Annotated in this window: 37 protein-coding genes; 23 read left to right on the forward strand and 14 right to left on the reverse strand. The window is 50.7% G+C overall.

Going from position 1 to position 48,288, the window contains the following annotated elements:
* Window positions 1–300: 300 nt before the first annotated feature.
* Window positions 301–1,491 carry a RepB family plasmid replication initiator protein gene (locus BXP70_RS25530; RefSeq protein ID WP_086596963.1) on the reverse strand — a complete coding sequence of 397 codons (1,191 nt, stop codon included), beginning with the start codon at window positions 1,489–1,491 and terminating at the stop codon, window positions 301–303.
* Between the two features lie 652 nt (window positions 1,492–2,143).
* Here BXP70_RS25530 and BXP70_RS25535 point away from each other — a divergent pair.
* Entirely contained in the window at window positions 2,144–2,806 is a 663-nt protein-coding gene (locus BXP70_RS25535; protein ID WP_086596964.1) for an AAA family ATPase, read from the forward strand.
* A complete protein-coding gene (locus tag BXP70_RS25540; protein WP_143436681.1) occupies window positions 2,793–3,110 on the forward strand; it encodes a hypothetical protein in 318 nt (105 codons plus the stop codon). The genes BXP70_RS25535 and BXP70_RS25540 overlap by 14 nt, the downstream gene beginning before the upstream one ends.
* A 1,129-nt stretch (window positions 3,111–4,239) precedes the next feature.
* Here the strand turns inward: BXP70_RS25540 and BXP70_RS25550 are convergent.
* The 4 genes from BXP70_RS25550 to BXP70_RS25555 form a co-directional block, all read right to left on the reverse strand.
* Window positions 4,240–4,899, reverse strand: coding sequence for a recombinase family protein (locus tag BXP70_RS25550; protein ID WP_086596967.1), 660 nt, complete (start codon window positions 4,897–4,899; stop codon window positions 4,240–4,242).
* A 186-nt stretch (window positions 4,900–5,085) separates the two neighbouring features.
* A complete protein-coding gene (locus BXP70_RS30065) occupies window positions 5,086–5,229 on the reverse strand; it encodes a hypothetical protein (RefSeq protein ID WP_179197840.1) in 144 nt (47 codons plus the stop codon).
* Between the two features lie 134 nt (window positions 5,230–5,363).
* On the reverse strand, window positions 5,364–6,158 hold the full coding sequence (locus tag BXP70_RS29680) for a hypothetical protein (RefSeq protein ID WP_143436682.1): 795 nt from the start codon (window positions 6,156–6,158) through the stop codon (window positions 5,364–5,366).
* The gene (locus BXP70_RS25555) at window positions 6,116–7,633 is read right to left on the reverse strand and encodes a hypothetical protein (RefSeq protein ID WP_086596968.1); all 1,518 of its coding nucleotides are present in this window, start codon (window positions 7,631–7,633) and stop codon (window positions 6,116–6,118) included. The genes BXP70_RS29680 and BXP70_RS25555 overlap by 43 nt, the downstream gene beginning before the upstream one ends.
* 963 nt (window positions 7,634–8,596) lie before the next feature.
* Between BXP70_RS25555 and BXP70_RS25560 the strand changes: the two genes are divergently transcribed.
* From BXP70_RS25560 to BXP70_RS25575, 4 genes are all read left to right on the forward strand, one after another.
* Window positions 8,597–9,016, forward strand: coding sequence for a DUF4158 domain-containing protein (locus tag BXP70_RS25560; protein ID WP_086596969.1), 420 nt, complete (start codon window positions 8,597–8,599; stop codon window positions 9,014–9,016).
* A 492-nt stretch (window positions 9,017–9,508) separates the two neighbouring features.
* Entirely contained in the window at window positions 9,509–10,138 is a 630-nt protein-coding gene (locus BXP70_RS25565; protein ID WP_086596970.1) for a hypothetical protein, read from the forward strand.
* Between the two features lie 264 nt (window positions 10,139–10,402).
* Window positions 10,403–10,663, forward strand: coding sequence for a transposase (locus BXP70_RS25570; RefSeq protein WP_086596971.1), 261 nt, complete (start codon window positions 10,403–10,405; stop codon window positions 10,661–10,663).
* Between the two features lie 36 nt (window positions 10,664–10,699).
* Window positions 10,700–11,569: an IS3 family transposase gene (locus BXP70_RS25575; RefSeq protein WP_086596972.1), complete on the forward strand. Its 870-nt coding sequence runs from the start codon at window positions 10,700–10,702 to the stop codon at window positions 11,567–11,569.
* Window positions 11,570–11,583: 14 nt separating this feature from the next.
* On the opposite strand, the gene dnaB is transcribed toward BXP70_RS25575, so the two are convergent.
* Window positions 11,584–12,954 (reverse strand): replicative DNA helicase, encoded by a 1,371-nt coding sequence (gene dnaB / locus BXP70_RS25580; protein ID WP_086596973.1) that lies wholly within the window; start codon window positions 12,952–12,954, stop codon window positions 11,584–11,586.
* Window positions 12,954–14,087, reverse strand: a complete 1,134-nt coding sequence (locus BXP70_RS25585) for a hypothetical protein (RefSeq protein WP_143436683.1) — start codon at window positions 14,085–14,087, stop codon at window positions 12,954–12,956. The genes dnaB and BXP70_RS25585 overlap by 1 nt, the downstream gene beginning before the upstream one ends.
* 191 nt (window positions 14,088–14,278) lie before the next feature.
* Between BXP70_RS25585 and BXP70_RS25590 the strand changes: the two genes are divergently transcribed.
* From BXP70_RS25590 to BXP70_RS25655, 14 genes are all read left to right on the forward strand, one after another.
* Window positions 14,279–14,854, forward strand: coding sequence for a helix-turn-helix domain-containing protein (locus BXP70_RS25590; RefSeq protein ID WP_086596975.1), 576 nt, complete (start codon window positions 14,279–14,281; stop codon window positions 14,852–14,854).
* 185 nt (window positions 14,855–15,039) lie between these two features.
* A complete protein-coding gene (locus BXP70_RS25595; protein WP_143436684.1) occupies window positions 15,040–15,636 on the forward strand; it encodes a hypothetical protein in 597 nt (198 codons plus the stop codon).
* Window positions 15,637–15,692: 56 nt separating this feature from the next.
* Complete coding sequence (locus tag BXP70_RS25600) at window positions 15,693–16,028, forward strand: hypothetical protein (RefSeq protein ID WP_086596977.1); 336 nt, start codon at window positions 15,693–15,695, stop codon at window positions 16,026–16,028.
* Window positions 16,029–16,954: 926 nt separating this feature from the next.
* A complete protein-coding gene (locus tag BXP70_RS25605; protein WP_086596978.1) occupies window positions 16,955–17,401 on the forward strand; it encodes a hypothetical protein in 447 nt (148 codons plus the stop codon).
* Window positions 17,402–17,637: 236 nt separating this feature from the next.
* Entirely contained in the window at window positions 17,638–18,837 is a 1,200-nt protein-coding gene (locus BXP70_RS25610; RefSeq protein ID WP_143436685.1) for a hypothetical protein, read from the forward strand.
* Window positions 18,838–18,841: 4 nt separating this feature from the next.
* Window positions 18,842–19,822, forward strand: coding sequence for a protein NO VEIN domain-containing protein (locus BXP70_RS25615; protein ID WP_086596980.1), 981 nt, complete (start codon window positions 18,842–18,844; stop codon window positions 19,820–19,822).
* A 111-nt stretch (window positions 19,823–19,933) separates the two neighbouring features.
* Window positions 19,934–21,412, forward strand: a complete 1,479-nt coding sequence (locus BXP70_RS25620; RefSeq protein ID WP_086596981.1) for a type I restriction-modification system subunit M — start codon at window positions 19,934–19,936, stop codon at window positions 21,410–21,412.
* Window positions 21,409–22,662, forward strand: coding sequence for a restriction endonuclease subunit S (locus BXP70_RS25625; protein WP_086596982.1), 1,254 nt, complete (start codon window positions 21,409–21,411; stop codon window positions 22,660–22,662). The genes BXP70_RS25620 and BXP70_RS25625 overlap by 4 nt, the downstream gene beginning before the upstream one ends.
* Before the next feature lie 26 nt (window positions 22,663–22,688).
* On the forward strand, window positions 22,689–24,026 hold the full coding sequence (locus BXP70_RS25630) for a hypothetical protein (RefSeq protein ID WP_086596983.1): 1,338 nt from the start codon (window positions 22,689–22,691) through the stop codon (window positions 24,024–24,026).
* A 110-nt stretch (window positions 24,027–24,136) separates the two neighbouring features.
* Window positions 24,137–24,457 carry a hypothetical protein gene (locus BXP70_RS25635; protein WP_086596984.1) on the forward strand — a complete coding sequence of 107 codons (321 nt, stop codon included), beginning with the start codon at window positions 24,137–24,139 and terminating at the stop codon, window positions 24,455–24,457.
* The gene (locus BXP70_RS25640) at window positions 24,424–27,861 is read left to right on the forward strand and encodes a DEAD/DEAH box helicase family protein (protein ID WP_086596985.1); all 3,438 of its coding nucleotides are present in this window, start codon (window positions 24,424–24,426) and stop codon (window positions 27,859–27,861) included. The genes BXP70_RS25635 and BXP70_RS25640 overlap by 34 nt, the downstream gene beginning before the upstream one ends.
* A gap of 89 nt (window positions 27,862–27,950) precedes the next feature.
* Entirely contained in the window at window positions 27,951–28,478 is a 528-nt protein-coding gene (locus tag BXP70_RS25645; RefSeq protein WP_086596986.1) for a hypothetical protein, read from the forward strand.
* A 32-nt stretch (window positions 28,479–28,510) separates the two neighbouring features.
* Window positions 28,511–28,951, forward strand: a complete 441-nt coding sequence (locus BXP70_RS25650; RefSeq protein WP_086596987.1) for a helix-turn-helix domain-containing protein — start codon at window positions 28,511–28,513, stop codon at window positions 28,949–28,951.
* A gap of 3 nt (window positions 28,952–28,954) precedes the next feature.
* Window positions 28,955–29,458, forward strand: coding sequence for a hypothetical protein (locus tag BXP70_RS25655; protein WP_086596988.1), 504 nt, complete (start codon window positions 28,955–28,957; stop codon window positions 29,456–29,458).
* Window positions 29,459–29,923: 465 nt separating this feature from the next.
* Here BXP70_RS25655 and BXP70_RS25665 read toward each other — a convergent pair whose 3' ends face one another.
* Window positions 29,924–30,958: a DUF4365 domain-containing protein gene (locus tag BXP70_RS25665; protein WP_086596998.1), complete on the reverse strand. Its 1,035-nt coding sequence runs from the start codon at window positions 30,956–30,958 to the stop codon at window positions 29,924–29,926.
* Window positions 30,959–31,366: 408 nt separating this feature from the next.
* Between BXP70_RS25665 and BXP70_RS31135 the strand changes: the two genes are divergently transcribed.
* Window positions 31,367–31,603 carry an integrase core domain-containing protein gene (locus BXP70_RS31135; RefSeq protein WP_086596990.1) on the forward strand — a complete coding sequence of 79 codons (237 nt, stop codon included), beginning with the start codon at window positions 31,367–31,369 and terminating at the stop codon, window positions 31,601–31,603.
* Between the two features lie 6 nt (window positions 31,604–31,609).
* On the opposite strand, the gene BXP70_RS25675 is transcribed toward BXP70_RS31135, so the two are convergent.
* The 5 genes from BXP70_RS25675 to BXP70_RS30980 all read right to left on the reverse strand — a co-directional run bounded on the left by BXP70_RS25675 (window position 31,610) and on the right by BXP70_RS30980 (window position 44,661).
* Window positions 31,610–32,275 (reverse strand): hypothetical protein, encoded by a 666-nt coding sequence (locus BXP70_RS25675; RefSeq protein ID WP_086596991.1) that lies wholly within the window; start codon window positions 32,273–32,275, stop codon window positions 31,610–31,612.
* Between the two features lie 12 nt (window positions 32,276–32,287).
* Window positions 32,288–32,779 (reverse strand): hypothetical protein, encoded by a 492-nt coding sequence (locus tag BXP70_RS25680; protein WP_143436686.1) that lies wholly within the window; start codon window positions 32,777–32,779, stop codon window positions 32,288–32,290.
* 229 nt (window positions 32,780–33,008) lie between these two features.
* Entirely contained in the window at window positions 33,009–38,846 is a 5,838-nt protein-coding gene (locus BXP70_RS25685; protein WP_086596993.1) for a DUF3320 domain-containing protein, read from the reverse strand.
* A 277-nt stretch (window positions 38,847–39,123) separates the two neighbouring features.
* A complete protein-coding gene (locus tag BXP70_RS25690) occupies window positions 39,124–40,116 on the reverse strand; it encodes an SPOR domain-containing protein (protein WP_086596994.1) in 993 nt (330 codons plus the stop codon).
* A gap of 12 nt (window positions 40,117–40,128) precedes the next feature.
* Window positions 40,129–44,661 carry a DEAD/DEAH box helicase gene (locus tag BXP70_RS30980; RefSeq protein ID WP_143436688.1) on the reverse strand — a complete coding sequence of 1,511 codons (4,533 nt, stop codon included), beginning with the start codon at window positions 44,659–44,661 and terminating at the stop codon, window positions 40,129–40,131.
* Between the two features lie 1,065 nt (window positions 44,662–45,726).
* Between BXP70_RS30980 and BXP70_RS25700 the strand changes: the two genes are divergently transcribed.
* Complete coding sequence (locus tag BXP70_RS25700) at window positions 45,727–46,209, forward strand: hypothetical protein (protein ID WP_143436689.1); 483 nt, start codon at window positions 45,727–45,729, stop codon at window positions 46,207–46,209.
* Between the two features lie 148 nt (window positions 46,210–46,357).
* Window positions 46,358–46,957 carry a hypothetical protein gene (locus tag BXP70_RS25705; protein ID WP_086596997.1) on the forward strand — a complete coding sequence of 200 codons (600 nt, stop codon included), beginning with the start codon at window positions 46,358–46,360 and terminating at the stop codon, window positions 46,955–46,957.
* Between the two features lie 648 nt (window positions 46,958–47,605).
* On the opposite strand, the gene BXP70_RS29685 is transcribed toward BXP70_RS25705, so the two are convergent.
* Window positions 47,606–47,902: a hypothetical protein gene (locus BXP70_RS29685; protein WP_143436690.1), complete on the reverse strand. Its 297-nt coding sequence runs from the start codon at window positions 47,900–47,902 to the stop codon at window positions 47,606–47,608.
* Window positions 47,903–48,288: the final 386 nt, after the last annotated feature.

Consider the following 48,288-nt stretch of genomic DNA (forward strand, 5'->3'; position numbering starts at 1 on the left):
TGCTATATTTTCCGTTTTCTGAGAGGGCCCCAAGGATAGCTTCTCCAGAATGCAAATAGAGTTCTGCAACAGCCACGCTCCTTTGCAGAACGTTATCAATCATTCTGTTGCCCTCGATCACGTGCCCTTGTCACAATTAAGTGGCGTTACGATGAACTTACAGCAAGCTCAATTAAGAATAGGCTGTTCAACGATGGATGAGCGTAATAAAGATAGAAAGTACCCTATGCCCTACCTAGTCTATAATAGCACAAAGCTATGTAACTAGCTAAATGCTATTTTATACCTTCTAGTATTCAGCTAGTTAGCGGCCCAAATAGTGGGGAATGTACTCTTCAACAAGGCCATCGTGGCGGCCGCTACATTCTCGGCCGGCTTGGCCTTGGTTTCGAAGTCTCGTAAGATCGGGTAGGTTTCTTTTAGCAACGTAGTTAATTGCGCCTCATCACCAGCAAGCACATGCTGAACCTTGCGAATCTGCGCCTCCGTGAGTTTAAGCTTGTGCAGCCGCTTCTGCACCTTTTGTTGCAATGGTGTAAGTAAGTTCGTCGACACAAGTTCAACTGAAGGAGCAGACTCTAGTGACAATTCTAATTGCTTAGTCGGCTGAGGCTTCTTTCCTATGTTGAATGTGATATAGGTAACAGCTTTCCCTCGTTGACGACGTTCCGTATAAGTAATATCGAAACTCAGCTCATTAAGCTCTGCTACTGAAGGCTGCAGTACTTTATTACGGAAGTCGGAGTAGCGCTCATACTGCGTCTTCTTAGGCATAGTCAACTCCCTCAACTCATCTACACTTACAGTATGTGGGCTTTTGAATTGCCAAGAGCGCATTAGCCAATAAAGCTTATGCGTATTATTACTCTTGATGGCTAGTAGTTCGTCTACGTCAGCCGTCGTGAAGTTTCCTACTAGGTTTATCAAATAAGGAACCACTGCCTTACCGAAAGTGGCTACCAGCAACTTCGTTTCTGGGTCATAGCGCATTGAATCGCATAGTGAAACTAGATGTACAGCTTCATCATTAAGCTCAGGTACACGAATGGTAGCACTCATCATCCGTAACATGGCTGCTTCTAACAGTTCATGTTGGTGCCCGCCATAACTAGGAAACAACTCATTTAATGGAATTACAGCTGTAGGTACTTCTAAATCTCCTTTACGAATACAGCGCAGCATAAGCGCGAATATTTTAGCTTCTAGCAACGTAGTCGTGGTAGGAGTCTCTACTAGCGTATTATGCTGCGCTACGAGTTTGGTACGTTGAGCTCGAGCTACAATAGCCTCATGGTCGGCCGGTAGTTTAGGATGCAGACTAGTTGTTTCAACATCGCGGGCTAAGTAAGTAGCCTTTTCCACCGCTTTTGCAGCCTCCAACTGCGTAGCAAAGTGTCCAATGTGCACAGTTTTCCCATCTCGCTGAGCACGAGCTTTCCACTTGCCTTTGGACTTATCGAAACTAACTCCTTTAATAGAGGCAGACTGCATGTAATTAGAGTATAGTAGTACAGTGAAGCTAGTTAAGAAGCGTGACTTTGTTTATCAAAACTTGTCCCCGATGTACTTCTTTCGCAGTTAGGGACAGTCCCTTGTACATCCTTCGTGTCCCCGATGTACATTATTCGTATTTGTCATTGTCCCTATTGTACATTCTTCGTGTCCCCAGTGTACATCTCTCGCAGAAGAGCTCGATAAATAGCTATAAATCATTCACTTACGCAGTCTTTAATATTTAAATAATACTTCTTTAAAAGGAAGGAATAGATCTCCTTCTTTTTGAGTTTGATTTGGATCTCTAATGATAGTGATGCAGTTGCCTTATAACGTAAGGCTGCGCACACCAGGGTGCGAACATATGTACATACATTGTTTGGCTTTACTGCTTTTCCTAGCTTCTACCAACTTACATAATGGTCTCATTCCAGCAATCCGCGAACAGGTGGATTAACTCAGCCAGGATACATCAAGCATACTCATCTTGATTAGGGTTAAAGATAGCTAATAGGAAATCAAAAAAGAATGCAAGTGTGACATCTTTGTTAATGTCAAATATGATAATATATTTGACCCCTAGTAAGATATCATATAATACTTCAAGTATAAGGTCATTTATGATATCATTCATATTACATAAATAGCTATGATTTACGTAGTTGGAGGGTATAAAGGTGGTAGCGGAAAAACTACCACAGCAACTAATCTAGCAGTATTTTTGCTTCATCAAAAGCGGCGTATACTATACTGTGATGGTGATGTACAAGGAACAGCTAGTTTATTCAATGAAGTACGCCGTGATTTTAGCGGACAGCCTCCATTAGAGCTTGTAGCGCTCTCAGGCGCTAAACTTCACCAGCAACTTTTGCCTATATCCCGCGATTATGATGATGTAGTGGTAGACGTAGGCGGCACCGACTCTACTAGCCAACGCGCAGCGCTGACCATTGCTGACACCTACCTAACACCGTTCCCGCCTCGTGCTGCTGACCTTTGGACTAGCCAAAAGGTAGACGAGTTGATTGGCCAAGCACAAGAGGTTAATCCTAAGTTACGAGCATTCTCATTCATCTCTCGTAGCGATACATACGGTTTGAGCGGAGCAGCTGGACAGAATGCTGCTGCTTATCTAAGCAACCTAGTGCACATTACATTCTTACCCTTAGTTATTGGTAATCGAATTGTTTTTGACCGTGCACTGGCACTTGGGCTTTCAGTATTAGAACTAACGCCACCAGATACTAAAGCCACTTTTGAAGTCAATTCTTTATTCAATCACTTACAACTGCTTACTCGTGAAAAAACCTAATCCACCTATGCCCACATCTATGCGCAAGGCTGAGTCGTTCATTGAGGCTGGTGGTAGCACGCCTACCGAAAAAGCTCAACCCAAAGTTGAAAATGGTATGACTGCTTTTACGCTAAGACTCTATCAATCAAAACTAGATAAACTAGCAGCACTTAAAGATGCACGTAAGCAGGCGCGCTTAGTTCAAGAAAATCCTAGTCGCGAAACTATTTCTGTTAATTCTTTAATACTGGAAGCCATTGACTTACTATTAAAACAAGAAGCCAAACGTGCTGCCAAAATTAATGTCAAACGTGATAGCTAATTTGATATCACACATGGCTACTATTATGCAACTAAATTAGATGTTAAAATAAAGTATGTGCTCCGGCTTAAAACAGTAGTAAGTTTGCGCCTAGAAGAGCCACATATGGAGTCTAATCCTCAATTTGGTGGGTTGGATATTAACACTGTGTACTATCACCTGAAAAGGAGTGTAGCATGCACCTTTGACTCTATTACCTTGACGTTTCTGTGACTAAGGCTGAGGGCTGTTGCATGAGGTGCGTAAATAAGATTGATCTGTTTCCAATAGGCTTTGTCTGCCGCAATCGTCATGTACCAAATCTTAATGTTGCATCGAAATTCGGGTTGAATCATTTCGGCTTGCATCAGTAGCCTGCCTGGATACTTCGATTCCAGCCACACCTTGGCTTAGCCGCTTAATCTAGCTTGCTATCAGCAGCGTATAACGGTGCTGGCGGGACTTCTAAAAACGCTGCATGAACGCGTTTTTTAGCCTAATTAACCCAATTGCACCCTAAAATGGGGCAAAAAGGGGATGAATTTCTCTTAAAAGGTCACTTTTGACAAGGCTAATCTCACAAATTTTGAATTAAGCTATTCTCTGTCAAGATTTTAACTAATTTTCATAGGGTTTTTGCCCCTTTGGTGGGCGTTAGCCCCACGACCCGCGCAGTCAGTCGCCTGCAATTGCACCCGAAAAAGGCCGATATCTGCTAGCACTATGGGCGACCAACCGCGCGTTTTAGGGACCAGGGCGGAGTAAGACGGGCACCAAGTGATGGCCTCGCCGTCCGGCTCGCGGGCTCGCCAGAATTGCCGTCCCGAACCGATCGCCAGCACAGGACGAGGAACAGGGCAGGAGAACGTTCCACCACCCGTCGCCGCCATACGTGTGCACCCCTGACACTGGAATAACCGCCTGAGGAGCACGCAAGAAGGTAGTGAAAACGCGACAAAAGCGTCGTTTTTGCCCCTTTTGAACCGCCCATTCTCACGTTCGTGGAGATAACTATTTATCAATTAGCATGTTAACTTACTTTCGGGTGTTTTCACCCCTTTACTGGGCGTCAGCCCCACGACTCACGCAGCGCGTCGCTTGCAATTGCACCCGTCACCACCCGATATCTGCACGAGGTATTTAAGGTGGACTAACCTTCTTGCGCCCGCTGGGCCAGCCGTTGCACTTGCTTGTGGGTGAAGGCACACCCCCGCCGTGTGCGAAACCCTAAGTGCGCCAACTCCGCGGCAATCTGGTTGTAACTATGTCCCTGCGCCAGCCGAGCCAGGATCAGGGCCGTGGCCTGCCGGTTACCCTCGTGCTGACGGGCATTGCGCTGCCGCGTAACCAGCCCCTCCGCTTGTGCTTCCACGGTCAGGTTCTGCGGCGAGCCGAGCTGCTTGCCTTGCTTCTTCAACACCTGCAGCGCGCGGCGGGTGCGCTCGCTGATCATATCGCGCTCCTGCTCGGCCAAGGCGGCAAAGATGTGCACGGTAAACTTATTGGCTTGGGGTTGATCACAGGCCACAAACTCCACCCCCGACTCCATCAGCGAGGCAATGAAGGCCACGTTGCGCGAGAGCCGGTCCAGCTTAGCAATGACCAGCACCGCCCCGCGCGCCTTGGCCAGCTGCAAGGCCTGGCGCAGCTGCGGCCGCTCCGCGGTCTTGCCACTCTCTACTTCCACGTACTCCCCCAGCACGGCTTCTTCCTTCACGAAGCTGCGCACCATTTGCTGCTGGGCCGCCAACCCTAACCCACTCCGCCCTTGCTGGAGCGTGGAGACACGGTAGTAGGCAACATAGGGCATCGCAGTGGGAGAGGTAACAGGAGTGGTCCTCGAGCAAAAGTAGTGGTCTTGGACATTTTACAAACGCTCCTTTATAAAATGTCCAAGAGACCAAAATCCGTAAAAAGAAGAAGCCCACCGCTAAGGACAGCGGTGGGCTTCGGAGTAGGAGCGCGCATCAGGTAGAACGCGCGTGAAAGGAGAAGGCTAGAGAACCGGGTTGGCCACGAGGTCCTCGGCCGTGATGCGGTAGACCACTTCGTCGTCTGTGGTACTGATCGCCTTAAAGCCGGCTTGCAAGGCGACCTTCTGACTGGCCTGGTAGTACTCACCGGCGACCCCGTAACTCACCGTCACTTGCTGCTAGGGTCGACTTCGGAGCAGGTAGGGAAGGAGCTCGTCTCGGAGAGCGGTGGTGAGCAGGCTCAAATATACTAATAGCTTATCCCAAGCGCCAAACATTCATTAGTTATGAGGGTCATATCTTATTGATTAATGCTAGAAGATGATTGTGGAGAGGTGAGATTACTTAATAAATCTGCTTCAATAGCTGTGAAGCCGCCAATTGCAATATGTCCTAGTCTTCTTCTTTCTTCATCAAGTTTGTCTCTTACTTTTCTTTTGATAGTCCTCTCGGGTAAATCGTTGTATTCGTTCCTTACTTTCTCTGCTACTAATACAAGATCTTTAGTAAGTACGTCAGTGATTCTTAATTCCAGTAATATGGGTAATATACTTTCCTGTTCCTTTGAAATATGTCTTCTGTTTGGACCAATCGCTAGATAATTAATCAAAAAGTCAGGGCTCATAACAGGTGAAGAAATTATAAAGTGAGATGATAATTTAGTGCCTTTCACTTTATTGTACATACTGAATGCAGCTTTGTCAAGCGTAAGCCACCAAGAGGTATACCCCATTGGGTTCTCTCTTTCTTTAGAATCATTATGTTTTTTCATTATACCTAAGTAATTTTCTGAATCATGTTCTGCTAATTTTATAATAGACAAATTATCAGCAAATTGTTTTGTTCTTTGTCTTCTAGTTTCATGTAGCTCAGTCCATGCTTCTTTGACTGCATGTCTTAATTCTGTAGGAACTGATTCGTATTCTTGTTGCAAGTCAACTATTCTTATTTCATGAATATCTTTCAAATAATCAGATAAATCATCTAAAGGCCTGTGTTGTCCCTTAAAATTATCTACCCATTTGATAAATTTGCTTGGGTCATTTCCATTTTTTATATATATATAGAATATAGAAATGGTATATTGCCCTCCCATTGGCTATTTGGCATATTTATATATGTTATACACCTATTTAGGTGTCTTTCCACTTCTTCTAATACTCCTTGCGTTACAAAAAATCTAATACCTGTTTTTGTTGCGGCCTTAACTAGAAGCGTAAATTGTAATTCTTCTTCCGATAGAGATTCAGCAAGTAGAAATAAAATTATGCCAGTATCAAGCCATATACTACCATGTGAAAACATTTTATTAACTGCACTTTGCACATCTGGTGTTTCTCTTAGAAAAGCCATCATTGTATAAGTGTCTGCCATTCTACGCAAGTGTGTTCTTAGCTCTTCTCCAGAATCTCTTAGTATAGATACAATAGAAATTGATAAAAAATTTGTATAAGAACTATTTAATACTTTGCTTGAAATTAATGATTCCTCATTCTTGGTTAATTTATTTTTATTAATATCATTAATAATATATTTGTCAAGGTCTTCTTCTCTATTAATTTGATACTGTGTTTTATTTTCGACTGTAGAAGCAAATACTTCTCCTCTTGCCAAAAGGAACGTTTCTATTAATCTTTTTAATCTCTTTGATATTATTTTAAATGTTTCGTCATCAGTTAAGATAATTTTTGATATTATTGATTTTATTTCTTCATATAATTTTTCTTCTGATAAGCTTATACTCAATAGTTGATCATTTATTCTAATATTTTCTTCATGTGATAAACAAAAGTTATCTTCTTGTTTCCAATGCTTTATAACTTTTTTAGATAATCTATTAACAGCAGTATCTACATTTTTTTGTATTTCGCTCATTTCGTGGGCTGGTAACATAAGATGTACTCTTTCATGTAGAGATAATCTGCTCAGCCTATTCTTCGAATCAGTGCCCCTTAAAGCTGCTCTAACAAGAGCTTCAAATGAAAGTTTCGTGAGTCCTTTATCACGCGTATCATCTTGAAGCTGAAGTTCTAAAAATACTAATGCAGCTCTACTTTCTATATTATCAAAAACTTCAGAATTATTAGAAATTATATTTTCATTTAGTGTAATAGGATCTATTATTTTATCATACAGATTTTCTGAAGATTCTTGTTTGGATTTGCTGGACGTGCATCTTTCAATAAACCAATTTCTGTCTCTTATATCTACTATAACATTGTGATCAGTAAGCATCAGGGTTTTGATTTTATCACCTCCTGCTCCGATTTCTTGGTTCGTTGCATATATTAACATTAATATATTTGGAAAATTCTCTTTTATACGCTTAATAGTTTGCTTAATTTTAAAATTCCAATCAGGTGTCACAGAATATTGGAACATAATATTGGGTTTTCCATCGTAAGAGAATAATTCCGCATCTCTACCTAAGTCACCTGCCCCAGACGCAGTGGTTCTCAGATCCGGATAGTCGTCAGATAAGAAACCTGATGCAAACCTTTCAAAATGATTCCACTCAGTGCTCTTTATATCTATTAAGGCTCTCTCAAGACGTTGCTGTAACTTTCTCATTTTGGCTTTTCTAATTTTATAACATGTCTGTCTGTGCAATGTAATTATTGTGATATTTTTTCACGTTATAGTCATTCTAGTCAATAACTTTTGAAATTATTCATCCCTTTACCGTCTCCTGAACCCCGCTGAAATTGGCAGCGACCTCTTATAGCTTGCTGAGCACATACAAGCTTTGGACGGTGCTGACTTTGTGGAAGTTATCGTAGGTATATTTGCTTGATTTGTCGCCAGCAGGCGGTTTGTCTGACGGTGAGCCAAGGGAGCAGTTTGCGCAATTTGAGCAGGTTAGCTTCAGTAACGCTGGTTAGGCTTGAGCTTCGCTTTTGTAGTGGGCGACCAAGAGCTTCTCAATTTCCTGATCGCTCATAATGGTTTACACCTTCTCGGTCTGCTTATTCACATGGTGCGGCAGGGACCCTTTAGTTTAAAAAAGCTCTGTACAAAAGACATCCGCCTCTGTATAGCTGACAATGCATGTCGCATTTAGGCCTTCTTATAGCAGCGGGGGGATAAAATTACTGTAAGGCCTTTAGCGGCCGAAAGCAGGAATAATCTGGTTCACAAATAGGACGTATCCTGAAAAAGTATTCGGTTTGGCTCAAAAAGTTAGGTTCAATAACCTGAAAGCCGTTTTGTTTTTGGACTGTCTTTCTGAGTCTTGTTTTAAGTCCCCCTATGTTATGAAAGTTGCACTTTGCAGCAGGTCAATAAGTTACGGCTTTCTAGGCCTCCCCTGGAGTAGCTTACAGTAACTTTATCCCCTCGCTGCTATAAGAAGGCCGTGACCGGCGCCAGCACTTCCACCTCAGCGAAGCGGACCTAGTCAACTCGTAGTCCCTTCCGTGGGACCACGAGTTGACTAGGTGTGGCCCTATACCTGGGGCTTGGTACCTAAGCTAACTACCTGATGTCTAGTCGGGGAACGTACCCACCCAACGGCGGGCCTTTGTGGCCGGGTAACTGTCCGTTGGCGCGTTAGCAAACCTAGCTAGGTACGGCAGTCACGAGGCTACGAGCACGGCCCATCTACAAGCCGCCTTCAAACACCTGGGTTGGAGCAAGTGGACCCCACTGGAACAAGGCTGGCTAGAACCCTGGCTGCTGGAGCACGACAACGAGCGGCTCTTATTGAACCTGGCGTGCCAGAAGCTGCACCAGCACCGGTTGCTGCGCCTGGCCATGGGCACCCTGGAGCGGCTGGCGGGCAGCTCGGCCAAGCAGGCGCACCGCAAATCGCTTCGTCACCTGCAGCCGCTGCTCGATCAACCCGGTCTGCGGGCCACGCTCAACGCGCTGCTAGTGTCCGACGACACCCTAGTTGCCCTTACCAAGCTCGGCTGTGACAATATCACCTTCCGGGCCGTTAAACGGTTTTGTTAGCCACTCTTAGTGAGATCATTGTCTGTCCTCGCTTTAATGATCTGCCGGTTAGTGGTACTACGGCTAAAAGCAGAATGAAGCCAGAGATACCGTAACTACCCTTTTTTTTGAGTCCTGTACGCACCGCGTCAGCAGGTGGTGCTGATTTTTATTGAACCGATTAGCCCAGACCTATGCGCGTCTGAATCCGGCGAGCATAGGTTAAAACCGTGATACTACTTAGCAATAAGAACCGCACCGTCGAGCTGGGTCAAAGCTGAGCTATACAAAATGTAAACTCATATTGAATATACTACAAACAGCTTGTAGCTCTTCTGAGTGGTTGCCTCATAATTTGATAAACACTCCACCAACTAATTTGCTGCTTGTTACTTAGGTGCTGCCTATCTGAATATACTTTCAGATTTAGGTATCTGCAAATTAGTACAACTTTTAAGTGTCAGGAGAAAATCTTACTATTGAATAAATAGGTAAAAAATAATTTTCTTAATCGTGGCAGAGGGAATAGAAGGCTTATTGTTCGGTGCTTTAGGGGCACTAGGGGGAGCTGGCATTCAATACTACTTTCAGCGCCGAACTGCTAGTAGGCAAGAAAGGAAGGAAATTATTGAAACTCACCTTCTGCAGCTGCAAAATAGCGTAGAATCTTTATACTATAGGTTGAATAACCTGCGATTTTGGTCTGGTAAAGAGATGATGTCAGATGATTATTATACACATACTTGGCTTTATATTGTCGGACGGGTACTAGCCTATGAACATCAACTTGTTATAAAAGGAATATATGCAAAACTTGATTATAATGATTCTTTAAAAAGAGAATTAAAGTTAAGAATGCACAACATTAATTGGAATTTAGATGACGGAGAATTTTTGCATTATCACAGGGTGCAACTTGCGGAAATGACAATGGATAAAGACAGAATAATTACTTACACTGAATTTTCGGATAGAGTTTCATCACCGGCGTACTCTAGTGCAGTTGCACCCGCGCTCAAATATCTTCAGCATGCCCCAAAATCTGCCTTCGAAAAGATTAGGACAGAGTCAGAAGCACTTGTTAATGCTCTGCAAAAGTGCACAAAAGTGCCTAGCGCGCTTTCCTTGACGGAAAAATCATGATCTCTGCCGTGCTTATTTTAGACAACTAATAATGCAACTGTTGAAAAAATAGGTTGAAGAGTTCTTTTACGCAGTGAGAGTGTGGCAAAGGTAAACTTATACTAGGGAGCCCGTTATGCTGACAGGTTTAGGCAAGAGAAGAGTATTTCATCCACTTGGTGGAGTATCCTATTCCTGAAAAAAGTAGGACACTTATTCACTTCAATAGAACACTGAGGTGGTCGAGTAAAAACAGACGGTGCGAAGTCTTATCTTCCACTGCCCATGCCCGATAAAACACATTCGAGCGGTTCGCCGCTAACTCGCAAAAAATACACGCCGGCCTTTAAAGCGGAATGCGTGCGCCAAGTGGCGGCCGGAGCCCGGCAAACGGACGTGGCCCGTGCCCAGGGCCTGTCGCCCGCCCTACTAGGCCGCTGGCAGCGTCAGGCGTTGGCCGAGGCCGTGCGAGTAGCGCTGAGCGCGAGGAGATTAAGCGCTTGCGGGCCGAGCTACAGCGTGCGGAGCAGGAGCGCGATATTTTAAAAAAGTCGTGACTATCTTCTCCCAACCGCCTCAATCATGAGCCGTTACCAGTTCATTGAGCACGTCGCTACCACCGAGCCGGTGCAGGTGCTCTGCCGCGTGCTACACGTCAGTCCAGCTGGCTATTATCAATGGCTAGGCCGGGCAGACCGACCGGCACCTGGCTGGGAGTCCGCCGCCAAAGCGGCCTTCTCGCGCCACGCGCAGCGCTATGGCACCCGGCGCTTACGGGCGGAATTGCGCGCCGAAGGCCACGCTGTGGGCCGCTGTGCGCTGCGCACCTGGTTACGTAGCCACGGCTTACGCGCGCTGAGCACCCGTCCGCAACGCCCGCGCACTACCATGGCTGACCCAACGGCTGTCATGGCCGAAAACCTGTTGCTCGGCCAGCCCGCGTCCACTGCCCCTAATCAAGTGTGGGTCGGCGACATTACCTACCTGCCCCTGGTCGGCGGGCGCTGGTGCTACCTGGCCACCTGGCGGGATACCTGCTCACGGCGCGTAGTCGGCTGGCAACTTGACAAGCAGATGCCTACGGAACTGGTACTCACCGCGCTCGAACAGGCCCTGACGCTCCGCCAGCCGGCTCCTGGCCTGATTATCCATGCCGACCGCGGCAGTCAGTATACCAGTGCATCTTGCCGTGCGCGCATCGCCCAAGCGCAGGCGCTGGCCAGCTTTAGCCGGCCAGGCAACCCCTATGATAATGCCCAGGCCGAAGCGGGCTGGAGCACGCTCAAAGCGGAATTGCTGCCCCATGGCGGCGCGTTTGCCACCCTCGAAGAAGCCCGATTGGAGGTAGCCCACTACCTCGATACCTACTTCAACCTCGACCGTCGGCACTCCGCCCTGGGCTATCGCTCACCACACCAATTCGAACAGGACTTCGAAACCAACTTATCTTAGCGCACTGTCCGTTTTTACTGGACCACCCCAAGATCCAAGTCGCCATACTGCCCTTGACTCATGACTGACTTGACCACGGGACTGTCAAGTCCTCCATTGCGGTGCTTGGCAATAATAAGCTCGGTAGTATCCCTAGTGGAGACGCCTAGGGCATCCTCTAAAATGCCGTAGTATTCCGGACGGTAGGGAAAGATAATGACGTCGGCATCCTGCTCAATGGCTCCTGATTCGCGCAAGTCACTGAGTTGAGGCCGCTTGTCGCCCCCACGCTTTTCTACGTCCCGACTAAGCTGCGAGAGAGCAATGATGGGGATGTTCAGCTCCTTGGCCAGCATTTTCAGCCCCCGCGAAATAGCGCTGATCTCCTGCTCGCGGCTCCGTTGGTTTTTGCTTTCGTCCTGCATGAGCTGCAAGTAGTCGGTGATGATAAAACCAATCTGATGGTCTGCCTTCATTCGGGAGGCTTTCGCGCGGGCTTCGCTGATGCTCAAAGAGGGAGTATCATCCAGATACAGAGGCAAGGAAGTCAGCACCGTTGTTTTCCGCTGAATCGATTCTACTTCCGCTAGCCCATGCTCCAGCAGGCCACGTTGGAGCTGGCTGGTGGTATAGCCCGCTTCGGTGGCAATAAGCTTACGCATGAGTTGAGCATTGTCCATCTCTAGGGTCAGAAACAAACCCGGAATACCCTGGCCAGCCGCGTGACGCGCAATGCTGAGCGCTAAGCTGGTCTTCCCCATCCCGGGCCGGGCCGCGATAATAATCAGATCAGATGGTTGGAAGCCGCCAGTAACTTTATCGAGGGACGTGAGACCGGATGGGACCCCAGTCAAACCGCCCCGCTGCTGGGTGGCATTAGCAATTGCCGTGATGCTTTCCAGATACAACTCCCCTACGGTCTGAGGACGTCTAATTTGCAACACATCATGCACGCAGTTAAGCTTCTGCTGCGCCTGCCCTAGGAGCGCTAATGAATCTTGTGTCAGATCGTAGGCCCGATCTACTAGCTGACGACCTATTTCAGCTACCTTACGCTTAGTGTAAAGTTCCAGCAGTTGCAGGCAATGCGTGGGCAAGTGGGCCGCGGAGTGGACGCGCACCGAAAGTTCAGCTACTTCCGCAGACCCACCGGCTCTGGTTAACGTTCCATCATGGTCGAGCTGCCGGTTGATACTGATCAAGTCTACCGCTTGGCCAGCATTGAACAGGCGCTCAATGGCGCGGAACACCAGGCGATGCGCCGGCTGGTAGAATACCTCTTCGTTGCTTCGCAACAGCGTTAAACCTGTGCGCAGACCCGCTACCTCAAGAAGCATTGCGCCGAGGACGGCCTTCTCTAAATTATCGTCATGGGGGGCGACGTGAGTATACGGCTGGGGATTCATCAGAGTACAACTTTAGGATTTACTTTCTCCGCCAGTGAGAAACTGGTGCGCGCTGGGGTAGGGAGTCCTGATGTATTTGGGGGAGGCGACGGGAGTGATTCATCGGTCCAGCAACGACCTTGCAAATAGTTTTTCGGGTCTTTGCGGTACTGCACAGTCGGCCTGGCCTGCACATACTTTGGCAAGTGTGCCATGATTGCAGCTCGCTCGGTGGCACTGAGTCGCGCCCACTCCTGCAGACAGAGAAGTCGGTCGCTCTTTTTACCGTAGGCATTCCAGAATTCCTCAAAGCCCGGCGTTTCTTCCGGTTGATCTTCCGGGCTGGGCAACTGAGTAATCAAACCTTGGGAACTCAAAGCATCAAAGTTCAAGTAGTGTTGTACGTAGTTGCGCCAGCCGAACAAATCCCGCGCTGGTATGCCTTCCGTCTTGGCGGTAATCTGCTTCAGATAGTAGGGGACGCAGGCGTTCTCATATCCCAGTTTCGTCGCCAGCTCAGTGAAGCCTTCCTCCGTCGCATATGGGGATGTTGTAAAAGCAATTCGCTGTCGCGCCCTGTTCCCCCCGGTGTTCGAAGCCAACGCGTGTGAACGATCATTTGTGCTGCTCTTTTCTCCCTGAAACCAACTGATAGCAGCCCCTATCCTTGATGCCGGCGCAGCTGACCTTTCTTCTTTGTTCTGTAAGAGAGAATCTGTTTTGTTTTCTTTCTTTAAAAAGGAGGGGTCGGATTCTGACTCCTTTACCGACCCTTTCTGAGGAGTGAATGGGTCGAAATCTGACTGATTATTCGGCCTCTTTGTTTGTGATAAGGGGTCGATAGATGACTTCTTTGTAGGAGCGACAACCTCCCTATTTAGTAAGGTATATACCGCCTTATTTCCCCGCCCATTTCCACCGGCATGGTAAGTAATCAAGCCGGCGGCAACCAGCGTAGCGCGGGCAGGCTTCATGGTGTTTTTGGGCATGTTTAGGGTTGAGCATAATGAGGCATCGGCTACTGTGAATGGATTATGCCAGCGTTTTTGGTTGCACACGTTCATTAGAAAAAAATAGAGACGAGTGGCATTTCCACTTAAAGGAGCGATTGCATCCCGTTGCCAGAAGCGCTTGATGAGTTCGAAGTAATCCATACGACGAGAATAAACTGGAAGTGAGGAATGAATATGTAAAAGGGATGGAAGGAGCGATTAACGTGTGACAACTCATCACCTAGCTTTCTATGTGCGGCGAAGAATAGAACGAGAGACTATCAAATGTAATTTATTGTTTATTAGTTAACAAAAAAATACGCAAATACAAATAAAGTGGTTATGTTTACTGTATGGAGAAGCTGAATGAAAGAGTACGGGCTATTCGCCTAGCAAAAAGCCTTACGCAGGAGCAAGTAGGTGTGCATCTGAGCACTACTAAAGCTAACTACAACCGCATAGAAAAAGGCCACGTCAAGATTGATGCGGTGAAGCTAGCGAAGCTAGCCGACCTATTTGAGATGACCCCTGAAGCGATCGAAACGTATCGAGGCGAGGATCAGCGAACGGCAGAGCGGATCGAAATTGAGTATTTGCGCCAGCTAGTGGCGACTCAGCAACGCTACATACAACAGAGTGAGCTATTACTTACCGAATCGTACACGTTCTTCAACTACTGTTACGAGCTACTAGTCGCGCTCTTCCCCACGGATGGCGAAAACACGGTATCCTTGACAGAAATAAATCGGGTGTGGAGCAAGCTGGTGAGTTATTCGCTGGCAGACACCGACGCCTCTCAGCAGGCTTATGCCGAGCATCGCATTGAATCGCCCTTGCGCGCCGCTAAGCTGGGCTACTTTGATAGCGTCGTCATGGCTATGCGCAGCTTACTCTATTTCCATCAGCAGGGACAAGCTCCACAAGAATAATAGACCAATTACCAATCGATTAGCTTACTGTGTGAGGCCTGGGACCAGCGCAGAACGCTAGCAGCATTACCAATGTCGGTGGCTACAATGCCACCATCCTATCTGCCACATTCAACTACGGCGTCCTTAAAACCTTTTTCCTCACCCGGAACGGATTGCGAACCGTTCGGCTGTCTATCCACCCAATGGATTCCTCTCGATATTGTCCTGAGTGCGACGCCCCCGTTGTGGGCCGTCGCGACAAAGTTTTTTGTAACAGCAGTTGTAAGTCCCGCTACTTCCGACGTCAGGCGGATGCGCCTGCTCCCTTTTCCCACGCTGTGCCGCTCGTCGACGAGTGGCCTGCTTCCCTTGTCCACGAGCCAGAGGAAGATGAAGAAGAGAATGAAGCGGTGGGAAGTAGGGCCAGGGCTACCCATCAGCAGCTCACGGCTGCCGAACGCGAACGCACTGCACAGGAGCAGGCATTCCACCAGCTTTATTGCTCGCTGGTAGAGCGGTTCCTCACAGAAGCAGGCCATCAGCTTACAGGATGGAGCGCGGGTCGTTTTGTGCGGAAACTGTACGCCGCCGCACAGGAGTATCGGGAGCATCCGGGCTTAGCGCACGCAGAGGATATCAGCCATCGGCGCTTGCACGACCTCTATTGGATGCACGATCAGGTGCAGGGAGTCGTCGAAGACATTGCGCAACAAGGGTTCTTCGGCAGTGGTTATAGTGCGTACACGGTAAGTAAAAAGAAGTTGAGACGTTTGCGCGAGCACCTGGTCGAGCAACGGTAACGGTTCAAACCGTTTGGCTAGGACAATACAATCATTGTTTTTCTTTGTACCCCACGATGGCTTTCTCTCCTTCTTCCGACGATTTACAAGGAGAATCTCCCGAGTTCTGGCAGATCCAGCAACAACACGCCGACGCCTCTCATATTGCGTGGTGCCTAGAAGAAGTGGTCTTCCACTCGCCGGAAGCGGCTTTCGCGCATCTACGCCACGATCCCACCGCTTACGCGCTTACCTTGGCTCGACTGATTGGTTTAGTCTGGGTGACAGGCCTTTCGGCCGACAATATCATTTGGGAAGAACAGTCGTTCCTGACCACCGGCAGGTACTCACGGCAGTTACAAGCCGCCTGTGAGAACCTAGCGAAAAAGTTGCGGGGTATTCATCGTAGTTAACGAGCGGGTTGTTTCCACGGAAAGACCTCTTAGTAGAAGAGCTATTACGCCTCTGAGTTTGATTTCAGCGTCGCAGCCATGAACTGTCGGTTAGACTCGCATTGATCCTTTTTCCGTCTACTTGGCCGTGGCATTGAACCACGCGTTGGTTCTTGTCGTACCGTAGCTCCTAGAACCGGAGTGCCGCCTGCGTTTAGGAGTTCGCTTGCCTGCAAGTAGTGCCTAGAGGCTAAATTCTGGTTTTGCTTTGATTCATCCAGACGCATTGGACAACAGCGTTAGATGGATTTCGGGCCGCAGCAAGGCATATTTGGCTTTTCCATAACCTGATAAGCCTAGTTGATCGCTCCTACTCTTATTTTGAAGGTTACCTATAACAGCGGTGAAGATGGTAGATCGCTGGCTGGGAGCCCCTGCCATAGTGCAGGCGCGCTCCGAACACCTCTAGCTTGATTCTGATATGGTTCTTGGATCAATCCATTAATTCTAGTACTCGCCTGATAGGCCTACTTTCTAGGCCTAATAACTTGGTAAGCAGTTAACGACCCGCTACAACAGCGTGAGCGATAGTATAGCAGCAAAACGAAGCTGAAGCGCTTGTGCGAGCACGTAGTTGACAGATAAGAACGGTTCAAACCGTTCGAACAGAGCCGATGCATCTGAACCAAGACGCTTATCATTATATAAACGAGCGGGCGTGTCCAATAACGGCCCCAGAGCGGCCCACACTGGGTGCTTAACTCGTATGGACGAATTGAGTTGAAGTACGTATTAGAGGTCCATAAGCTCTGACCTTGAAATGGGCAAATAGAAACTCAGAAATTCTTAAAACGCTCTATTTTTGGCTGGCATAGCCCGCTATAGTTGTCGGCTCGATAATCGCGACTATACAGTATACGGGTGTTAATACATTTCTTAGCCCTTCAATGCTTAAGTACGAGAGTGAGCTAGCCGCTATCGAGTTTACGGCAGTGAAATGCCCTGCCGATGCCGCACCGTGTGATGGAGTAGCGTACCGCTATGTGCATCAGTCCGTGCCAGTAGCGGAAGACTTTCTACCAGTGCCCATTGAATCAAACGGGCCACCACGACGAATACAGGTTGGAGCGGCTATTGAAGGGCAAGCGCTGGTAGCGGAAGAGAACTATCTGTGCAATCAATGGGCTCTGTCGATGTTTGAGACAGAGGACCACGCCCGCAAATTCTTCAAGGCCTACTTACGCAAGCGCAAAACGCACACGCATATTGCGGCTGTGCAGTTGCGCCCCATTGATGGGCTCGGTACCAAGCCCAATACGCATCTTCATTTCAATTTTCACGAATACCAAGCGGCCAACCTTGTGGCTCAAGTGGTAGCAATAACTGCAATCTGATGATAACGCAACTAGGATTCAGATTAGCCGCTCAGGAATTTGCTGCTACGCTGCATAAGGTAGACGATTTAGTTTATTACGAAGGACCGCTATTGACGCATTATCAGTCGTCAGCTGGAAAGCACTATCTATTTAACTGGGTTGATCACGACGAGCAATCCAATCGCTGGCTCGTGTTGGAAACGTCAATCGTGCACCTATATGATTATGCAACTGGATTGCGCTCTTTGCTGGACGTGGCTCAGCAACCATATAACACCAACGTGCTGGTGCTAGACACTGATGCAACAGGAGCGTTTGTGCAAGGATTGCTGGTACCCAGAGAACAGCTAAACCCAGAATACAGGCCAGAAGAAGACTCGTTTCACATCCTACCGCTATCAGAACGGTACTTGGCATATTTTGACGCCATGCGGGTGGATGGGGACTTCACACGGCATCTGGAAGCGCTGCGGCAGAAAGCAGTGGAGTTTAGGCTAGAACCGGTAGAAAAGCGGTTTGGTACCACCATCGGAGCAGCCGACATAGGCTCATTTCTGCAAAAAGTGACCCGCTCGTTCCGGAGTTATGTAGAGGTGCGGTTTGAGCATATGTTCCGCTCCCTTTACGCTCTAGAGGAGACACTGTACAAGGATTTGCAGAAGATTCTCGAGGTGACGGAACCGCGGTCAGTGTTTGCTAATCACGGCAGTTTTGAAATCTCGCTGGCAGTGGATATAATGCCACTCATGGGCCAAGTGAATGTGGACGGTCGCATTTCCGACTGGTATCGCGTGGCCCTGCAAGAGTACAAGCAGGATGTAATAGATTTCGATTACACCTCTGGGAACCGACCTGCAAACCTAGAACATGCTACGCCCGAACAGATGCGGGCCATCTATCAGCCAATTATCAGCATCGCTAACAATGCCGACTATGTGGTGCAATCCCGCGAGGCGGTAGAAAACGGATATCGGGTGCTGCCGCGCATAACGCAAGTAAACGCCCGGAGCATAGCTCCGCCTCGGGCACGTGAATCGGAAGAACAACGAGCGGACACGGAGTTTTTGAGTCTTGTGCTTGAAGTAGAAAAAAACAAAGGCCTACGAAATTTGTCGGTGCGGGAGCTGCGCAAGTCATTGGTGACAATGAGCAGCAGCGAACAAACCGAAGCCGCTGTGGAAGGCTTCACCTCGGCGGAGGGACAAGAAATACAGTTCGGCTCTCCTTTGGAAATAGTGCTGGCTAAAACTGGCAGTTTGTACGAAGCACGTTACGAGCCGCTAGACATTGTAACGCTGGGCCCCAACGCCGTGGCAGCGCTAGATGGCTTCAAGAAGGAACTGCGAAATCTGTACACCCGCTACCTAAAGCAGCGGGACCAGGAAGAGGACGCACCCACTCCAAAGCTGGTGCGCATCATGGCCGCATTTAAGGAGGCATTAGGGGTAGCGTAACGGTATGCAACCCATCATCTTTTTCAACACCGGTTGGATGAACCGTTACGCGGGCCCAAACAACGACAGCATACAGGGCGGGGGTAAGTATGTGCAGGTGCATAAAACCGGTGGGGAAATGTTCAATTTCAAACCGCACCGAGGTATGCTTTACGGCTACGTGCAACCGCCCCGCGGTGGAAATATCCACATTAATCGACTAGGAGCTGGCTTATCAGTCTCATCTATAAGCAATGTGCTGGTGGTTTGGACAGCGACGCACCCGGTCACGCGGGGCACCTTTGTAGTTGGCTGGTACAAATCGGCAACGGTGTATGCTGCTTACCACAAAGTGAATGTTACGCGAACAAGCCAATGGAACTGGCAGGGTAGAAAGCATGGCTACCACGCTACGGCAAAGTCGCAGAACGCGGTGCTGCTCCTACCCGATGCCCGCACGCTTGCAGTGCCACGTGGCAAGGGCAATATGGGTCAGAGCAATGTTTGGTATGCCGATAAGAATCCTGCTTTTGAACAGGAGGTGCGCGATTATATTCAGCATTACCAAGCCACTGGGCGACCACCGCTACCGATAAAGCGTGCCCACGGACGCCGCCAGCCCGATGTACTTAAACGGCAGGCTGTCGAGCGAAAAGCTGTGGAGGTGGTGAGCAAATACTACTCCGACTATGGCTATACAGTAGACTCCGTAGAAAAAGACAACGTAGGCTGGGACCTGGAAGCCAGGTCGGGCAACTTGCTGTTGAAACTGGAGGTGAAAGGACTGTCGGGGCGAGACGTGGTGGTGGACCTGACGCCGAATGAATACCGGCAGATGAAAGCTGACCCAGCGCATTATCGGCTGTGCGTGGTTACGCGGGCATTGGATAAGCCAACGCGACATATTTTCTCTTATCTGCCGGGACTAGACCAGTGGCAGGATGAGTTGGGGCAAGAGCTGCAGCTAGACGAGGTGGTAAGTGCTCGAGCGGCATTGAAGCACTAAGACACAGGCCAGCACATTGCCTTTGTAAGATTTTGTTACTATAGAAGCCCGTCCTACCTTTAATGCCCTGCTCTCGAAGCGGGGCTACTTTTTCCTTCTTGTGTTCCTTCTATGATTACCGGCGACCTTCGCAGCAAGGTGGACCGGGTGTGGGAAGCCTTCTGGACCGGAGGCATTGCCAACCCGCTCACCGTCATCGAGCAGATTACATTCCTATTATTTATTCGGCGGCTCGATGAGCTGCACACGGCCCGCGAAAGCCAGGCTCACTGGACGGGCAGGCCTATCCAAAACCCGATTTTCGGCGACGACCAGCAGCATCTGCGCTGGAGCCGCTTCAAGGAAACCGACGCCGAGGCTATGTACCGGGTGGTGGGGCAGGAAGTGTTTCCTTTTATGAAAGAGGCCGGCGGGCAGGTGGGCGCTTTTGCCGAGCGCATGAAGGACGCCACCTTTATGATACCCACGCCCAACCTGCTGGAGCGGGTGGTGACCATGCTCTCGGCCATCGACATGAGCGACCGGGACACCAAGGGCGACCTGTACGAGTACCTGCTGAGCAAGGTGGCCACAGCCGGCACTAACGGGCAGTTCCGTACGCCGCGCCACATCATCCGGATGATGGTGGACATGACCCGGCCCACGCCCCAGGACATTATCTGCGACCCTTCGGCGGGCAGCGCGGGCTTTCTGGTGAGTGCCGGCGAGTACGTGCGGGAACATTACCTGGAAGTGCTGAATGACCGGGCCACGGCCGAGCACTTTCAGACCCAGGCCTTCAACGGCATTGAGTTCGACGCGACGATGATTCGCATCGGGGCCATGAACCTGCTGCTGCACGGCATTGAGAACCCGCAGCTGCACTACCGCGACGCGCTGAGCGAAGCCAACGCGGGCATCCGGGAGGCTTACACGCTGGTGCTGGCCAACCCGCCGTTTAAGGGCTCCTTGGACAAAGACACCGTGGAGAAGAGCCTGACGCGGGTGGTGGATACCAAGAAAACGGAGCTGCTGTTTCTGGCCCTCATTCTGCGAGCTTTGAAGACTGGCGGCCGGGCCGCGGTGATTGTGCCCGACGGAGTGTTATTTGGCAGCAGCAAGGCCCACGTAGCCGTGCGCAAGGCGCTGATAGACGGGCAGAAGCTGGAAGGCGTGGTATCCATGCCCAGTGGGGTATTTAAGCCCTACGCGGGGGTGAGTACGGCCGTGCTGCTGTTTGCCAAAACCAACTCGGGCGGCACCGACCAAGTGTGGTTCTACGACATGCGCGCCGACGGCTATTCCCTAGACGATAAGCGCACACCGCTGGACCCCGCCAAGCCCTTCACCAACGACATTCCCGACATCATAGCCCGCTGGCACCTGCGCCATGATGCCGGCGAGCAGCAGCGCGTCCGTACGGAGCAAAGTTTTGTGGTGCCGGTAGCCGATATCCGCGCTCAAGGCTATGACTTAAGCATCAACCGCTACAAGGAAACTGTGCACGCGGAGGTGGAGTACGCCGCCCCGCACACCATCCTAGCCGCAATCCGCACCCTTGATGCCGAGCGGCAACAGACTTTACAGCAACTTGAAGGATTGTTGGGATGAAGAAGGTAACTCTAGCTGACATTTTCGAAAAGCCCATTTCAGGTGAATGGGGTGTAGAGCCAACTGAACAGGCGGTCAACATCCTACGCACTACTAACTTCACTAACGAAGGAAGGCTCAATCTATCGAATGTTGTCAGGCGTGATATTGAGCGCAAGAAAGTACTACAAAAGCAACTTAGGCCCGGTGATATAATTATCGAGAAATCGGGTGGCAGTCCAACTCAGCCAGTTGGGAGGGTGGTCTATTTCGACATTGAAGAGGGCACGTATCTGTGTAACAACTTCACTTCTATATTGCGCCCCAAAGCGAGTGTACATCCTAAGTATGCCTTGCATATGCTTTATGGATTGCACATTAACAAAGTAACGCTTGCCTTTCAGAATAAGACCACTGGAATTATAAATCTGAAACTAGCTTCCTATTTAGCTGATGTGCAGATTCCCCTTCCTCCCATAGCTGAGCAGCGTCACATTGCGCGGGTGCTGGACGCGGCCGACCGGCTGCGGCAGCAGGACCAGCAGTTGCTTGCGCAGTACGAGCAGTTGGTACAGGCCATGTTCGTAGATATGTTCGGCGACCCGGTGCGGAATGAGAAGGGTTGGAATAAGGTGAAGCTGGCAGATTTTATTCACCCAGAACGACCCGTTACTTATGGTATTCTTATGCCAGGAAGTGAGGACATAGAAGGCGGTGTGCCATATGTGAGAGTGGTTGATATCAAAGGTGGCCGCGTATTGCACAATAAGGTTAAGCGGACAACCAAAGAAATATCTGACAGCTACAAAAGGTCCTTACTAATCCCGGGTGACCTACTGATCTCCATAAGAGGCCATGTAGGCAGGTTAGCAATAACTCCTCCAGAATTAAATGGCGCCAACATCACTCAAGATACAGCCAGACTATCTATTAATGCTGAATTATCTAACCCAGAGTATGTTCATCGTTGCCTTGAACATATTGAGATGCAAAGGATTATGCAGCGTTACACTAAAGGCGTGGCGGTGAAGGGAATTAACCTTGGTGACTTAAGAAAAATAGAAATTCCTCTCCCTCCCCTAAAATTGCAACGAAAGTTTGCAGATACAATCAAGCTTTTGGAAGCCCAATACTCCGTAACCCAAGAGCTTCAGCAGCACTCCGAAGCCTTGTTCAACAGCTTGTTGCAGCAGGCGTTTCGCGGGCAGCTGACGCTACCAGTAGAAGCCGAGGCACCCAAGCGGGGAGGACAGCTAGTGTTGGAATTGTAGGCCATAGGTAACAGCTATGCTATCCGATGATTGGGCAGAATCCACACCTGAATCTATTCCGGCACTATGCCGCCAGTGAAGACCAGCAAGTGCTGGAAAACAATCTAACTCGTGCGCTGGCGCTGTGCCTGCAACACGATGCACTGTTTCTGTACGCGCTGCTTGGCTCCATTGTGGGGGAAGCCGAGCTGCGCGGGCACCTGCACCTGACCTACGCAGAAGACCGGCTCAGGGTAGATGTACAGCAGCGGGTGCAGGACCTGGGCGCTTGTGCCACGCTCTACGCAGTAGCCTTGACAGGTGTTGAGCTGGATGCGGCTACCTACCCGGAGGTGGCCGCTTGGCGGAACGATACCCCCGTTACTGACCTGACCATCCGCTACAAGGATGTGCTGGTGCTGGTGGAAGTGAAACGCACTAACGAAAACTGCCTGGGACAGCTGAAAGGGCAAGTGGAAGCTTACCTGGAAAGCCAGTCGGGTGAGCAGCCGGCGGCCGTGAAGCCAGTGGCGCTGAGCTGGGCCAAGGTGGTGCGGCTGGCTACCAACATCCAAAACCTACGCCAGCTTACCGGTCAGGCCAGCCCGTACACTACTGACTTGGTGCAGTTCGTGCAGTATCACTTTCCGCATTGGGATGAGGTGCTACCATTCCGGTTTATCCCGTTTGCGCACTCCGACGGCATCAATGCCCCGGCGTTGTACAAGCGGCTGCACTACATTCAAGGCAAAGCTTTCGGCGACCGGCTGAAGTCGTTTAACGACCGGGTAGCTATGCCGCTGGACGAAACCTGGGCCAGCGAAGTCATCACCTACCCTGAGCTGCACGACGGGACTCCCTGCATCAGCGTGAACGTGTGGCCAGGCAACACCAAGCAGCAAGGCTGGTCGGTGTACGGCCGGCCGCTGGATTGGACCCAGCGGACGACGCTGCAGGTACAGGGCCAGGAATACCCGGTAGCCATACAGCAGTACATCAAGTTCTCGCACTTTAACCGCTACATCTTCGAAATCCTGCTGGAAGGTGAGCTGGAGCCCTACGCACGCAACTTTCAAAGTTGGGCGGCCTTTGACACGTATTCCGGCCAGCGGTGGCGGGCACAGTGGCCCGAGCTGGAAAGCTGGCTGGACCGCGACACCGATGGCAAGTGGCGCGCACACCTGCCGGCCTGGACGGAAAACTTCGTGGACACTGATCGGAACTACGCAGCGGTAGCGCTGGGCTTTCAAATAACACTGCTTCTGCCGTACGCGGAGCTGCAGCGGCTGGACACCAGCACGGAGCGGTGGGAGCCGGTAGCTTGCTTTTTGCAGTCGGCTACAGCTGCGCTGCAAGCTTTGGTGAACGGTACTGACTACCGTTAGACAACCATGAACCGGGACTTACGAGAGTATCTGATTACAAAAGCTGAGGCTGATCAAATCATCTCGTACCAAGCACTGGCTGATACTATACTTGCCAACTCGGGCTGGATATGAGCTTGGCGCACCACCGCAACATACTGGCGGGTGTTATGGGCGACATCAGCGCCTATGAGTACCATGCTGATCGGCCGCTACTAAGCGTCGTGGCCGTGCTTAAAAACACCTACGATCACGGAAAAGGCTTGTACGCGCTGTGTGAGCAGCTGGGCATTGGAGAGGCCCAAGAGTTAGCGCGGGACCTGTACGGAATTAGCAGATTAATACTTGCTTTGCTTACTGGCTACAGCTTCATCATAATGCACAATACAACTATATTTAAGCTCATCCGCCGCCGCATATGGCCCCATCTTTATCCAACTTCGCTTTCCTAGAAACCACCTGGCCGGAACTGTACGAGCAAGCCCGTGAGGCCGAGCTGCACGTGTGGAGCGCCCCGCGCCTGGCGGCCTTAAGCAGCCGCATTGCGTTGGAAAACGCCATCCGGTGGGTGTATGATAACGATAATAGCCTGCGCGTGCCTGACCAGGATAACCTGGCCACGCTGCTGCACGAGGCCGACTTCCGGAACCTGCTGGGGCAAGCCCGCTTCCAGGGTGCCAACTACGTGCGCAAGCTGGGCAACCAAGCCGCCCATCACCGGGTGGCCCCGAGTGGGCCCGAAGCCTTCGACGCCCTGCGCCACCTGCACGGCTTTATGCAGTTTGTGGCAGCCAGCTACAGCTCGGAGCGGCCCGCGCTAGCCTTGTTTGATGAGCACCTGCTGCCCGCCGCAGCGGGCGCAACTGCCGATACCTCCCAAGTTGAAGCTAAGCGAAGGGAAGCGGCCTACATGGACCAACAGGAAGAGCTGGCCCGCAAAGACGACGAGCTGAAGGCCAACGCTGCCCGCTTGGCTGAGCTGGAAGCCCGCCTGACAGCTATGCAGCAGGTAAAAGCTCAGAACCAAGCCCACCCGTTGCCATTGCCCGTGGCCATTTCGGAAGCCGAAACGCGCCGCCGCTACATCGACCTGCTTTTGCGCGAAGCAGGCTGGGACGTATCCGCGCCCCGCGTGTGTGAGTTCGAGGTGACGAGTATGCCCCTGAGCACCAATACCAGCGGCAAGGGCTACGTGGACTACGTACTCTGGGACGACGACGGTCTGCCCCTGGCCGTGGTGGAAGCCAAGAAAACCCTGCGAGATGCTCGCGAAGGCCGTCACCAGGCTACGCTTTACGCCGACTGCCTGCAAGCGCAATTTGGCCGGCGGCCGGTGGTGTTCTACACCAATGGCTTTGAAACTTACTTGCTTGACGACGACGCGGCTACGCAGTACCCGCCGCGCCGGGTAGCGGGCTTCCTAACCAAAGACGAATTGCGCCGGCTGGTACTGCGTCGCACCGGGCGGCGCGATTTACTGACGGCAGCGGTCAACAAGGCCATTGCGGGCCGCTACTACCAGGAAGAAGCTATTCGGCGGGTGGCTGTACGCTTTCAGCGCGACAAGCAGCGGGGGGCGCTGTTGGTAATGGCCACCGGAGCGGGCAAGACCCGTACGGCTGCCGCGTTGGTAGACGTGCTGATGCGGTTCGGCTGGGTAACGCGGGTGCTGTTTCTGGCTGACCGCAACGCCTTGGTGAAGCAAGCCAAAAACGCCTTTGCCGAGCACCTGCCAAACCTGTCGGCTGTGAACCTGACGCGGGAACGGGACGAAAACAAAGCTCGCATGGTGTTTTCGAGCTACCCCACCATGATGAACCGCATCGACGGAGAAAGTGGCTTTGACGGGTCCCGGGTGTATGGACCAGGCTACTTCGACCTCATCATCGTGGACGAGGCCCACCGCTCGGTGTACCAGAAGTACCAGGCAATTTTCGAGTACTTCGACGCCCTGCTGGTGGGTCTCACGGCTACGCCGTTAGCGCAGATTGACCGGAACACGTACGAGCTGTTTGGCCTGGAAGACCACCAGCCTACGGCCGCTTATGAGCTGGACCAGGCGGTGAAAGATGGCTACTTGGTGCCGCCGCGGGCCCTGTCGGTCCCGCTCAAATTTCAGCGTCAGGGCATCAAGTACAACGAATTGAACGAGCAGGAAAAGGAGGAATACGAAGCTGAATTCAGGGACGAGGCCACCGGTGAGCTACCCGAAGAAATCGAAGCATCGGCGTTGAACTCCTGGCTATTCAATCAGCACACCGTCGATGAGGTACTACGCTACGTCATGGCCCATGGCATCAAGGTGGAAGGCGGTGATAAGCTGGGCAAGACCATCTTGTTTGCTCGTAGCCACCGCCACGCGCTTTATATCGAGGAGCGGTTTCAAAAATTGTTTCCGCAGCTGGGCAGCGACTTTCTGCGCATCATCGACAACTACGACGATTACGCGCAGGATTTGATCGAGAAGTTTGAAAACCCCAGCCTGCGGCCTCAGTTGGCCGTATCGGTGGATATGCTGGATACTGGCATTGACATTCCCGATGTAGTGAACCTGGTGTTCTTCAAGCCCGTGCGCTCGAGTGCCAAGTTCTGGCAGATGGTGGGCCGCGGCACACGTTTGCGACCGGACCTATTTGGCCCTGGTCAGGACAAGCAGTACTTTGTCATTTTCGACTTCTGCGAAAACTTCGAGTTTTTCGAGGCTCGTCCGGCAGGCTTGGTGAACAGCGCGCAAGTGGCGCTAAGCCAGCAGGTGTTTACGCGCCGGCTGACAGTGGCCGAAGTGCTGCGCCAGCCCGCTTACTTGGTTGACGCCGCTCACCAGCAGCTGCGTACCCAACTGCTCGACACTCTGCACGGGCAGGTAGCCGGCTTGGATCAAGGTACGTTTGCGGTGCGCGCCAAGCTGCGCTACGTGGAAGAGTTCGGCAGCACCCGGACCCGTTGGGACGCCTTAACCCGCGTGGACGTGCAGGATGTGGAAACTCATTTAGCCCCGCTGGCGCCGGTGGAGGGCAACGACGAGTTAGCTCGGCGCTTCGACTTGCTGGCACTGAACCTAATGCTAGCCGTGGTTCAACGTAGCGCCCGACAGCAGGAGATGGTAGAGCGGGTGAGCAACTTGGGCCGCATGCTGAGCCAAAAGTTGACGGTTCCGGCCGTGTACGAGCAACGGGAATTGCTTTCCGCAGTGCAGCAACCCGCATACTGGCAGCAGGCTACCCTACCCGACTTGGAAGAGCTACGCCGGCGTCTGCGGGAGTTGGTGAAGTTTCTGGATCGAGACCAGCAGCCGGTGGTGTACACCTACTTTCGCGACGAGCTGCAGAGTGACCAAGTGGCCGAGAAAGATATTCAGCAGTGGGGTAGTTCACAGCTGGCAAGCTACCATCAGCGGGTGGCACGCTACATCCGCGAGAATCAACATCACGTGACCATCAACCGCTTGCGTACCAACCAGCCCATAACAGCCGCTGAGTTGCAGGAGCTGGAGCGGCTCGTGTTTGATGGGCAGGAGCGTGGCACAGTTCAGGACCTGCACCAGGAACTAGGCCAGCCTGCGCCACTGGGAGTATTCGTGCGGGGCATATTGGGGTTAGAGATTAACGCGGCTAAAGAAGCATTTGCTGACTTCCTAGGGACTACCCCTCTGCAACCTGACCAGATTACGTTCGTGAATAGCCTTATTGATTACCTAGCTCACAATGGTACCGTAGACCGGGCCCGGCTGTTTGAGCAGCCTTTCACGGAACACCACGACCAAGGCGTAACAGGCGTGTTTCGAGAAGATGCGCAGATCCGTCAGCTGTTTGCAGTAGTAGACGCTATTAATCAAAACGCACTTGCTCTGGCATAAGGTCCGTCCCGTACAAAGCTTTATGCCAGACACTTAGAAAGTTTTTTAACTTATAAGTTAAACTTTCCCTACTTTCGCAACGTTTTACAGTGCCTGGGTCTACGATATATCACCTTGAGCAATTTGGCCATTATGAAAACGGCTTACGCTTGTACACGCTACGCAAAGAAGACGCTGAGCTTTCGGAAGCGGCTGACTTTTTTGAAAGGATGGAAGCTCGGGCGGCTACCGACGAGGTAGTAGCTGGACAACTTGACCGTTTTCTAGCGGCTCTAGAGCAAATAGATGAACGGGGCTACTCGTTGTTCAAAACAGATTTGCTACGTCAAGAAGCTAGAGCCCAAGCCCTGCCACCTACTTCCAGATACATGCGAGAAATAGGAGTTGACCAGACTTCACTTCGCCTGTATTGCTACGCGGCTGGCAACCGAACTTTGGTTTTATTTAATGGCGATGTCAAGACAACTGATCAAGCGCAAAATTGCCCCAATGTTGCTCGCCACTTTCAGTTCGCCCAGCAGGCGGCTTTGGCATTAGATCAGTGTCGGCGGGATTGGGAAGTAGCGTCAGATGATGGTGAACTTCTACTTGACCCTCCAGAATTATTTATCCGTTAGCTTCCTACCACTTCCCCCTCTCTGCTTAATTCATGCCTACCATCAGCTCTGCTTTTGACCGTTTGCGGGCAAAAGTGCCCCTGTTCTCCAAAGTATTTGCCTCGAAAGTATTTGACTTATCAGAGCAAATCGAAGCCATCTTGCACGACCGAGACATGTCGCGTCGGGACTTAGCGCGTTTGCTGGGCAAGTCAGATGCGGAGGTGAGCAAGTGGCTGAGCGGAACGCATAATCTGACGCTGGAAAGCGTAGCAAAGTTAGAGGCTGCTTTGAAGGCAGACTTGTTGGTAACTCCACGCAAGCAGGAGGGCTATTTTGGGCATAAACCTAAGCGGATGCCTATATCGGCAGTAATGGTGCCTGTTAGCAATAATGCCAAATACACGGTTCTCCCGGTTGTAACACAGCCGTTGCCTTTGCCCGTAATGGACAGTGTAACTGCTGGCCAAATGAAACCGATGAAAGCAGCCTAACGAATGGCTACGCCGATTGATATTCAAAAAATAAAGATAGTAGGGGGCTCCATTCCAGAATTTGTGGTAAAAGGCCGGCAAAGTATTAGCGCCCTTATGGCGCAGGATGAGACTGCCGCTATCAACTTTAGTCAGCGCGTGCATATCGGGTTGGCTAATACGCCGACACACATTGCCGTGTCGTTAGATGTAACGTGCGAAGCTGTCGCCGGTAACCCTGCCGAGCCCGTGGGTGTAGGTGGCAACTTCACCGTGGATATCGTGTTTGAGGTGGAGAACCTAACTGATCTATTGCAAATGATCGATCAGCATCCTCGCCCTATTCCAGACATGCAATTGGCTACGCTGCTCATCAGTATTGCGTATTCGACTGCACGTGGTATGCTCTGGACGCGGGTAGCAGGTACGCCATTGGAAGGTTTTACCCTGCCGATTGTAGACGTGATGCAACTTATTAAGGACTCAGCCGCTGCAGAAGCCGAGGAAATGAATGCTGTTAAGAATTAATGAACAGTATATTATTGAGTATCTGAACTTGATAAAAAGTTATAAGTGACAATATTTCTTCTGTTATTAATTGTTTACTGAAGCAGCTTTGCAAACGCCATGTCCTCCCACTTGGCCGGTTGGATGTGGTAGACACAGTGGTCAAGCCAGTTGCGCGACTTGGCTGATGATCCATTTAACGGCCTCTCGTAGGAGCGCTTCGTAGCTGCGGGCCTGAGCCTTGCAGCACTGAGGTAACGCAGGCACCTGTTGTGCAACGGCTTAGGAACCAACGAACTGATGTCGGTCTGCTGACGCAACAACGACTTGACAAACCTCATGCTCACGTTAAAGTGCCGAGTTCCTGGCAAGCTGCCGCGACGCGTGTGCGAGATGAATGGAGCCAGGTTTTAACTACGCTTACACGGAATTACAGCAGCACAGGACGCAGTGTTCACAAGACCGCTGTAGACCATCTTATAACAATCAGGATGACGTTTTAATTATTACAACTGGTTTTGGGTATGAGTACAGCGCCAGCATTTTGGGTAGGAACCATTCGCGGCATATTTCTTCATACATAGTCGCCAAGTTGGTCAGACGATGCCAAATGAGCAGTATTTGGTTGAGTATGAATTCCGGTGTTTCGTCAGGTTCAGGGTGTAGCAGGTGGCGTTTTAGAGAAAGTAGCTCTGCTTTGCAATCAGCCAAAGGTGCCCATCCCCTATACTCCCAGATGTCTAAGTGCTCTATCTGTTCGATGAATAATAGCAAGGTGTCATTTATGGCCTTGCCGCTCATTGTTACACCGTCTCCGTCTGCATTCTCTATTTCCAATTTCTCTCTGTAGGTAACGACAGGCCATGTTTTGAACTGGAACATGTAACCAATTTCATTTTTCTGGTAGAAGAATTTAGAAAAGGCTGCCAGCAGCTTTGCACGCTTGCCATACAACCCGAAAGCTGCTCCTGTGACCTCTTTGTCCTTCAAATTATTGTAGGCAGGTATGCTGATTGTTACCGAGCCCTGTTCCTCATAGGTGGGCAGCTTCGGTAAAAGTACTTTGTCGATATAGTCGTTCAAGCAGACAAAGTAGGCATCCTCTGTTCTGACGTTGACTACAATCAACAGAACAGCAATACTCGCTCCCCAGGTCTGGATAGTATAGATAGAGTCAGTGTCAAAAGGATACTTGACTACAGGAACTTCGACATATTCCGTTTTATTCTCCTGCCAAGAGCCTTTGGCGACATTGCCAGAAGGATAGATTCTTTCCGGCCTCTCCTCCAGTTCAGTAACTGATTTTACTTGGACGTAGATAAACTCACCTAGTGTTTCCGACACCCGCTCGTCTACCTTGTCAAATAGCTCAATGACTAAGTCTATGCCGTAATCCGGCTGATTGAAGTGGCGGATCACCCATTCCTTAGGCAAGTGCTTCTTAATAATCTCGTAAGAGCCGTCCTCCATAACATGTTGGACAACTCGCCTTTTTCTACGGGCTTTGCCGGGATTATTCATTGTTTTGATCATTCACACCCGCCGCTCAGCGAGCTTCAGTTTCTTCAGCAGTTATAAGTCACTGGGGTTTTGGGAAACAGCCATGATTCAGAGTCGCGATCAGGGTAGCCAGTACGCGGCCACTAACTTTCAGGAGTTGGTGGCCGCGTACTGGCTGTGCAGGGGGGGCTTGTTCCAAAAGGGCGGTTTTACACGCTAAGCCCTCCGACAGCGCTTTATCAAAAAGGGTAGCTCGAAAACTGGCTTAAAAAGGGCGATTCTAAGCAATTGAGAGGGTCTGCCAAGCCGATCAAAAAGGATTTCCTTTCTGATAGCACAAACAAGCATAGCTTGCATGGCATTGAAAATCAATAGGTTAAATACTTAGCGTGTAAATCCGCCCTTTAGGAAGAAGTACCCCTGCAGAGTATGAGCCGGCGCGGCAACTGCTACGGCAACGTCCACGTCGAATCATTTTGGAGCCGATTAAAAACCGAGTTGCTCGACGGCGGCAGTTTCCGCAACTTGAGTGAAGCACGGCTGGAAATCAGCCACTACATCGCCTATTACAATACCGAGCGACGGCATTACGTCCTCGGCTACCTCGCCCTATTCACTTCGAAACTCAATTCCCAATTACGTCCCAACTCTACGCGGCCTAATTAGACCACCTTATGAACCATTATTATCTACAAGATATAAGCCTGGTATCTTCTCCGGTGAAATGTCATACGATTCGGCGCCGAAGTTTCCTGCCTTTGCTTTTATGTAGTTCCGCGTCAGGTAAATAAAGCCTGTCGTTTGCATATCTGCGTTGGATTCATCATCAATGTTGCCGCCGTAGCCCATTACCATATTTTTGACAATCTCAATTTGCTCAGCAAACAGAGCAGCCTTCTCCGGCTGCTGCGCCCAGATGCAGGCTCCAGCAAAACGGGTCAGATTTATTTCCCCGTAGGTCTGCCAGAAGTATTTCTGGCCATCGTCTGATTTCAAAGAGCCTTGAATGGCCAAATAAGCCATTACCTGCGCATTGCTTGAGCCGGGCGCATACGTAGCCGGAATGCTGCTGCCCTCTACCGCCTGCTTTGCACTAGGGTTATTGTAATTTTTATCCACCATTTGTAGGTGGCCATAAGTCATCAGGTTGGAGAAAGCATGGGCGTAGTAGCCGCAGCCCAGGAGCAGTTTGCCCTTGTTCATGTAGATTTGAGCAAAACCCCGGTCTAGCTTTTCGGCCTGGGTGTAGTAGTTAAGCGCCTCCTGATAGCTGCCCGCCCGCTTTTGGGCTATACCAGCATTGCAGAGGCCAATAGCGGCGGTACGATTAGTTGACATAAGTGTGGATATTTAGCGCAGTTCGGAAAGTGGAACCAATTCATATTTATCAAAAGGGTTTGGGGAAAGCGGGTTGTAGCGGTTAACAAAGATGTAGCGAGGAAACGTCTCGTACATGGCTTCCTTCATCTCCTGAAAAAGCGCGGCCCCTTTGTTTACATCGAAGTTCTTGCCGATGCACGCCACATCCACTGCATTCACAATGTGCATGAGGCAATAGAGGTACATATCTAAATCAGTGTCGATAAGGCGGCCATACTGCTGAATGTGCTTAGTGCAGGAATTTTTCAGCGCGTCGTAGCTAGATTGCTTCCCGAGTTCGGGCGACTTATGCATAAAACTTATCAGCCCTTCCACGTCTGCAAAAAACTCGGTGGTGTCCGCCATCTGGCGTGAGGTAGCCTCCACGGTGCCACCATACAGCGGGATTGGGCGAGTGAATAGCTGAATATAAACCTTCGTTCCGGGCGCGTCCACGTTTTCCGCTTTAATAATAAGCTTCATATTTTTCAGCTTATAAGTTTTGGACGTGTAACCACCGCTATTAACAGCCTTGTTAGAAAAAATAGAAAAAAGACCCATAGGTTCGAAATCAACAATTCCCGCGCAGTAAGGCAGCAGGAAATTTAGTATTGGATTAAAGACGCTAAAAGATAGAAAGTTGCCACCAAATTAATTTGCCAATTCAGTGCTGGTGGCTTTGAATTCTTGATGTAAAGGGACTGAATTATTACTACTCCTGCACTTTAAGAACACCATTGATCTCAGTAAGCTGGCGATTAGCGACCAAACTTTTCGTAATGTTTTCGAACTGCTGTCGTTGCTCATCTCCTATGCGGGCGAATCCTAAAAGTCGGGCGGCAGGCAATACGACCTCTCCGGAATTAATGGCGAAGCTTTGCCGCACCACTGTCAGCACTGCGAGCGCAATTTCTTCGGCAGCAACAAAGGCCAGCTTACGTGAGACAGTAGGCAAACTGCTTCGATCACGCAACAAAACAGTAGCTGGTTCCATTGTCGCAGACCACAGGAAATAGTTCTGTAGTCGCACAGTACTCATCCTTACAGCGTGCTGGACTGCCTCGGCAACGCTAGCTCGAATGCGCGAACCGACCTGTGATGCCCCAGCAGCCGATGCGAGCCGGCGGGTTACTTCGTCAATATGCACGGGGCTCTCTACTGCCACGACGTCGGCTACCCACTTTGCTAAATGAGATAGTGAGTACAAATGAAGCTCCTGCTGTCGTATGTTAGAAGGAAGTTCCGCTATCGTATAGGCAGGCACGGTTGCAGTTGACTCCACTGGAATCGGCTCCTCTCGCTCCAAATCCATAAGAGCAAAATCTGCGGGAATCAAGATTTCCTTGGCCTTAACTGGCTCGTCGTGGGCCGCAAGTCGTTGGGCGTTCTCGATGGCCTGTACGGCACGTTCGATCTCCCCTAGTGGATCGCGGAACCAATCGGTGCTCCAAATACGGTGCAGGCGCCAGCCAACAGATTCGAGCACCTGTTGGCGCAGTCGATCCCGGTCACGGGCGGAACGGGCACTATGGTACATGGCTCCATCACATTCGATGCCCAGCACGTAGCGGCCTGGTAGGTCAGGGTCCACCACCGCCAAGTCAATGTAAAATCCCTGCGAACCAATTTGCGGCCGAACAGTATAGCCACGGGCCGTAAGGGCGCGGTACACTGCTTCTTCAAAAGGGGAATCCATCTCCCGGCCGGTCTCCTCGTTCTGGTTGAGGCGACCAAATTGGGCGTAGTTGAGAAACGTTTTCAAGGCAACCACCCCTTTAGCTTGGGTACGACCTAAGTCCAGGTCATCAGCCGTGAGGTTCGTAAACACTTCGCACCGCTGCTTGGCCCGAGTGATCAATACATTAAGACGCCGTTCTCCCCCTTCGCCGTTCAACGGGCCAAAACTCATGGCTAGGTAGCCCTCTTTTGTACGTCCGTAACCAATGCTGATAAATATTACATCCCGTTCGTCCCCCTGCACGTTTTCCAGATTCTTGATAAAAAAGGGCTCGTGCGGGTGCTGGTTGAAATATACTTCAATTTCAGGATGCTGCTTGCGGCGGATTTCCAAAGCATCCTGAATCGCTTGTCGCTGCGCGGTGCTAAATGCGACCACTCCCAACGTAAGCTGGGGCATGGTGCGGGCGTGGTGTAGTACGGCCTCAGCTACGGCCGCAGCTTCCTGCGGATTAGTACGCGTAGTGCCGCGCTCGTAGTGGGTTCCAGGTAGGTGACGATATACCAAGCCAAGTTGGCCCTTCCCACCCGGACTGGGGAAAATAACCAGCTTATCCTCGTAAAACAGGTGGTTAGAGGCAGCAATTAAGGATTGGTGCAAACTGCGGTAATGCCAGCGCAGCATGCGCTCAGGCATTTGCCGAGCCTTACAAAGCTCCAAAATGCTTTGAATGTCAGCTGTCACATTCTCCTCATCGGTGTCGTTTGCGCCGGTCAACGAGTCGAAGAAAGAAGTGGGTGGCAGCTGCTTGGAATCGCCTACGACAATTAATTGCTTGCCCCGGGCAACTGCGCCTAGCGCATCCACGGGCTTTACTTGGCTCGCTTCATCGAAAATTACTAGGTCGAACTCCACCGAACTAGGTGGTAGGAAGTTCGCCACCGAGAGCGGCGACATCATGAACACTGGCTTGATGGCTTGCACTGCATGGCCAGCCTGTCCCATAAGCTTCCGCAAGGGTATATGCCTGGCTTTTTTGGCAAATTCGTTTTTTAAGAGTGACAATTGTCCTCCCCCCGCCCGAGTAGGAAGCTGCTCGTGATGCCGTCGCATGGCCCGAATGCGATTGAAGAGCAAGCTGTCCTTATCTGCCTGCCGAAAGCGCGTCGCGGTGGCCTCGTGGCTGGCCCGCTCAAATTGCATGAGAGCAGGGTGCTGCGCATACGCCACGCGTTGCAAGTATTCCAACCAAGTCTGTTGAACGACGGCAACCAAGAACCGAGCCGCGGGCTCCCACGTTTCGCCCAATACAACTAAGTCCAGTAAGCCAGCCGCGTAAGCATCGGAGCCCACGTTATTCCATTCCGTAACCAGGTGCAGGGCGGGCAATTCTGCGGTCCATGCTTGAAACGCACTTAATTGGTTGGTGAATGACTGACCACTCAAGCGGTTTCCAGGTCCATACCGTCGGGCTTCATCCATCTGCAAGCGTTCCAGTACCACGCCGAGAGTCTGGTGCTGATCGACCAATGACTGCTCGGCCGTAGCGAGGAGCGCGAGGATGGTAGCTGGGGAAGGAGTCCGGGTGCGCCACGCCACCAGCGTGGCATCTTGTTCTCGAAGCGACTGTTGCTGCAATCCTGTAGTTAGGGCAGGCAACGCGTCAGGAGCTTGGGCACAGACAGTAATGACTGCTGTGATGGCGTTTTCGTGAACGAGCAGTGCCGCTTCCAAGGCCACCAAGGCCGCTGCTACCTCCCCCGGCGCTGGGGTGCCCGCTGCCCAGGCCGTTAGTACCGCCTGCTGGATCGCGAAAGGCTGTTTGGAGTCCGTTTCGGCGTTAGGGGCAAGTGCAGAGCACTCTACACCTTTTAATTGGTTTGAAACGTTTTGCCAGGTCTGGGTCTGATGTCGCAAAGCGACTTCTAATGCCGAAAGGCCCGCCGCTACTTGTTCAGGCTGTGGACGAGCTGCTGCCCAGGCCTCCAGTACCGAAATCTGTTCGGAAAAATATTGGGTATCCCATGCTGCTGGGGTTCCTAACAGGCCGGCACGTGCCGGTACCAGCGCTTCTGCTGTTGCTCGCAGTGCCCGTGGATATGACGCAAGTGCGGTCTCTAGTGCGGCTATGGGGCTTATTGTCGCCGCAGGATCTGGGGCACCCGCTAAATATTCCAACAGTGCTGTCGGCAATATTCCCTCCCCAATCCTTTGGTGCGTGTCAATTAAGTAACGACTCACGTGCGCCAATCGGGTCCAGTCAGTTTGCCGATTTTGCCACGATTCCCTAAACAAACGTTGCGCCAGCGGAGCTATTCCTAGCAGCGTTTCCTCTAAGCGCATTGCCTCTTCAATTGCATCAATTCCCGCCACAATCGCATCTGCTGCGGGTAAGGGAATTTGCCAAAAGGTCTGCAAATGCTTATGGGCCTTCCGATAAGGGCTGTGAAAGATACGCCACCACTTGGAGTGATAGGTTAAGATGATTTGACGCTCCGTAAGCAACGACTGGCTCCAGGCAGTTGGTTGCAGCACGGCATCGTATTGGCGGTGTAAGGCCACCAGTCGCTCGGCAGCCATTTGCGCCTCCGGCAACGGCAAGGTGTTAAGCCGCCAATACGCATCCGTGACCGCAATACCCGTCAGGTTGGGGGCTGCTTGTGCGTGTCGAGCTACGGGCATGAGGGCAAGGGCCTCCACATGGTTAGTTGGTGGAGCAAGGTGGAGCAAGTCTGCCACACGCTCTGCTCTAAGGTGTAGGGCGCGCACGGCCTGTACAGCCTGACCACTGTATGCGGCAACTGCTTCGCGTAATTCAGCTTGCCCGGTAGTCAGTAACTTTGCCGCCGCTGCCGTATCAGAGGGTGGGGACAGCGATATAAGGGCTGCCAAGGCCTCTGCGGTCCCCTGCAGGGCTTGCAACGCATTTCGTAAAGCGGGGTCGTGCGCACTCAAGCCTTCTTGGTGCGTTCGGCGTGCTAGGGGTGGTAATTGGGCCGCTGCCACTCGGCTTTCGGGCAATGGCACATCCATTAAGCGAGCAAGAGTTGCTCCTGTGTGCAGTAGCTCTGTCACGGCGGCCAGCGCTTGACCGCTATGAACCACTTCTGCTTCTCGATGCGTTTGTTTGGCCTGCATTACGACCACTTCTGCCGCCTCTCGGTTCGCTGGAATATCTAACTTAAGCAATCCAGCTAAGGAGCTTAGAGATGCCATCAGGGCCTGTATCGTTGTTGTCGCTTCGCGCAACGCCTGGCCGATAGAATCCTGACTCGCCGGTAAGAGGACGGTGAGCTTACTTCCCCAGAAAAGTAGTTTTACGGGAACCCCTGTTTTAAGCAGCGTGGCTTGCAGACGCGCCGCGACGGATTCTGCGTGAGCCGCATCAGCATCGGTCCAATTTTCCAGTTGGGCAAACGGTAGGCGTGGCAGTGCTACCTCGCCGCGCTCTTCGCGCAAGCGCAGCAATTCGCCGGCCACTTGCTGCGCTGTGCGGCGGCTTCGCCCGATAGGCGCATTCACTGCCAGTGCGTAATCGTTGAGAGCCTGCCGGAAATAAGGTAGTTGGGCCATTCGATCTTCCACGCCGGCTGTGACTGCAGGGCGCCCCAGGCTTAGCGTTTGCCGTAGCTCCTCGTGAAGAACTTTCTTATTGGCTTTGTGACTGTGTAATTCAAGGCAAGCTACCCCCAAGCCCAGCGCATCTAAGCGGCGCTTCACTACTTCCAGCGCCGCCATCTTTTCGGCGACAAAAAGAACTTTTTTGCCCGCGCCAATGGCCTCAGCAATCATATTGGCAATCGTTTGAGACTTGCCGGTACCGGGAGGACCTTGCACCACTAGGTTGCGCCCTTCGTGCACCGCCAGTAATGCCAATAACTGCGAAGAGTCAGCGTCCAGCACTTGGTGCAGCTCGGCGGCAGGGCTTTCCGTATCTAGAAAGGCCCCATCGCCGATCGAAGGTGCCGAATCTCGGAAGCCCTTATCGGCCCCCAATAAAGCACCGATGGCAGGATGATTTAATAAACTTGCATTTGCTGGCCACGTCGCTGGGTCAAGGTCCCGGTAGAGCATGAACTTGCCAAAGGAAAAAAAGCCCAACGCAATGCTGTCGGCGTCGACTTGCCAGCGTGCGAGACCACTGACTGCGTTCTCAACAGATGCATAATAAGCAAGTAAATCTGACTCCTCATCGAACTCCGGAAGTGGAAGGTCCACGCCGAAGCTGGTTCTCATCTTGGCTTGCAGGGACAAGTTGCCTTCGATATCGGCACCGGTGTGGCTTAGTTTGAAGCGTTCGGCCGCGGTGCCACGCTCCAGCACTACAGGAACCAATATCAACGGAGCTCGCCGGGCCTCACTGCTACTAGCTGCTTCGTACCAAGTGAGCATACCTAGCGCCAGGTAGAGAATATTCACCCCTTGCTCTTCCAAGCTGGTGCGGGCCGTATAGTAGGTGTTCAGCAGCCGCCGTTCCAGCTTGGCTAGTGGTTCGGCGGTTTGCAGCTTATTGTCGGTTAATAGTGCTTGGCGCTCGTCTTCCGTGAGAACAGCTATCTCTGGCAAGACCAATTCTTCGTTTTCATCGAGTTCTCCTTGCTCTTGAGTGAATAAAGCCAGTTCCTCTGATTCCCTCTTCTTTTTGCTCAGTTCAGGAACCGCTTGGAAGTACATCGTTTTGCCCTGGCGTACTAGCACATCGAAGACAGGGGCTGATTCTTCCCGGACCACCGCTACGCCTTGCGCTTTGGATAATCGAAAATTGAGTAACGGATTCCGTAGCCCTAAGTCCAGTAACTCTAGTCGTGAAGCTTCAAGCTTAGCGCGTAGTGAGGCTAGCTCTGAGGAGGAGAGTATCTCTGGTGTTTCCACTAAAATAGTATATAGGGTATGCGGCTAGCTTACAAGGTACTGGGTTGGCTTTGATAGAACAACTTTCTCTTAGCTACTACTGATTGCTTATGAACTGTAAGTCTGTGGTTTGATGGAGAATATAATTCAGCGGTTTCGGCTAAACCTGGCTGGATGCTAACTACTCAAGTAGGCTATTTAAGAATGAAATTCTCTTCGCTATTCAGCTGATTTCTGTGGGGGCTCAAGTATGCTTGGTCCAATTATGTATGCAACCCCATGTTAGGAACTACTGTAATTAAGATTGTAAAAAACGCATTAGTATCAAGCCTACCAGAGCTACCAGGATCACTACCTGCATTATAAGCTGTTGTTGGCTCGACCTCTTGTTTTGCATGCTAATCGAATCCAGTGCCGCTTGAATTTCCACCTGCTGCTTATGCTGACTTTCGTGCAACTCTGTTAACCCTTTCTCAAGGTCTGCTTGCTGTTGTTTCGATAAATTGACAGCGTCCTGTCGAATTACCTGCAAGCCCGATTCAACTAGCTTCTTCTGAGCTTCTGTTGCAATTTCCAGCTTGCTAAAACTACCTGCCGTTGCTTTATTACCAGTAGTGATACCGCCCAAAACCTCCTGCTGATAGGATTCAATTCCTTCCAGCTTGGTCAAGAACTTCGCGGCGTTCATTGCTTCTGCAAAGGCCGTGATGCGGCCCGTGGCCACCTGCAACTGATTGGTTATCGCACTCAACTCGTCATGTTGGGTACGGGTGTTTTTTTGCAGGGTCTCAATTGTCTGGTGCAGTAGTTTGAGCTCAGTCTGCATTTGCTGATGGAGCAAGGTTGCCCAGGCTTGCGAAGCCTTCTGCAACACTTCCTGCTGTTCGTTCAACCCGCGCCTATGCTGCTCGCCTATTTCTGCCAGCAGTTGCGGTTGCTGCTCAAGAACCTTGTTTATCACTTCTTGAACAGCGGTTCCAGCTTGTTTCAGGCTATTGAGCTGGTGGGTGGTTTCATTGCCAGTACGCTGAGTGAGGTCATCTAAATGGGTTTGAAGCAAGTTCGTTTGCTCGCTTAAACTGATCTGGTATTGATGGCCTAGATGCGCTACTAGTTCCCGCTGGGCTTCTACTACATGCTTGCTAGCGTTAACGGCGTCCGTAGCGGCCTGCTGATTTTGCTGAGAATTTTGGTGAGCCTTTTCAATCTCTTTAGTGGCAGTATCTAAGTTACCGAGTTTTATTTTGAGCTCCTCCAAGAGCGGTAGAGCAGCGGTAAATGCAGTGGACATGAAAAGGGGATATTAGTGCGCGAGCGCTGGGGAAGGTATAATATTGCAGAAACGGGTGGTAAAGTCTGTCAACCAGCGGGTGTGCAATTGGAGTTGTAAGGGCTCTTCTATGTTGGCCGTCACATAATCGCCAATGCGTGTATCATAGCGCCCAGTTGCCCGAGCGAATTCCTGCACAAAGGTCACCAACTCCGTGAGCGTCATGGTGCCCAATTTATCGTAGCTAAGAAACCCGTCGAACAACTGCTTTTGAGCTGATTCAATCAATGATTGTACTTGGTCTTCAGGATGCTTAGTTAGTTCTAGAAACAGGGTTGAGAAGGCGCCTAAAAGCAGGAAGGCGCCATTGTGCGGTGAGGCAGCAAGCAGACGAGAGCAGGCCCCACGCAGGTGCTTAATGTTGTCTCTTTCCTTTCCTGTTCTATCTGGTGGCTCCACCATGAAATTCAGGTACTTCCAAATAGTGTTCTGGTCGAAATATTTGCCTTGTTGAGTATCAGTTGGTAGGTATTGATGGCGGGCGTACTTTGAATTAAAGTACAAGTCAAAGTACTCGCTTAGATTTTCGTTAGGATTTAAGCCCGTGTCGCACGCCGCTCCCATTTCGATGATTGACCGCTCCCGCTTCGCCCTGATTTCGGTATCATTGAAATCGAGTAGAGCCCCGATGTATTTCTCGATAAGGCTCTGCCCCTTCTGATTCTCCAGAACAGCCTCCGCCTGTGCCTTGGCGCTTTCCGGGGTAGTATAGCGGGCCAGATACCGTTGAAAAGTGTCGCGTAGCTCCTCGGGCGTCTGCTTGGGTGCTAGAACTACTCTGAACGTCTTTTCAGTGTACTGGATGGTGTAGTCTTCAATAACCCCAAGCAAGCAAAGCCGATGGATGGCGCGGGCAGTATCGGCTTCCAGCCGTATTCTGGCGTGTTTTTTTTCAAATAGCTTAACCAACTCGGTAGGCAGACCTCGCTGCCCCTCTGCACTAATAATGTCCCGGCCGGCAGCACTAGCAAAGCCAGACCCGCTGGTAGCGCCAGCATGCTTCTCAAGCTCCTTCTCGGTAAACAAAATATTAAATCTGGCTGCGTCTTCACAGAGTTCGCGAATGGTGCCATTGCTAAAGCCGACGATTAACTCGCCGGGCCTCTCGCCATGCTGCACGCGTTCCAGTCGTGGCAGAATACCCTCGATGCTACCAGGGGCCACTCCGCAGCCCAGCGCCTCCACAAACGCCTTGGAAGTGCTGCGAGCTTCTACTGGTTTCATGCCCATTAGAAAAGCAATGGCCGTATTGATAACCTGATGCAATACCACAGGCTCAGCCGCTGGTTCTTTGTCCTCTATGTAACCTAACAGATTTTGGGGATTTGACACGACAATCCGACCATACTTTGCTCCTTCGGCAGTTTGAAGGTATAGGGCTTCGGGCCATTTTGCTCCTTTGCGGGTGTAGAGGCGCGCAGTAATTTCCTGGTCCGGGAAAGCTTCACCTAGCGCAGTATTGAGGGCACTACATTCCTGGGAGGGGAAGGTAATTAAGGTCAGCAGTTCATGCAGAACCCGCACTTCCTGTTTACGGGCTTTGAATGAGCGCTCAAAAAAGAAATTATTGGTTTTGAAATCTACTGTCGGATTGTAGAGAATGTAATTGAGCGCAACAGCCCGGTCGCGTCCGGCCCGGCCGGCTTCTTGCACAAAGCTCTCGATGGAACCCGGATAGCCGTAGTGCACAGTAAAGCGCACATTAGGCTTGTCGATACCCATGCCAAATGCCTTGGTGGCGACCATTACATTCAGCTCGCTATTGACAAACTGAGTTTGCATTTTCTGCATTTTAAGCTGGTCATCCTCCTTGGTAACGCTATCATCATCGGAGCCCATGAAGTAGCCTGTCTTTAATGCCAGACCTCTCTTACCAAGCGCTTCCAAGTTCGTGTATACCTGGCGAACCCCAATTGTGCCATTCCTATGAGGGCAAAAAATGAGGCCGGCTTGCGCCAATTTGGTGGTGTTGGGAGTTGACGCGTAAAATCCCGCCGGCCACGCCTCAAAGGGAGGTGGCGGCGTGAATGGGGTCACAATAGTATTTTCACGCGGCTCATCCGCAGCGGGAATGAATGATGGTTGTCCGTTCAGAGCGAGCAAGGCGGCAGGCACCTCAGTCAATAGTTTTTCCAGCCGCTCATGTTTGGCGTTGCCAACGTCCTTACTGTCTACTTCTGCTGTTGCTTCACCCTCTTCATCTTCTGCGCCTACTTCCTGGTTGCCAATCATTACTGGCACTATTCGCACATGTAGTTCGGGCCGAGCCATGGTTGCCGTGCGAATGATGGCCGACTGGTCTTCATCCAGATGTAACTCCCGCTGCACGTCGGCTAACACGTCGAACGAGGCCGTGGCGGTGAGCCCATACAGAGGCACCTCTTTACCAGAATAGGTGCCACAAAAGCGCCGGGCATTCTCGCCCAACTTCAGGTAAGGCGTGCGAAAGTCGTGGCCCCATTCTGATACGCAGTGCGCTTCATCAATCACGCAGTAGGTAAATCCCACCTGCGGGGTTGACGTTCGCATCCGGTCAAGGTGGTCCCGGAAATCCTCCTTAATAACTAGCCGCTCTGGGGATATGAAGAGGAACAGTAATTCTCCCTCGCGCAGTTGACGCAGCCGGTGGTCCTTGAGCTGGCGGCCAATGACTGAGCTATTGAGGTAAGTGACGCCATCAATCCAGTTGCGCACCAAGCCTTCGTACTGGTCCTGCATCAGCGACTTGATGGGCGTTACTACCAGCGCGACACCGGGCTGTAGCAACACCGCGAGTTGAAATGTGAGGGACTTGCCGCCACCCGTGGGCAAGAGGCCCAAGACACTTTTCCCCTGCAGGCCCCGGCTGATAATCGGGAGCTGACCCAGTCGTAGCGTCCGCTTGCGAAAAATGTCCTGCACCAAAGACTCCAAAATGCGGCACCGCTCCTTTTGCCCTGGTGTTTTCTCCTCGTATGTCTCATGGGCAGGGTCGTAATCCACCAGCGGGGGATATTCAATGAGCGGTGCCGAGCGGAAGCGACGAGCCTGGCAAGGGCTGTGAGCCGTGCGTATCGTCAGACTCTGGGTGCCGGCCAGTACTGGAGCCTGCGAGAAACCCGAGCGCTGCAAAATCGATACGTCCAATAGTAAATCGTACTCGTCGTCGGCACTCGGCGCAATGCCATGCTCCATAACAACTGTGCCCGGATGAGTAAGCCGCGTGGGCTGGTGAAAGGCAGCGGCCGGAAAGACGTGGAGTTCGATGACAGGTACAGCTTTATGCTTTCCTTCCAGCTTATAGAGTCGTTCGAGCAGTTCAAGCAGCAACGCAACTCCTTGCTGAGCGCAAGGCACGTCACGCTCAACGACTGCTAGGCGCAAAGGACGGGGTTGGTCGTTGGCGGTGGTGGGTAGTCTTTTAGGAGAGATGGTCCCGTTTATCAGCGCTTCCAATAAAGTGCGTTGCACCCTGGCCACTGCTAAGGGACCAAGCGTGAGTTGCAAGGCTGACAAGCCTTCGACAGAATCTAAAAGGGGCTGGTGATAATTGGCACTGAGCTGAGCGAAGTAAGGATTTTCGCTCACTATTTCGCGCAAGGGTGACAGTAATTGTGCGGCATCGGTAAAATTCTGGTTAGCCACTGGCAGGCGTATTGGGAACCAGTTAGCAGCCAGGACCGCGCTGTCGCGTCGGTTATCCTTCTGCGCTTGTGCATCCTCGATATGATGTGGGCCGTCGACTTCCAGCACTATGCCGTTGACCTGATTCGGCCATACGTGTCGGCTGCCCTCTGGCTTCAACCCTGCGTTCTCGGGCTGCCATGGGTAAGGAAAGGAAATACTAAAGTCGGCCGCCTGAGCCACGAAATCGCCTAGTCGGCCTTCTTTCTCCCTGCGCAGGTGTTCCGTTTCATTGGCACTCCAACTCAGTAGCCCGGAGAGTTGGGTTTGGGGCAGGAGCAATTGTGTTAAGTAAGCGTCGCCGCCATAATTGTTCAATAGCAGCGCGGCGAAATCTTGCTCCGCCTTGCTATCGAGTAAACCATCGCTGCGCCAACGTGCTACTTGGCGGTTTAAGGCCTGGCCTGGTTGAATCTTTGGGTCGAGGGGATGCAGGGCTCGCCAGAGTAAACTGGCCCACTCGGCTGGTTTGTCAACTGCTGGTAGTTTGAACCGCAAACTTCCCCGCTCATCAAATGCATCGTAGTCTAGTTGCCCGGACTCATTAAACCATGTTGTTTTAGCCGGCCAATTTTCCGAAAGTACGGCGGCGGCTAGGCTCAATGGCGCGCGGGTTGGTAGTCCACGCATGATCAAATTAGCCGCCACAGTCCAAATTGCGTGAGTGTCTACAGCGTCGTAGTCAGAGGCCGTAGCGTTGAATAAGGTACTGCCGTGCACCTCAAACCACGAGAGTTCATGAAGTAGACTTTGTAGGTCTATCTTAGCCTGGTTACTGCTAATGGCACCTTCAAGCAGGATTAACTCTAATTCTTCAATAAAATAACCTGCTTGTAATTGCATGATGATCGTTGGTAAAGAAGCAAGTAACTTAGTAGCCTTTATAGAAATCTTGTATTGCAAGCTGTCAAGTTACTCGTCCTAGTTTAAGATGCAGCTGTGAATTATCGTAAACAAATCGTGCCATCCAACGTGTCACTAGCTGCAGGCATAGTTGGCACAGCTTGATGCTGTGCTTAAGTAGTGCTAGACAAATAGAGTAAAACCTCCGATCCGGAAGCCAAGCAACTCGAATGCTGAATAAGGCATAAATGGCCTTGGTTAAAAATTTGGTCTCGAGGTCGCATTTGCCATCTACCAAAGCTCGGCTGCGTACTGGAAAGCCGTTTGTAGCGCATTAACCATATTCTGATTACATAAACCCGTTTAGAGTATAGCTTTTCTCAAGTTAACGGAGAATGGAAGAATAGCCAATCATCGGTATCCGAAAAGAACCATTTTAGTGCTCTGTTAGCATTGTTTCACGTTTGCGCATGGGCCAAATGCGACTTTGGGACCAAACTTTTAACTAAAGTCGAATTAGGTCTATATCACCTCGCCCCTATCGAGACGTACTAGGACAATCCATAACATTCTGCGAGGGAGCGTGGCTGTTGCAGAACCCCATCAATACTTTGGGAGCGGTACGTGCAAGCGAGCATCTGATGTAAGAAAGACATTAATCAGGGATTTTAGACCACTCTTAAGAGGGAAGATGACCAATTAGGCTGGTAGCTGAGCGTTCTACAACAGCCACACCCAATGTGTAAACTTTACCTGTTTTTCGCTCCAGCTTCTACCGATTCTAATATGTCAGCAGCTAGTGTATAACATGCTGCAACATGTCAAGTAAGCGGCAGTGCTTATTACATAAGAGTCTAGCTGTTAAGCTATTTTACGCTTGCAATCGATTTTAGGAACTGCACCCACATACTGCTGTCGTACCTTTTTGTCAGTGGCTTGCTAGCTAGGTACTGGAAGTAGTAGCTCACGCTGTACACGAGCAGCATACCCATATACTAAGCTATATAAGCGGCCCACTAATTGCACCCAAAACTCACTTAGTATCCTCAAAAAACCTACTTATCAATGTCTGCTAGTCCTTCTATGCGAAGAACATTACTCGCTTTTTCTTTTTGCCTAGGCTCCCTTTGCTGTATAGCTCAAACCGCACCAGTTGAAAAGCCTAAGATTGCTCCAACATCACAAGAGGAATACAACTATGCTACTAAAGGGCTCAAAACTCAACGCGCACAAGGCCTTGACTTGAAAGCAGGCTATACCCTACAGAATGATACAGAGCTTCCAATCGGTACTACCACAGTGAAAATAGAGGACCTAGTACGTAAACAAGACAACTCCTTGGCCTGCGTAATTGCGCAAGTCAGTAGCTCCAAAATGGCCGAGCCAACATATCTGGCTATTCCAAATGCTAGTACGGGCGGCGATATATTTAAACAATATGCAAAATCAGTTAATGATTTAGACCCGACAGTCGCCAAAATGGTGCTCTACACTATATCTGGCCGGCTAGGTGGAATGACATCTATAGTGTATAAGGTTGTCAAGTAATAAGTTTTGCTCTACATGCAGAAAGGCTGGCCAATGGCCAGCCTTTTTTGATGATGCCTGTTGAAAGAACAGTGATTGATAAATAAGCAGAATACATACCTTGAAGGTGTCTGTATCACTCCACACAGCTAATTCAAACACCAATAGTATGGGAACCGACAAAGAAGAGAAAACCAAGGTTGATGATATACTTCAGTTCTTTCGTAATACAAAAGTTACAGCAGTTTTAATCGTTGTTGGGCTGTTTCTCGTTGGTTTTAACCAAGTAACTGAGGCGTTAGAAAATTCTCTAAGAAGGTTAGGAATAATAAAGACGTTCAACACATCCGTCGAAACGAACCGAGGACAATTCTCAGCTAAGTTCGTTGAAAATGCTTGGAATAGGATGTTCTGGATGCGTGCTTACACTGAATGGGTAAAAATAAAAATACCTGAAAGTGAGCAGCTAATGGCCTACAACAAGTATATCACGGCATCTGAAATATGGAGTTCTCAGCTAATGAACTATTACCTATGGTTCGATGAATATTACCCAGGTTCTGGCAAGCGAGAACTACTTCAAGAAACAATTCAGCCTAAGCTCGTAGGGATAGGTAGAGCTATACGCCGTTTAAGATTTAATTCAAGCTCTATTTCTGATTCCTTAATTATAGCTAGGGTAGATTCTATTCAGAATTTGGTTAACGATGTGAATAATGATTTCTATTTAATAGTGGACCAGAAGCAATCTGCTAAGCGATTGTTATAAACTATTTTTTTATGATTTCTATTTCACACTTATAACCGACTTCAGAAATTGAGCCCACATAATGCGGTTCTTGCCCGTCCTTCAATGGCTTGTTAGGTATTGAAACTAACAGCTCACGCCATGCACGAGCAGCGCGCCCATGTACTGCGTGCCTTTACCTGGTATGTTATAGCGCGCATAGCGGCCCTGGCAAGGCCCATGCATAGCAGCAAGGCACCTTTACGTTTGTCGTGCGCTGACTGGGTTAGTGCTAGCAGGATCGTAGCGAATCATATCGGTGTTATCAACTGATTCGACGTAGAGTACTGTCTAGGCCGGGGCCCCACTTCGGTGGCGTGATAGCCAGTGAATGACACCCTATTCAGCCTCTTAGTGGTAGGAGAGCTGTTATTCAACCGTCTTGCCGAGGTAAAGACGCGTGAGAAGGGTTAGAGACGAAAGATAGAAAGCTATAAAGAAATTGCTTTTCTCTTAGGCTACTAGTTAGACAAAAGCAGGAATGCACCTACGTTGTTATTTTGGCTGAATCCTGAGATAAGTTGATAAACATAATGCTGCTTATAACCTCAGCCTTGGAATCAGTGCAGTTTTGAGCCTCTTCTCGTGCAATGACCAACGTTGTACTTTGGCGTGAATTAGGCGCTGCTGTTAGGGCCTAGCACAAGCCTCTTGGATCAGCACTGCCAACTCACCTGCCCGTTCCGGCTGTTTCCCAAACCCACTCCGGATGGGATGGTCCGAAAACAGAAACGTCTCGCCTGTGGTCAACACTAGTTGGTAGGAAAAGCCGCTGATGGATTCCACGCGGGCCAGTTGCGCGCAAGGCCGTCGAAACGTGCGAAACCCATTACGGAAGCACAAGGTGGCCGACGGCTCCACGGTGATATAATAGCCCTGACAGTGCCAGAAGACAAGGGCAACGCTCCAAAAGAGCGCCCCTACCACCTTGAAAAGGGTGTCCCCCTCTAGTCAACCGGGTACAAAAACTAGAACCCAGCACAAGATCAAAGCACTCCAAAACGCCCCTCTGCCCTGCGCATAGTTCAGCCAACTAATGTTCATCGAACCAAATAGAAATACGGCAACGCCTTTGTAAAAGCAACGCGGGTTGGCCGCTTGGCCAATAGCTTGAACATTGCTCAAGAAGCGTACCGTCCTACAGGTACGCGTATAACGTACTGTAAAGGCTCGTGGCTGTTGCAGAACTCCCAATGGTGAAGTTGCTGGATAGAACCAGCGTCTGAAACAGGCTAAAAAGCCTCTTTACCGCCACCATTCTCCGCAAACGAGAGGCTAAGGAGGGGCCCTCTCAGAAAACGGAAAATATAGCA

This window comes from Hymenobacter crusticola, from assembly GCF_002154225.1.
Taxonomy (GTDB): Bacteria; Bacteroidota; Bacteroidia; order Cytophagales; family Hymenobacteraceae; genus Hymenobacter; species Hymenobacter crusticola.

Excerpts from the sequence above, each read along its gene's own strand:
- BXP70_RS25530 (WP_086596963.1), bottom strand. The coding sequence starts at position 1,491 with ATGCAGTCTGCCTCTATTAAAGGAGTTAGTTTCGATAAGTCCAAAGGC.
- BXP70_RS25535 (WP_086596964.1), top strand. The coding sequence starts at position 2,144 with ATGATTTACGTAGTTGGAGGGTATAAAGGTGGTAGCGGAAAAACTACC.
- BXP70_RS25550 (WP_086596967.1), bottom strand. The coding sequence starts at position 4,899 with ATGCCCTATGTTGCCTACTACCGTGTCTCCACGCTCCAGCAAGGGCGG.
- BXP70_RS29680 (WP_143436682.1), bottom strand. The coding sequence starts at position 6,158 with ATGGGAGGGCAATATACCATTTCTATATTCTATATATATATAAAAAAT.
- BXP70_RS25555 (WP_086596968.1), bottom strand. The coding sequence starts at position 7,633 with ATGAGAAAGTTACAGCAACGTCTTGAGAGAGCCTTAATAGATATAAAG.
- BXP70_RS25570 (WP_086596971.1), top strand. The coding sequence starts at position 10,403 with ATGCCCGATAAAACACATTCGAGCGGTTCGCCGCTAACTCGCAAAAAA.
- BXP70_RS25575 (WP_086596972.1), top strand. The coding sequence starts at position 10,700 with ATGAGCCGTTACCAGTTCATTGAGCACGTCGCTACCACCGAGCCGGTG.
- dnaB (WP_086596973.1), bottom strand. The coding sequence starts at position 12,954 with ATGAATCCCCAGCCGTATACTCACGTCGCCCCCCATGACGATAATTTA.
- BXP70_RS25585 (WP_143436683.1), bottom strand. The coding sequence starts at position 14,087 with ATGGATTACTTCGAACTCATCAAGCGCTTCTGGCAACGGGATGCAATC.
- BXP70_RS25590 (WP_086596975.1), top strand. The coding sequence starts at position 14,279 with ATGGAGAAGCTGAATGAAAGAGTACGGGCTATTCGCCTAGCAAAAAGC.
- BXP70_RS25595 (WP_143436684.1), top strand. The coding sequence starts at position 15,040 with ATGGATTCCTCTCGATATTGTCCTGAGTGCGACGCCCCCGTTGTGGGC.
- BXP70_RS25600 (WP_086596977.1), top strand. The coding sequence starts at position 15,693 with ATGGCTTTCTCTCCTTCTTCCGACGATTTACAAGGAGAATCTCCCGAG.
- BXP70_RS25605 (WP_086596978.1), top strand. The coding sequence starts at position 16,955 with ATGCTTAAGTACGAGAGTGAGCTAGCCGCTATCGAGTTTACGGCAGTG.
- BXP70_RS25615 (WP_086596980.1), top strand. The coding sequence starts at position 18,842 with ATGCAACCCATCATCTTTTTCAACACCGGTTGGATGAACCGTTACGCG.
- BXP70_RS25620 (WP_086596981.1), top strand. The coding sequence starts at position 19,934 with ATGATTACCGGCGACCTTCGCAGCAAGGTGGACCGGGTGTGGGAAGCC.
- BXP70_RS25625 (WP_086596982.1), top strand. The coding sequence starts at position 21,409 with ATGAAGAAGGTAACTCTAGCTGACATTTTCGAAAAGCCCATTTCAGGT.
- BXP70_RS25630 (WP_086596983.1), top strand. The coding sequence starts at position 22,689 with ATGATTGGGCAGAATCCACACCTGAATCTATTCCGGCACTATGCCGCC.
- BXP70_RS25635 (WP_086596984.1), top strand. The coding sequence starts at position 24,137 with ATGAGCTTGGCGCACCACCGCAACATACTGGCGGGTGTTATGGGCGAC.
- BXP70_RS25640 (WP_086596985.1), top strand. The coding sequence starts at position 24,424 with ATGGCCCCATCTTTATCCAACTTCGCTTTCCTAGAAACCACCTGGCCG.
- BXP70_RS25650 (WP_086596987.1), top strand. The coding sequence starts at position 28,511 with ATGCCTACCATCAGCTCTGCTTTTGACCGTTTGCGGGCAAAAGTGCCC.
- BXP70_RS25655 (WP_086596988.1), top strand. The coding sequence starts at position 28,955 with ATGGCTACGCCGATTGATATTCAAAAAATAAAGATAGTAGGGGGCTCC.
- BXP70_RS25665 (WP_086596998.1), bottom strand. The coding sequence starts at position 30,958 with ATGAATAATCCCGGCAAAGCCCGTAGAAAAAGGCGAGTTGTCCAACAT.
- BXP70_RS31135 (WP_086596990.1), top strand. The coding sequence starts at position 31,367 with ATGAGCCGGCGCGGCAACTGCTACGGCAACGTCCACGTCGAATCATTT.
- BXP70_RS25675 (WP_086596991.1), bottom strand. The coding sequence starts at position 32,275 with ATGTCAACTAATCGTACCGCCGCTATTGGCCTCTGCAATGCTGGTATA.
- BXP70_RS25680 (WP_143436686.1), bottom strand. The coding sequence starts at position 32,779 with ATGAAGCTTATTATTAAAGCGGAAAACGTGGACGCGCCCGGAACGAAG.
- BXP70_RS25690 (WP_086596994.1), bottom strand. The coding sequence starts at position 40,116 with ATGTCCACTGCATTTACCGCTGCTCTACCGCTCTTGGAGGAGCTCAAA.
- BXP70_RS30980 (WP_143436688.1), bottom strand. The coding sequence starts at position 44,661 with ATGCAATTACAAGCAGGTTATTTTATTGAAGAATTAGAGTTAATCCTG.
- BXP70_RS25700 (WP_143436689.1), top strand. The coding sequence starts at position 45,727 with ATGTCTGCTAGTCCTTCTATGCGAAGAACATTACTCGCTTTTTCTTTT.
- BXP70_RS25705 (WP_086596997.1), top strand. The coding sequence starts at position 46,358 with ATGGGAACCGACAAAGAAGAGAAAACCAAGGTTGATGATATACTTCAG.